At 70.0% G+C, this 55,596-nt stretch carries 56 protein-coding genes, 1 tRNA gene and 3 pseudogenes (1 of these 60 only partly in view); 32 read left to right on the plus strand and 28 right to left on the minus strand.

What is annotated here, in order from left to right; genetic code table 11:
- Positions 1 to 189: 189 nt before the first annotated feature.
- The 4 genes from D0D28_RS21845 to D0D28_RS21860 are packed head-to-tail and all read left to right on the plus strand — an operon-like array spanning position 190 to position 3,894.
- Positions 190 to 936, plus strand: a complete 747-nt coding sequence (locus D0D28_RS21845; protein WP_116111876.1) for an alpha/beta fold hydrolase — start codon at positions 190 to 192, stop codon at positions 934 to 936.
- 60 nt (positions 937 to 996) lie between these two features.
- Positions 997 to 2,601: an ATP-binding SpoIIE family protein phosphatase gene (locus D0D28_RS21850; protein ID WP_116111879.1), complete on the plus strand. Its 1,605-nt coding sequence runs from the start codon at positions 997 to 999 to the stop codon at positions 2,599 to 2,601.
- Positions 2,598 to 2,918: an STAS domain-containing protein gene (locus D0D28_RS21855; protein WP_094006634.1), complete on the plus strand. Its 321-nt coding sequence runs from the start codon at positions 2,598 to 2,600 to the stop codon at positions 2,916 to 2,918. Before D0D28_RS21850 ends, D0D28_RS21855 begins: the two co-directional genes overlap by 4 nt.
- A gap of 22 nt (positions 2,919 to 2,940) precedes the next feature.
- Positions 2,941 to 3,894: a TIGR03557 family F420-dependent LLM class oxidoreductase gene (locus tag D0D28_RS21860; protein ID WP_116111882.1), complete on the plus strand. Its 954-nt coding sequence runs from the start codon at positions 2,941 to 2,943 to the stop codon at positions 3,892 to 3,894.
- Here the strand turns inward: D0D28_RS21860 and D0D28_RS21865 are convergent.
- Entirely contained in the window at positions 3,879 to 5,012 is a 1,134-nt protein-coding gene (locus D0D28_RS21865) for a citrate/2-methylcitrate synthase (RefSeq protein ID WP_094006632.1), read from the minus strand. The two genes, D0D28_RS21860 and D0D28_RS21865, sit on opposite strands and share 16 nt — an antisense overlap.
- Positions 5,013 to 5,087: 75 nt before the next feature.
- Here D0D28_RS21865 and D0D28_RS21870 point away from each other — a divergent pair, with 75 nt between their 5' ends.
- A complete protein-coding gene (locus D0D28_RS21870; protein ID WP_116111884.1) occupies positions 5,088 to 6,212 on the plus strand; it encodes a citrate/2-methylcitrate synthase in 1,125 nt (374 codons plus the stop codon).
- Here the strand turns inward: D0D28_RS21870 and D0D28_RS21875 are convergent.
- Positions 6,205 to 6,537 (minus strand): DoxX family protein, encoded by a 333-nt coding sequence (locus tag D0D28_RS21875; RefSeq protein ID WP_233157355.1) that lies wholly within the window; start codon positions 6,535 to 6,537, stop codon positions 6,205 to 6,207. The two genes, D0D28_RS21870 and D0D28_RS21875, sit on opposite strands and share 8 nt — an antisense overlap.
- A 61-nt stretch (positions 6,538 to 6,598) precedes the next feature.
- Here D0D28_RS21875 and D0D28_RS21880 point away from each other — a divergent pair, with 61 nt between their 5' ends.
- Positions 6,599 to 7,489 carry a LysR family transcriptional regulator gene (locus D0D28_RS21880; protein ID WP_116111886.1) on the plus strand — a complete coding sequence of 297 codons (891 nt, stop codon included), beginning with the start codon at positions 6,599 to 6,601 and terminating at the stop codon, positions 7,487 to 7,489.
- Positions 7,490 to 7,523: 34 nt separating this feature from the next.
- Here the strand turns inward: D0D28_RS21880 and D0D28_RS21885 are convergent.
- Both D0D28_RS21885 and D0D28_RS21890 read right to left on the minus strand, forming a co-directional pair.
- Positions 7,524 to 7,628: pseudogene (locus tag D0D28_RS21885) on the minus strand (integrase core domain-containing protein); the annotation flags it as partial.
- 286 nt (positions 7,629 to 7,914) lie between these two features.
- A complete protein-coding gene (locus D0D28_RS21890; RefSeq protein WP_094006628.1) occupies positions 7,915 to 9,639 on the minus strand; it encodes an IlvD/Edd family dehydratase in 1,725 nt (574 codons plus the stop codon).
- Between the two features lie 149 nt (positions 9,640 to 9,788).
- Between D0D28_RS21890 and D0D28_RS21895 the strand changes: the two genes are divergently transcribed.
- Together D0D28_RS21895 and D0D28_RS21900 are read left to right on the plus strand one after the other, a co-directional pair.
- Positions 9,789 to 11,222, plus strand: a complete 1,434-nt coding sequence (locus D0D28_RS21895; protein ID WP_094006627.1) for a DHA2 family efflux MFS transporter permease subunit — start codon at positions 9,789 to 9,791, stop codon at positions 11,220 to 11,222.
- Positions 11,219 to 11,626 carry a MarR family winged helix-turn-helix transcriptional regulator gene (locus tag D0D28_RS21900; RefSeq protein WP_116111889.1) on the plus strand — a complete coding sequence of 136 codons (408 nt, stop codon included), beginning with the start codon at positions 11,219 to 11,221 and terminating at the stop codon, positions 11,624 to 11,626. The genes D0D28_RS21895 and D0D28_RS21900 overlap by 4 nt, the downstream gene beginning before the upstream one ends.
- A 297-nt stretch (positions 11,627 to 11,923) precedes the next feature.
- Here D0D28_RS21900 and D0D28_RS21905 read toward each other — a convergent pair whose 3' ends face one another.
- Both D0D28_RS21905 and D0D28_RS21910 read right to left on the minus strand, forming a co-directional pair.
- Positions 11,924 to 13,417, minus strand: coding sequence for a PucR family transcriptional regulator (locus tag D0D28_RS21905; protein WP_116111891.1), 1,494 nt, complete (start codon positions 13,415 to 13,417; stop codon positions 11,924 to 11,926).
- Entirely contained in the window at positions 13,414 to 14,475 is a 1,062-nt protein-coding gene (locus tag D0D28_RS21910) for a DUF917 domain-containing protein (RefSeq protein WP_116111894.1), read from the minus strand. Before D0D28_RS21910 ends, D0D28_RS21905 begins: the two co-directional genes overlap by 4 nt.
- A gap of 55 nt (positions 14,476 to 14,530) precedes the next feature.
- Here D0D28_RS21910 and D0D28_RS21915 point away from each other — a divergent pair, with 55 nt between their 5' ends.
- Positions 14,531 to 15,310 carry a putative hydro-lyase gene (locus D0D28_RS21915; RefSeq protein WP_205413332.1) on the plus strand — a complete coding sequence of 260 codons (780 nt, stop codon included), beginning with the start codon at positions 14,531 to 14,533 and terminating at the stop codon, positions 15,308 to 15,310.
- Here the strand turns inward: D0D28_RS21915 and D0D28_RS21920 are convergent.
- From D0D28_RS21920 to D0D28_RS21955, 8 genes and pseudogenes are all read right to left on the minus strand, one after another.
- A complete protein-coding gene (locus D0D28_RS21920) occupies positions 15,294 to 16,157 on the minus strand; it encodes a trypsin-like serine protease (RefSeq protein WP_116111898.1) in 864 nt (287 codons plus the stop codon). The two genes, D0D28_RS21915 and D0D28_RS21920, sit on opposite strands and share 17 nt — an antisense overlap.
- Positions 16,158 to 16,206: 49 nt before the next feature.
- Positions 16,207 to 16,917 (minus strand): SDR family oxidoreductase, encoded by a 711-nt coding sequence (locus D0D28_RS21925; protein ID WP_094006621.1) that lies wholly within the window; start codon positions 16,915 to 16,917, stop codon positions 16,207 to 16,209.
- Complete coding sequence (locus D0D28_RS21930; RefSeq protein ID WP_094006620.1) at positions 16,914 to 18,008, minus strand: DUF917 domain-containing protein; 1,095 nt, start codon at positions 18,006 to 18,008, stop codon at positions 16,914 to 16,916. The genes D0D28_RS21925 and D0D28_RS21930 overlap by 4 nt, the downstream gene beginning before the upstream one ends.
- Positions 18,005 to 19,081, minus strand: coding sequence for a DUF917 domain-containing protein (locus D0D28_RS21935; RefSeq protein ID WP_116111900.1), 1,077 nt, complete (start codon positions 19,079 to 19,081; stop codon positions 18,005 to 18,007). Before D0D28_RS21935 ends, D0D28_RS21930 begins: the two co-directional genes overlap by 4 nt.
- Entirely contained in the window at positions 19,078 to 20,616 is a 1,539-nt protein-coding gene (locus D0D28_RS21940) for a hydantoinase/oxoprolinase N-terminal domain-containing protein (protein WP_116111903.1), read from the minus strand. The genes D0D28_RS21935 and D0D28_RS21940 overlap by 4 nt, the downstream gene beginning before the upstream one ends.
- A 14-nt stretch (positions 20,617 to 20,630) precedes the next feature.
- Entirely contained in the window at positions 20,631 to 21,956 is a 1,326-nt protein-coding gene (locus tag D0D28_RS21945; protein WP_094006617.1) for a purine-cytosine permease family protein, read from the minus strand.
- Positions 21,957 to 22,069: 113 nt separating this feature from the next.
- Positions 22,070 to 23,268: pseudogene (locus D0D28_RS21950) on the minus strand (cysteine desulfurase-like protein).
- A 14-nt stretch (positions 23,269 to 23,282) separates the two neighbouring features.
- Positions 23,283 to 24,233, minus strand: coding sequence for a helix-turn-helix domain-containing protein (locus tag D0D28_RS21955; protein ID WP_116111905.1), 951 nt, complete (start codon positions 24,231 to 24,233; stop codon positions 23,283 to 23,285).
- A gap of 87 nt (positions 24,234 to 24,320) precedes the next feature.
- Here D0D28_RS21955 and D0D28_RS21960 point away from each other — a divergent pair, with 87 nt between their 5' ends.
- Complete coding sequence (locus D0D28_RS21960) at positions 24,321 to 24,548, plus strand: hypothetical protein (protein WP_116111908.1); 228 nt, start codon at positions 24,321 to 24,323, stop codon at positions 24,546 to 24,548.
- Positions 24,549 to 25,354: 806 nt separating this feature from the next.
- Positions 25,355 to 25,852, plus strand: a complete 498-nt coding sequence (locus D0D28_RS21965) for a DUF4262 domain-containing protein (RefSeq protein ID WP_205413328.1) — start codon at positions 25,355 to 25,357, stop codon at positions 25,850 to 25,852.
- Positions 25,853 to 26,269: 417 nt separating this feature from the next.
- Here the strand turns inward: D0D28_RS21965 and D0D28_RS21970 are convergent, their stop codons facing one another.
- Entirely contained in the window at positions 26,270 to 26,482 is a 213-nt protein-coding gene (locus tag D0D28_RS21970; RefSeq protein WP_094006611.1) for a hypothetical protein, read from the minus strand.
- Between the two features lie 131 nt (positions 26,483 to 26,613).
- Between D0D28_RS21970 and D0D28_RS21975 the strand changes: the two genes are divergently transcribed.
- The 6 genes from D0D28_RS21975 (at position 26,614) to D0D28_RS22000 (ending at position 31,291) form a co-directional block, all read left to right on the plus strand.
- The gene (locus tag D0D28_RS21975) at positions 26,614 to 27,663 is read left to right on the plus strand and encodes a zinc-binding dehydrogenase (protein ID WP_116111912.1); all 1,050 of its coding nucleotides are present in this window, start codon (positions 26,614 to 26,616) and stop codon (positions 27,661 to 27,663) included.
- Between the two features lie 64 nt (positions 27,664 to 27,727).
- On the plus strand, positions 27,728 to 28,648 hold the full coding sequence (gene ligD / locus D0D28_RS21980) for a non-homologous end-joining DNA ligase (protein ID WP_116111914.1): 921 nt from the start codon (positions 27,728 to 27,730) through the stop codon (positions 28,646 to 28,648).
- Between the two features lie 71 nt (positions 28,649 to 28,719).
- The gene (locus D0D28_RS21985) at positions 28,720 to 29,076 is read left to right on the plus strand and encodes a YidH family protein (protein ID WP_094006640.1); all 357 of its coding nucleotides are present in this window, start codon (positions 28,720 to 28,722) and stop codon (positions 29,074 to 29,076) included.
- Between the two features lie 156 nt (positions 29,077 to 29,232).
- Positions 29,233 to 29,517: a DUF202 domain-containing protein gene (locus D0D28_RS21990; RefSeq protein WP_094006608.1), complete on the plus strand. Its 285-nt coding sequence runs from the start codon at positions 29,233 to 29,235 to the stop codon at positions 29,515 to 29,517.
- 130 nt (positions 29,518 to 29,647) lie between these two features.
- Complete coding sequence (fdhA, locus tag D0D28_RS21995; protein ID WP_094006607.1) at positions 29,648 to 30,868, plus strand: formaldehyde dehydrogenase, glutathione-independent; 1,221 nt, start codon at positions 29,648 to 29,650, stop codon at positions 30,866 to 30,868.
- Positions 30,869 to 31,075: 207 nt separating this feature from the next.
- Entirely contained in the window at positions 31,076 to 31,291 is a 216-nt protein-coding gene (locus tag D0D28_RS22000) for a hypothetical protein (protein ID WP_205413329.1), read from the plus strand.
- A 13-nt stretch (positions 31,292 to 31,304) separates the two neighbouring features.
- Here the strand turns inward: D0D28_RS22000 and D0D28_RS22005 are convergent, their stop codons facing one another.
- Complete coding sequence (locus tag D0D28_RS22005; protein ID WP_116111917.1) at positions 31,305 to 31,904, minus strand: LysE family translocator; 600 nt, start codon at positions 31,902 to 31,904, stop codon at positions 31,305 to 31,307.
- Positions 31,905 to 31,932: 28 nt separating this feature from the next.
- On the opposite strand from D0D28_RS22005, the gene D0D28_RS22010 reads away from it, so the two are divergent.
- The 3 genes from D0D28_RS22010 to D0D28_RS22020 all read left to right on the plus strand — a co-directional run bounded on the left by D0D28_RS22010 (position 31,933) and on the right by D0D28_RS22020 (position 35,478).
- Positions 31,933 to 33,381: a PLP-dependent aminotransferase family protein gene (locus D0D28_RS22010; protein WP_116111919.1), complete on the plus strand. Its 1,449-nt coding sequence runs from the start codon at positions 31,933 to 31,935 to the stop codon at positions 33,379 to 33,381.
- A gap of 2 nt (positions 33,382 to 33,383) precedes the next feature.
- A complete protein-coding gene (locus D0D28_RS22015) occupies positions 33,384 to 34,493 on the plus strand; it encodes a C45 family autoproteolytic acyltransferase/hydolase (RefSeq protein WP_240323299.1) in 1,110 nt (369 codons plus the stop codon).
- Positions 34,494 to 34,572: 79 nt separating this feature from the next.
- Positions 34,573 to 35,478 (plus strand): NADP-dependent oxidoreductase, encoded by a 906-nt coding sequence (locus tag D0D28_RS22020; protein ID WP_116111921.1) that lies wholly within the window; start codon positions 34,573 to 34,575, stop codon positions 35,476 to 35,478.
- Here the strand turns inward: D0D28_RS22020 and D0D28_RS22025 are convergent.
- Positions 35,475 to 35,876 carry a VOC family protein gene (locus tag D0D28_RS22025; protein ID WP_116111924.1) on the minus strand — a complete coding sequence of 134 codons (402 nt, stop codon included), beginning with the start codon at positions 35,874 to 35,876 and terminating at the stop codon, positions 35,475 to 35,477. The two genes, D0D28_RS22020 and D0D28_RS22025, sit on opposite strands and share 4 nt — an antisense overlap.
- A gap of 49 nt (positions 35,877 to 35,925) precedes the next feature.
- Here D0D28_RS22025 and D0D28_RS22030 point away from each other — a divergent pair, with 49 nt between their 5' ends.
- Positions 35,926 to 36,897, plus strand: a complete 972-nt coding sequence (locus D0D28_RS22030) for an RluA family pseudouridine synthase (RefSeq protein WP_240323302.1) — start codon at positions 35,926 to 35,928, stop codon at positions 36,895 to 36,897.
- On the opposite strand, the pseudogene D0D28_RS36925 reads toward D0D28_RS22030, so the two are convergent.
- Positions 36,897 to 37,237, minus strand: a pseudogene (locus D0D28_RS36925) (hypothetical protein); the annotation flags it as partial. The gene D0D28_RS22030 and the pseudogene D0D28_RS36925 sit on opposite strands and share 1 nt — an antisense overlap.
- On the opposite strand from D0D28_RS36925, the gene D0D28_RS22040 reads away from it, so the two are divergent.
- Positions 37,211 to 37,591, plus strand: coding sequence for a TetR/AcrR family transcriptional regulator (locus D0D28_RS22040; RefSeq protein ID WP_205413331.1), 381 nt, complete (start codon positions 37,211 to 37,213; stop codon positions 37,589 to 37,591). The pseudogene D0D28_RS36925 and the gene D0D28_RS22040 sit on opposite strands and share 27 nt — an antisense overlap.
- A complete protein-coding gene (locus D0D28_RS36245; RefSeq protein ID WP_198958277.1) occupies positions 37,576 to 37,770 on the plus strand; it encodes a TetR-like C-terminal domain-containing protein in 195 nt (64 codons plus the stop codon). The genes D0D28_RS22040 and D0D28_RS36245 overlap by 16 nt, the downstream gene beginning before the upstream one ends.
- A 54-nt stretch (positions 37,771 to 37,824) precedes the next feature.
- Here the strand turns inward: D0D28_RS36245 and D0D28_RS22045 are convergent, their stop codons facing one another.
- Positions 37,825 to 38,706: a CPBP family intramembrane glutamic endopeptidase gene (locus D0D28_RS22045; protein WP_162831149.1), complete on the minus strand. Its 882-nt coding sequence runs from the start codon at positions 38,704 to 38,706 to the stop codon at positions 37,825 to 37,827.
- A gap of 141 nt (positions 38,707 to 38,847) precedes the next feature.
- On the opposite strand from D0D28_RS22045, the gene D0D28_RS22050 reads away from it, so the two are divergent.
- The 4 genes from D0D28_RS22050 (at position 38,848) to D0D28_RS35760 (ending at position 43,717) form a co-directional block, all read left to right on the plus strand.
- Positions 38,848 to 39,438: a TetR/AcrR family transcriptional regulator gene (locus tag D0D28_RS22050; RefSeq protein WP_116111931.1), complete on the plus strand. Its 591-nt coding sequence runs from the start codon at positions 38,848 to 38,850 to the stop codon at positions 39,436 to 39,438.
- 530 nt (positions 39,439 to 39,968) lie between these two features.
- Entirely contained in the window at positions 39,969 to 40,334 is a 366-nt protein-coding gene (locus tag D0D28_RS22060; protein WP_162831150.1) for a hypothetical protein, read from the plus strand.
- Positions 40,334 to 42,817: a hypothetical protein gene (locus D0D28_RS35755; protein WP_162831151.1), complete on the plus strand. Its 2,484-nt coding sequence runs from the start codon at positions 40,334 to 40,336 to the stop codon at positions 42,815 to 42,817. Before D0D28_RS22060 ends, D0D28_RS35755 begins: the two co-directional genes overlap by 1 nt.
- Positions 42,818 to 43,075: 258 nt before the next feature.
- Positions 43,076 to 43,717: a hypothetical protein gene (locus D0D28_RS35760; protein WP_162831152.1), complete on the plus strand. Its 642-nt coding sequence runs from the start codon at positions 43,076 to 43,078 to the stop codon at positions 43,715 to 43,717.
- A gap of 32 nt (positions 43,718 to 43,749) precedes the next feature.
- Here the strand turns inward: D0D28_RS35760 and D0D28_RS22065 are convergent, their stop codons facing one another.
- Entirely contained in the window at positions 43,750 to 45,234 is a 1,485-nt protein-coding gene (locus D0D28_RS22065) for a helix-turn-helix transcriptional regulator (protein WP_240323300.1), read from the minus strand.
- A 157-nt stretch (positions 45,235 to 45,391) separates the two neighbouring features.
- On the opposite strand from D0D28_RS22065, the gene D0D28_RS37510 reads away from it, so the two are divergent.
- Entirely contained in the window at positions 45,392 to 45,922 is a 531-nt protein-coding gene (locus tag D0D28_RS37510; RefSeq protein WP_346009494.1) for a winged helix-turn-helix domain-containing protein, read from the plus strand.
- A 124-nt stretch (positions 45,923 to 46,046) separates the two neighbouring features.
- On the opposite strand, the gene D0D28_RS22075 is transcribed toward D0D28_RS37510, so the two are convergent.
- The 5 genes from D0D28_RS22075 to D0D28_RS22095 are packed head-to-tail and all read right to left on the minus strand — an operon-like array spanning position 46,047 to position 49,795.
- Entirely contained in the window at positions 46,047 to 48,116 is a 2,070-nt protein-coding gene (locus D0D28_RS22075) for an FtsK/SpoIIIE domain-containing protein (protein ID WP_116111936.1), read from the minus strand.
- Complete coding sequence (locus tag D0D28_RS22080) at positions 48,113 to 48,802, minus strand: hypothetical protein (RefSeq protein ID WP_116111938.1); 690 nt, start codon at positions 48,800 to 48,802, stop codon at positions 48,113 to 48,115. The genes D0D28_RS22075 and D0D28_RS22080 overlap by 4 nt, the downstream gene beginning before the upstream one ends.
- On the minus strand, positions 48,799 to 49,116 hold the full coding sequence (locus tag D0D28_RS22085; RefSeq protein ID WP_116111941.1) for a hypothetical protein: 318 nt from the start codon (positions 49,114 to 49,116) through the stop codon (positions 48,799 to 48,801). The genes D0D28_RS22080 and D0D28_RS22085 overlap by 4 nt, the downstream gene beginning before the upstream one ends.
- Entirely contained in the window at positions 49,113 to 49,478 is a 366-nt protein-coding gene (locus D0D28_RS22090; RefSeq protein WP_240323301.1) for a WhiB family transcriptional regulator, read from the minus strand. Before D0D28_RS22090 ends, D0D28_RS22085 begins: the two co-directional genes overlap by 4 nt.
- Positions 49,475 to 49,795 (minus strand): helix-turn-helix domain-containing protein, encoded by a 321-nt coding sequence (locus tag D0D28_RS22095; protein ID WP_116111944.1) that lies wholly within the window; start codon positions 49,793 to 49,795, stop codon positions 49,475 to 49,477. The genes D0D28_RS22090 and D0D28_RS22095 overlap by 4 nt, the downstream gene beginning before the upstream one ends.
- 296 nt (positions 49,796 to 50,091) lie before the next feature.
- On the opposite strand from D0D28_RS22095, the gene D0D28_RS22100 reads away from it, so the two are divergent.
- Genes D0D28_RS22100 through D0D28_RS22110 form a run of 3 tightly spaced genes read left to right on the plus strand, consistent with a single transcriptional unit; the run spans position 50,092 to position 52,391 of the window.
- Positions 50,092 to 50,460, plus strand: a complete 369-nt coding sequence (locus tag D0D28_RS22100) for a helix-turn-helix domain-containing protein (protein ID WP_116111947.1) — start codon at positions 50,092 to 50,094, stop codon at positions 50,458 to 50,460.
- Between the two features lie 3 nt (positions 50,461 to 50,463).
- Positions 50,464 to 52,047: a transcriptional regulator gene (locus D0D28_RS22105; RefSeq protein ID WP_116111949.1), complete on the plus strand. Its 1,584-nt coding sequence runs from the start codon at positions 50,464 to 50,466 to the stop codon at positions 52,045 to 52,047.
- Complete coding sequence (locus tag D0D28_RS22110; protein ID WP_116111952.1) at positions 52,044 to 52,391, plus strand: signal peptidase I; 348 nt, start codon at positions 52,044 to 52,046, stop codon at positions 52,389 to 52,391. Before D0D28_RS22105 ends, D0D28_RS22110 begins: the two co-directional genes overlap by 4 nt.
- Here D0D28_RS22110 and D0D28_RS35765 read toward each other — a convergent pair.
- From D0D28_RS35765 to D0D28_RS22120, 3 genes are all read right to left on the minus strand, one after another.
- On the minus strand, positions 52,366 to 52,839 hold the full coding sequence (locus D0D28_RS35765; protein ID WP_162831153.1) for a hypothetical protein: 474 nt from the start codon (positions 52,837 to 52,839) through the stop codon (positions 52,366 to 52,368). The genes D0D28_RS22110 and D0D28_RS35765 overlap by 26 nt on opposite strands.
- A 149-nt stretch (positions 52,840 to 52,988) precedes the next feature.
- Positions 52,989 to 54,557, minus strand: coding sequence for a tyrosine-type recombinase/integrase (locus D0D28_RS22115; RefSeq protein WP_162831154.1), 1,569 nt, complete (start codon positions 54,555 to 54,557; stop codon positions 52,989 to 52,991).
- 80 nt (positions 54,558 to 54,637) lie between these two features.
- Positions 54,638 to 54,710, minus strand: a tRNA-Arg gene (locus tag D0D28_RS22120).
- Positions 54,711 to 54,899: 189 nt separating this feature from the next.
- Between D0D28_RS22120 and D0D28_RS22125 the strand changes: the two genes are divergently transcribed.
- On the plus strand, positions 54,900 to 55,596 hold the 5' portion of the coding sequence (locus D0D28_RS22125) for a cation diffusion facilitator family transporter (protein ID WP_116111956.1). It continues 221 nt past the right edge of the window; the window shows 697 of its 918 coding nt (coding positions 1-697); the start codon lies at positions 54,900 to 54,902; its stop codon lies beyond the right edge, outside the window.

Below are 55,596 nucleotides of genomic sequence, written 5' to 3' on the forward strand. Positions count from 1 at the left end.
ACGCCATGCTCCGCAACGGCACCCACTACCGCCACCCCGACCCCGCCCCCGCCGCGGCTTGACAATCACATAGGGACACCCCCCCGCGGTTTTTGGGGTCCCTCCGGCTCGCGTTCTACGCTCCCGGAAAGCGTGCGTCACGCCAGCGCCCGCCACTCGAACGAGTGATCCTGCGGAGGGAGCCCGGCCATGGTGGAAGATCGGTCGGTCCTCACGCGTCCCGCGCCCGCGCCGGACGGCGAGCTTCGCTACGGGCCCGGCCCGGACCACGTCGCCGATCACTGGCGTGGCCGCCCGGACGCGCCACTGATCGTCGTCATCCACGGGGGCTTCTGGCGGCCCGACTACGACCGCCGGCACATCCGGCCCCTCGCGCACGCCCTGGCGCGGACCGGTCTGAACGTCCTCTCCATCGAGTACCGCCGCGTCCCCGGCGCGCCCCGGCTCACCACCGCCGACGTCGCCGCCGCGCTCGATGTCCTGCCGGTGGAACTCGCCGGGCAGTACGACGGCCGCGTGGTCGTGACCGGGCATTCCGCGGGCGGTCACCTCGCCCTGTGGGCCGCCGCCAGCGCGCCCGCGCCCGGACTCGCCGCCACCGTCACCCTGGCCGCCGTCGCCGATCTGGCCCTCGCCGACCGGCTCGGTCTCGACGACGGCGCCGTCCGAGCCTTCCTCGGCGACACCCCGCCGGACGGCCTCGACCCCGCCCGGCTGCCCTCGCCGGCCCGGCCCGTCGTCCTGATCCACGGCACCGCGGACGAAATCGTGCCCGCCGCCCTGTCCCGCGCCTACCGCGAAGCCCACCCGGACACGCGCCTCATCGACGTCCACGACGCGGGCCACTACGCGTTGATCGATCCGGACAACACGGCCTGGCCTGCGGTATCGTCGAACCTGCTCGCCCCGGCAACCGATGCGGAACCGTGGCAGTGACAACCTGATTCCGCGGAAACCACGGGTTTCTCCGACCTGAGCAGGGGCTAGTCTCGCATCATGTCGACTTCGGCCAGCGCGCGACTGGAAGCCGAGCACAAGCTCCAGCGCATCGGTCTCGTCAGCGACAGCGCGCTCGCCCACCTGGCCACCGAGGACCTCCTGCCCGAACTCCTGGACCGCGTGCGCCAGGTCCTCAACTCCGACACCGTCGCCGTGCTGCTGCTCGAACCGGGCGGCCGGGAACTGGTCGCGGTCGCGGCGCGCGGCATCGAGACCGAGGTGTCCCAGGGCGTCCGGGTCCCGGTCGGCAAGGGCTTCGCCGGGCAGGTCGTCGCGCGCCGGGAGCCGGTGCAGCTGCAGCGGGTCGACTCGACGACGGTCGTCAACCGGCTGCTCTGGGAGAAGGGCATCCAGACCCTGCTCGGCGTCCCGCTGCTGGTCGGCGGCGACGCGCTGGGGGTGCTGCACGTCGGCTCGCTGTCGCCGCGCGAGTTCACCCCGGAGGACGTCGAGCTGCTCCAGCTGGCCGCCGACCGGATCGCGCTCGCCGCCCACGCCCAGCGCGCCAAGGCCGAGCGCGCCGCCGCGGCGGAGCTGCAGCGCAGCCTCCTGCCGACCCAGCTGCCGATCGTCCCGGGCCTCGAACTCGCCGCGCGCTACGTGCCCGGCGACGAGGGTGCCATCGCGGGCGACTGGTACGACGTCTTCCTGCTGCCCAACGGCTGGCTCGGCGTGGTGATCGGCGACGTCGTCGGGCACGGCCTGCCTGCGGCGATCGTGATGGGCCGGATGCGCAGCGCCCTGCGGGCCTTCGCGCTGGAGGGCGGCGACCCGGCCGAGGTGCTGTCCAACCTCGACCGCAAGATGCAGCACTTCGAGCCGGGCATGATGGCCACGGTGCTCTACGCGCTGGTGGAGCCGAACTTCGAGCGGCTGCACGTGTCCTCGGCCGGCCACCTGGTGCCCGTCCAGGGGCGCGTCGGCGAACGGGGCAGGCTGCTCGACGTCGCCGTCGACCCGCCGATCGGCGCCCTGCGGGACGTGCGGCGCCGGGTGACCGTGTCGGAGATGCCGCCCGGATCGGTGGTCTGCTTCTACACCGACGGACTGGTCGAGCGGCGCGGCATCGCCCTCGACGACGGGCTGGAGCGTCTCTGCGACGCCGTGCACCCGGCCCAGGCCCACACCGTCTGCGCCGACGTGATGGCCGAGCTGATCGGCGAGGACACCCCCGACGACGACGTGGCGCTGCTGGCCGTGCGCCGCCAGAACCGCGCGGACCTCGGCCCGCTGGAGCTGACCGTGCCCGCCGTACCCGAGTCGCTGAAGGAGGTCCGGTCCGCGATGCGCCGGTGGCTGACCATCGTCGGCGCGAGCCAGGACGCGACGTCCGACCTGCTGGTCGCGGTCGGCGAGGCCACGTCCAACGCCGTCGAGCACGCCTACGGCCCGGCGGGCGGGGTGATCAAGGTGCGGATGGAGCTGCGCGGACGGGACGCGATCGCCACCGTGTGCGACGAAGGCCGCTGGCGCCCGCCGCGCGGCGAGAACCGCGGCCGGGGCACGCTGTTGATGCACCGCTGCGGGGACGAGGTCCGCATCGACCACCACGCGCACGGCACCGAGGTCATGATCCGCCGGGCGATCGGGCACGCGGAATGACCGCGGCGACGATCGATGCCGTCAACGACGGCGGTCACGTCCTGCTGCGGGTCAGCGGGGAGATCGACCTCGCGAACGCGAACGCCGTGCAGGACCAGATCTTCTCCGCGATCGGCAACGACGTCATGCGCGTCTCGATCGACCTCACCGAGGTGACCTATTTGGACAGTTCCGGGCTGCGGGTGCTGTTCACGCTCACCGGGCGGCTCAAGGTGCTGCAGATGGGGCTGGACCTGGTCGTCGCGCCCGCCTCGCCGGTGCGCCGGGTCCTGGAGATGTCCGGCTTCGAACCGCTGGCGAAGGTGCGTGAGGGGTGACCGGCGCGGGTAGTCCCGGCGCATGGTGAGTGTCGGTTACTTCCTGTCCAGCGAGGAGCACGGGCCCCGCGAGCTGGTGGAACAGGCGAAGAAGGCAGAGCAGGCCGGGTTCGAGCGGTTGTGGATCTCCGACCATTTCCACCCGTGGACGGGCGAGCAGGGCAACAGCCCGTTCGTGTGGTCGGTGATCGGGGCGCTGTCCCAGGCGGTCTCGCTGCCCATCACGACCGCGGTGACCTGCCCGACCGTGCGCATCCACCCGGCGATCATCGCGCAGGCCGCGGCCACGGCGGCGGTGCAGTGCGAGGGCCGGTTCGTGCTCGGGGTCGGCTCCGGTGAGGCGCTCAACGAGCACATCCTCGGCGACCCGTGGCCGCCCGGCTCGCGGCGGCTGGAGATGCTGGAGGAGGCCGTCGAGGTGATCCGCAAGCTGCACACCGGCGAGCAGGTCACGCACTACGGCAAGCACTACACGGTGGAGCAGGCGCGCATCTACACGCTGCCGGAGCAGCCGGTGCCGATCTACGTGTCGGCGTTCGGGCCGAAGACGGCGCGCCGGATCGCGAAGATCGCGGACGGTTTCGCCACGGTGATGCCCGACGGCGAACTGGTCCACTCCTACCGCGAGGCCGGCGGGCGCGGGCCGATCCAGGGCGGGTTCAAGGTGTGCTGGGCCGATTCGGCGGAGCAGGCACGGGAAACGGCGCACCGGCTGTGGGCGAGCGACCTGCTGCCCGGCAGCCTCGGGCGCATCCTGCCGACGCCGCGCGACTTCGAACAGGCCGTGCCGGTGGTCACCGAGGAGCAGGTCGCGGGCCAGATCCCGTGCGGCCCGGACGCCGACGCGCACGCGCAGGCCGTGCGCCAGTTCGCCGACGCCGGGTTCGACGAGGTGTACGTGTCGCAGATCGGCCCGGAGCAGGACAAGTTCTTCGACGCCTGGTCGTCGAAGGTGCTGCCTCAGCTCACCGGCTGAGGCGCGGGCGGACCGACGTAGCGGGCCGCCGGGCGGATGATCTTCGACCCGGCGGCCTGCTCCAGCACGTTGGCGCACCAGCCGACGACCCGGCTCACCGCGAACGTCGGGGTGAACAGGGCGCGCGGCAGGCCGCACAGTTCCATCACGACCCCGGCGTAGAACTCGACGTTGGCGTACAGCTCGCGTCCCGGTTTCAGCTCGGCCAGGATCTCGACCACCCGCCGCTCGACCGTCGTCGCGAAGTCGGCCAGGTCGCCGCCGAGCCCGGTCGCGATCTCGCGCAGCAGGACCGACCGCGGGTCCTGCGTCCGGTAGACGGCGTGGCCGAAGCCCATGATCCGGTCGCCCGCGGAGATCCGGGCGCGCACCCACGCGTCGATGCGGTCCGGGGTGCCGATCGCGTCGAGGCTCGCCAGCGCGCGGTCGGGCGCGCCGCCGTGCAGCGGCCCGCTGAACGCGCCGAGCGCGGCGGCAACCGCGGACACCACGTCGGCGCCGCACGAGGCGACGACGCGCGCGGTGAACGTCGAGGCGTTGAACCCGTGGTCGACGGTGGCGATCAGGTACTGCTCGATGGCCCGCGCGTGCTCGGCCGCCGGTTCCGCGCCGCTGACGAGGTACAGCCAGTTGGCGGCGGCACCGAGGTCGGCGCGGGGTTCCAGGGGCTCCAGGCCGGCGCGGAGGCGGTGCAGCGCGGCCAGGATCGTCGGCGTCACCGCGCAGACCAGCATGGCGTCGGCCTTGCGCCGGTCGGGGCCGGCGTCCCACAGCGGCGGCAGGTCACGTGCCGCGGCGAGGACGGACAGGGCGGTGCGCAGGCCGGCGATCGGATGGCCGCCGGCGCGCGCGACCAGCGGCAGGATCTCGCGCAGCTCGCCGGGCAGCACCCGCAGCGGCGCCAGTTCCTTGGCGAAGCGGACCCGTTCCTCGGGTTCGGGGAGGCGGCCCTCCAGGAACAGGAACCAGACGTCCTCGAACGTCTTGTGGCGCGCCAGGTCGATCGCGTCGTACTGGCGGTAGTGGTAGAAGCCCTCGCGCCCGCGGACGTCGCCCAGCTCGGTGGTGGTGACGACGACGTTGCGCAGTCCTGCGGGCACGTCGATGAGTTCGGTCATGCCTTCACTGTCGGTACATTGATTGAGTATTGTCAATATTGATCAAGTCAATGTGAATCGGGAAAGCGCAGGTCGATGGGCGACGAGGGATTCCTCACGACGGCCGAGGTGGCGCGGCGGCTGGGCGTGAAGGCCGAGACTGTGTACGCGTACGCGAGTCGCGGGCTGCTGACGAGCGTCAAGCGGCCGGGGCGGCGGGGGAGTCTGTTCGCGGCCGAGGAGGTCGACCGGCTGGCCGGGCGGGGGCGCGAGCCGGGCGTGGTGGAGGGGATCCGGACGCGGCTGACGCGCTTCGACGGCGACGAGGTCTCCTTCCGCGGCGAGCGGGTGACCGATCTGGCGGGGGAGTGGTCGTACGAGTCGGTCGCGCACTTCCTGTGGACCGGGGAGCTGGCCGAGCGACCGGCGTTCCCGGAGTCGGCGGAGCTGGCCGGGCTGGTGCGGTCGGCCACCAGGGCGCTGCCCGCGACGGCGCGCCTGACGGATCACCTGCGGGTGGCCGTCGCCGTGCTGGGGGCGGCCGATCCGCTGCGGTTCGACCTCGCGCCCGAGGCGGTGCGCCCGGCGGCGGAGCGGCTGATCGGGGTGCTGGCGGACGCGCTGCCCGGCGGGTCGGCGCGGGGCACCCTGGGGGCGCGGTTGTGGCCGAAGCTGACGTCGCGACCGCCGGAGCCGGAAATCCTCGACGCCGCACTGGTCCTGCTCGCCGACCACGGGCTGGCGGTGTCCACAGTGGCCGCCCGGGTGGCGGCGAGCGCGCGGGCGAACGTGTACGCGGTGGTGTCGGCCGGGCTGGGCGCGATGGACGGGCACTACCACGGCGGGGCGAGCACGCTGGCGTACCGGTTCCTGGCCGAGGCGCGGGAGAACCCGGTGGACGCCCTGTCCGAGCGGTTGCGGTCCGCCGGCTCGATCCCCGGGTTCGGGCACCGGATCTACCAGCGGCGCGACCCGCGGGCGGACGCGCTGCTGGCGCTGCTGCCGGAGAACCCGGTGGTGGACCTGCTGCTCGACCAGCTCGCCGGCCGCACCGACCTGTTCCCGAACACCGATCTGGCGCTGGCCGCGATGATGCACGCCTTCGACATGCGCCCGGACGCCGGGGAAGCGATCTTCGCGGTGGCCCGGATCGCCGGCTGGGTGGCCCACGCGCTGGAGGAGTACGGCGAGCCGGGGCTGCGGTTCCGGGTCCTCAACTGAGCGCGAGGCTCGCCACCGCCAGCGCGAAGAACAGCCCCGGCACGGCGATGTTGCCGAACACGCGGGCCCGCACGTGCGCGATCAGCGCCCCGAGGAAGAACAGCACCAGGCCGGCCGCCGCGGCGATCCCGATCCAGCGCACCCCCAGCAGACCGAGGAGCAGCCCCGCGGCACCGGCCGCCTTCAGCGTCCCCAGCACCGGCAACCACGATGCCGGCACCCCCACCGCCGCCGAGTTCGCCAGCACGAATCGCGCCCGGGCGAAGTCCGCGACGGCGATCGCCGCGTTGAGGAGGATCGTCAGCACAGTCACTGTCACGTACACCCCACCAGCGTCGGGGCGGCGGCGGGAGCGCGTCCAATACCCGCTTCCATAACCTGGTGGCATGGACGTGGACACGCGCCTGCTCCGCTACTTCGCCGCCGTCGCCGAGGAGGGCAACCTCACGCGCGCGGCGGGGCGCCTCTTCGTGTCCCAGCCCGCGCTCACCAAGCAGATCAGGCAGCTCGAAGCGCAGCTCGGCACCACGCTGTTCACGCGCTCCCGCCGCGGCATGGCACTCACGGACGCCGGGCGGGTGCTCGCGGACCGCGTGCCCGCCCTGCTCGACGGCTGGGACCGCACGTGCCGCGAAACCCGCGCCGCCGGCAGCCGGGTGCTGCGGGTCGGTTTCCTGGCCAGCGCGGCGAACGAGGCGACACCGGCCATCATCTCCGCGTTCGGCCGCCGCCGGCCGGGCTGGCGGGTCGACATGCGCCAGGCCGCCTGGTCGAACCCGACCGCGGGGCTGGCCGGCGCCGAGGTCGACGCCGCCCTGGTCCGGCTCCCGTTCCCGGGCCAGGACGAACTCCGGGTGCGGGAACTGTTCAGCGAACCCCGCTGGGTCGCGCTACCCGCGTCGCACCCGCTCGCCGGCCGGGACGAGATCGCCTTCCGCGAGCTGTGGGACGAGCCGTTCGTCGCCGCCCCGGCCGAGACCGGCTGGTGGCGCGACCACTGGCTGGGCGCCGACGAACGCGACGGCGAGCCGCGCATCGGAGCCGTCACCGACCAGCCGGACGAGTGGCTGAGCGCGATCGCCAACGGCTACGGCATCGCGCTCGCCCCCGAATCGGCCGCCCGCTTCTACGCCCGCCCCGGCATCGTCTACCGCCCGGTGCGCGACGTCGGCCCCACCCGGGTCGGCATCGCCTGGCACCCGGCCGACGACGACAACCCGGTCATCGCCGACTTCGTGACCTGCTGTGTGGAAGCGACCCGGTCCGAGCCGGCCTAGTTTGTGCTCGGCCGTCAGGTTGGTGGCAGTCGGCTGGTGCGTGGCCGCCGAGTGCGTTGTGGCGGCGTTGGGTGTTGTAGTGCTCGAGCCAGGGTGCAAGTGCGGTTGCTCGTTCGGTGTTGCTGGTGAAGACCTGTCGGTCTGCAGGGTGCGGTGGTAGCGCTCGACCTGCCGGGCGAGTGGGTCCAGCGCCGACAGCCGAGGCACGTCGTGGCGGGCCAGCACGCGCGACACCGTGTCTTCACGCACTTGCGTGAAATGCCATGGCCTTCGCGATATGTGCCTGCGGCCGCCCCTGTCGTGCGGGCATCACGGTGTGGCACGAGAGCCTCCGGCTGGCGTGGGCCCTGGACAAGCCACACCCCAACCGGAGCCTCCCCCATGTCAACACCAGCCAGCCGCTACCAACGTCCTGGCCAAGGACACTAGTGCGAGTCGCGGGGTACCTGGTGGCCCCGGGAGCCGCGCAGGAAGTCGAAGTCCGCGCCCTGGTCGGCCTGCAGCACGTGCTGCGTGTAGAGCCAGGTGTACCCGCTCCGGTACGGTGACTCCGGCGCCTGCCAGGACGCCCGCCGCGCGGCCAGTTCCTCGTCGGACACCTCGACGTTCAGCGTCCGCGCCGCCACGTCCAGGGTGATCAGGTCGCCGGTCCGCACCAGCGCCAGCGGGCCGCCCACCGCGGACTCCGGTGTCACGTGCAGGACCACCGTGCCGTAGCTGGTGCCGCTCATCCGCCCGTCGCAGATGCGCACCATGTCCGTCACCCCGGCCTTGAGCAGCTTCGCCGGCAACGCCACGTTCGAGACCTCCGGCATGCCCGGGTAGCCCCTCGGCCCGGCGCCGCGGATCACCAGGATGCTCGTCTCGTCCACGTCGAGGTCCGGGTCGTCGGCCACGGCGTGGTAGTCCTCGACCGTGTCGAACACCAGCGCCCGCCCCTGGTGCTTGAGCAGGTGCGGCGACGCGGCCGACTGCTTGATCACCGCACCACCCGGGCACAGGTTGCCGCGCAGCACCGCGGTGCCGCTGCCGACCGGCTGGAACGGCTCCTCGACCGTCGTGATCACGTCGGTGTTGAAGTTCTCCGCCCCGGCCACGTTCTCGCCGACCGCGTTGCCGGTGACGGTCACGCTGCCGGAGTGCAGCAGCCCGGCCTCGGCGAGCTGGCGCATCACCACCGGCAGGCCGCCGGCGTAGCAGAAGTCCTCCATCAGGTACTTGCCCGACGGCATCAGGTTCACCAGGGTCGGGACCTCGCGGATGAGCGTGTCGAAGTCGTCCAGCGACAGGTCGATCTCGGCCCGCCCGGCGATCGCGAGCAGGTGGATGATCGCGTTCGTCGACCCGCCGATCGCGGCGTTGACGCGGATCGCGTTCTCGAACGCCTCACGCGTGAGGATCCGCGACGGCCGCAGGTCCTCCTCGACCATCTCGACGATCCGCTGCCCCGCGGACTGCGCGATCTCGAAGCGGTGCGCGTCCACCGCCGGCCAGGTCGCCGAGCCGGGCAGCTGCATGCCCAGCGCCTCGGCCATGCACGCCATCGTCGACGCGGTGCCCATCGTCATGCAGTGCCCGTTCGAGCGCGCCATGCAGCCCTCGGCGAAGAAGCACTCCTCCTGGGTCATGCGCCCGGCCTTGAGCTCCTCCTCGAACTTCCACACGTGCGTGCCCGACCCGACGTCGGCGCCGCGGTACTTGCCGTTGAGCATCGGCCCGCCGGTGACCATCACCGCGGGCAGGTCGACGCTCGCCGCGGCCATCAGCATCGCCGGGGTCGTCTTGTCGCAGCCGGACAGCAGCACCACCCCGTCCAGCGGGTTGGCGCGGATGAGCTCCTCGACCTCCATCGCCATCAGGTTGCGGTAGAGCATCGCGGTCGGGCGCATCAGCGTCTCGCCGGTGGCCATGGTCGGGAACTCCAGCGGGAACCCGCCCGCCTGCCACACCCCGCGCTTGACCGCCTCCGCGACCCGGGTCAGGTGCGCGTTGCACGGCGCCAGCTCCGACGCGCTGGTCGCGATGCCGATCACCGGCCTGCCGTCGAACACCTCGGCCCCGAAGCCCTGGTTGCGCATCCAGGAGCGATAGATCATCCCCGCGCGGCCGGTCGCCCCGAACCACGCCGTGCTGCGCCTCTGCCCCGTCACGAAACTGTTCCTCTCCGTCGAGTGCGTGCGCTCCGCACGTTAAATCATTGGATGATTGAAGTCCAGAGGCGTCGGAGATCACAGTGGCTGCGCAGGCCAGAGGGTTGTACATTTATAACTGTTATAGGACTGCAACGTTTGGGGTGCGTGTGCCGGAGCTGTCCCACCGCCGTCGTCTCCTCGTGCTGGCGATCTGCTGCCTGAGCCTCTTCGTCGTCGCGATGGACACGACCATCGTCAACCTCGCGCTCCCGTCGATCGAGCGCGAGTTCTCCGCGAGCGTGTCGAGTCTGCAGTGGACGATCGACGCCTACACGCTCGTGCTGGCCAGCCTGCTGATGCTGTCCGGGTCGACCGCCGACCGGATCGGGCGGCGGCGCACGTTCCAGGCCGGGCTGGTGCTGTTCACGCTGGGGTCCCTGCTGTGCAGCGTGGCGCCGGGCATCGGGCTGCTGATCGTGTTCCGCATGCTGCAGGCGGTCGGCGGGAGCATGTTGAACCCGGTCGCCATGTCGATCATCACGAACACCTTCACCGACGCGCGCGAACGGGCGCGGGCGATCGGGATCTGGGGCGCGGTCGTCGGGCTGAGCATGGCGCTGGGCCCGGTGGTCGGCGGGGTGCTGGTGGACGCCGTCGGGTGGCGGTCGATCTTCTGGATCAACATCCCGGTCGGGATCGCCGCGCTGGTGCTGACCGCGTTGTTCGTGCCGGAGTCCAAGGCGCCGCGGGCCCGGCGGCTCGACCCGGTGGGGCAGCTGCTGGCCGTGGTGGCGCTGGCGAGCCTGACCTACGGGATCATCGAGGGGCCGCACCACGGCTGGGCGTCCGGGCTGACGCTCGGGTGCTTCGCGGTGGCGGTCGCGGCCGGAACCGGGCTCGTCGCCTACGAGCGGCGGCGGGCGGAACCGTTGCTGGACCCCAGGTTCTTCGCGAGCGTGCCGTTCTCCGGGGCGACGGTGATCGCGGTGTGCGGGTTCGCCGGGTTGAGCGGGTTCCTGTTCCTGAACGCGTTGTACCTGCAGAACGTGCGGGGCTTCACGCCGCTGCACGCGGGGCTGCTGACGCTGCCCAGCGCGCTGGCGATCTTCGCGCTCGCGCCGCTGTCCGGACGGCTGGTCGCCGCGCGCGGCGCGCGGATCCCGCTGGTGGCCGGGGGACTGGGCCTGGCGGTGAGCGGGGTGCTGCTGACCAGGCTGGGCGCGGAGACCGGGATCGGGTGGCTGGTGGTGGCCTACGTGGTGTTCGGCGCCGGGTTCGGGATGCTCAACCCGCCGATCACGAACACCGCGGTGTCCGGGATGCCGCGCGCGCAGGCCGGGGTGGCCGCGGCGGTGGCGTCGACGAGCCGGCAGGTGGGGGCTTCGCTCGGGGTCGCCGTGCTGGGCGCGGTGGTCACGTCGCACGTCTCCGGCGGGTTCACGACCGGCTTCCCGGCGGCGAGCCACCTCGCGTGGTGGATCATGGCCGGATGCGGCGTGGTGGTGATGGTGCTGGGCGTGCTGACGACGGGCGGTTGGGCGAAGGCGACGGCCCGGCGGGCGACGGCGCTGTTCGACGAGCAGGTGGGAGCGCGGACGTGAGCGCGGCGGAGCGCGTGTGGGAGCGGATGCAGGACGTGCTGGGCCGGCACGACCGGCGTAAGGCGGTCACCGAGGCGCTCGGGCTGAGCTTCATCAAGATCAAGGCCCTGCGGCGGCTGGCGTCCGGGCCGCTGACGCTGGCGGACCTGGCGGAGCGGCTGAACACCGACCGCCCGTACGTGACGCTGGTGGTGGACGACCTGGAACAGCGCGGGCTGGTGTCGCGGACGGTGCACCCGCAGGACCGGCGACGCAAGCTGGTGGCGGTGACACCCGCGGGCGCGGAGGCGGCGGCCACGGCGGAGCGGATCCTGGCGGAGCCGCCCGCGTCGCTGGCCGCCCTGGACGCCGACGGGCTCGCGCAGCTGGACCGCCTACTGGCGAAGCTCACCACCGCCGGCTGACACACCGCCAGCGCAGACCTCACGCCCCCCCGGCCGCGGACCTCACGCGCGCGAGCGCAGAACTCGCGTGCCTGAGCGCAGAACTCGCGCCCCCGAGCGTGGGACTCGCGTGCCTGAGCGTGGAACTCGCGTGCCTGAGCGTGGGACTCGCGTGCCTGAGCGTGGGACTCGCGCGGCGCGCGAGTCCTGCGTATCGGCGCGCGAGTCCTGCGTTCCTGCGCGCGAGTTCTGCGTTCCTGCATGCGAGTTCTGCGGTCCGGCGCGTGAGTTCTGCGTTCCTGCGCCCGAGTTCTGCGGTCAGGTGCCGAGCGTGATGGCTCTCGACGCCAGGTGGAGGGCCAGGCGGTCGTCCGGGCGGGAGAGGTCCACCCCCAGCAGCTGCTCGATCCGGGCGATCCGCGCGGCGACCGTGTTGCGGTGCACCCCCAGCACCGCGGCGGTCTCGGCGATCGAGGACTCCGCGTCCAGGTACACCGCGAGCGTCCGCACCAGGTCGCCGGGCGCGTTGCGCAGCGGGGCGACCAGCGCGCGGGCCGCGGGCTCGAACGTGTCCGTCCGCGTCCACTCCAGCAGCAGCTGCGCCATGCCCAGCTGGTCGACGTGCAGGAAGTGCCCCGACTCGGGCCGGGTCGCGGCCAGCCGCGCGCCATCCGTCGCCTCGGCGATCGTCGCGGCCAGGCCGTCCGGGCGCGGGTGCGGGCGGCCGACCCCGAGGTGCGAACCGAGCGTGCGCCGCAGCGTCTTGTGCGCCGCCCGCAGCCGCGCCGCCAGCGTGCGCACCCGCTCGGCCGTCGGCTCCTGGTCGAACGTCACCCACCCGGTCCAGCCGTCGCCGTGCTCGACGACCACCGCGGTGATCTGCTCCGCCCGCAACGCCCGCACCACCTCGGTCGTCCGCGCCACCGTGTCCACACTGGACGCCACGCCGATGCGCAGCCCGACGTGCCAGCCGCCCAGCCGCCACCCCGCGTCCGCGGCCCGGCGGCGCATGTCGGCGCCCGGCTCCGCGTCCAGCCGCAGCAGGTCGCCGAGCAGCGCGGTGCGCGAGCGCGCGTCCCGTTCCAGCTCCAGCCGGTTCGCCAGCAGCCACCGCTGCACCGCGCCCGCCGCGACCGCCAGCGCCGGCGGCACCACGTCCGCCCGCGCCGCCTCGGCCCCGGTCAGCTCGGCCGCCACCCACAGCGCGGGGCCGGCCAGCAGCGCGGGATGCGCCAGCAGCACGCGGTCGTCGAGGTCCACCCGCTGCGGCACCGGCTCGCCCACCCGGATCCGCCCGGCCGACGCCAGCTCACCCGCCACCGGCTCGCCCCGGTCGTCCAGCAACGCCACCGGCGATCGCAGCAACCCGCGCAGCGCGGACACCACCTCCTCCGGCGAGCGCAGCCGTTCGCCGAGCGCGCGGTGCGTGGCCAGCACGAGGTTCGCGCGGTCCAGCTCGGGCGCGGCGAGCATCAGCCGGGCCTCGACGAGCAGGTCCAGCGGGCGGGCCGCCGTCACCAGCAGCGGCATCGCGAGCCGGTCGGCCAGCAGCCGGGTCGCGGTCAGCGGTTCGACCTCCGGCAGGAGCAGGCCCGCCGCGCCGCGGTCCGCCCCGCGCCGCAGGAGCGCGTCGATCTGCCAGTCCGTGCCGCGCAGCTCGCGCGCCAGCACCAGCAGCTCGCCGGGCCCCGGGCTGTCCCCGGCGTCCAGCGTCGCCCGGACCGTCTCCAGTGGACGGTCCAGTCCGGACCCGCCCGCCGCCACCCGGACCTCGGTCCACGACGGCAGGGCCAGCAGACGACGCAGGATCATGCCAGCACCGGATCGGAGTCGATGCCGTACGCCCGCGGCCGCAGCACCGGCAGCCGCCGCGGATCGGTCCAGAACGGCGCCGCGGCCAGCCGCAGCACGTCGACCTCGATCCCGGCGCGGATTCCGTCGCACGGCACCGGCACGCCGGTGCGGTGGTCCACCACGGCCAGCACGTCCGGGGTGGACGCCACCGGCTGCCCGTCACGCAGGGCCAGCAGGTACTCGTTTTCCATCTCCAGCCGCAGCAGCGCGCCGGTGCGGTGGTCGGTGAGGGTGGCGCTGCCGCGGCCGAGCCCGGCGCGGCCGTGCCGCCCGGGCCCGAGGCGCCGGGACACCTCCAGCACCCGCCCCATCGCGAGCACCTGCCCGCCGGAGGCTTCCGCGAGCCGGTCCGGCTCCGGGCTCTCCCCGGCCGCGAGCACCCGCCGCCCCAGTTCGAGCGCGCCGGTGACGCTGCCCATCACCGCGCACCCCGGCAGTTCCCCCGCCGGCAGCGGGGCGAACGCCATCGCCGCCCAGCCACCGGAACTGGCCAGGAACGCGCGAGCGCCCCGCTCGACCGACTCGTCCGAACCGGCTGCCAGCACGAGCACCTGACCACCCGGCTCGGCGAGCGCGGCCGGTGCCAGGCCGCGGCCGGTCGCGGCGATGGAGAGCTGGTCCAGCCGCGGCAGCCCGCGCCCGGACAGGTCCGCGTCAGCGCACGGCAGGCCCAGCTCGACCGCGGCCACCAGCGGCATCAACCCGTTGAGCCCGCCGATCTCGATCGACATCAGAGCGCCCGCGGGCGTGCCGGTCCAGCGTTCGATCGCGGCCACCGCCGTCGCGAACTCCGAGCCGCTGGGCAGCTTCTCGGCGAAGGCGGCGGTCGCGCCGACGATCCCCACCGGCATCACCAGGGTCGCCGGATCCAGCGCGCCGGGCACGTCGGGTTCGCGGCCCCGGCCGACGAGCTGGCGCAGCAGCGCCGCCGCCGTCATCGTGTCGCCCCCACCGCCCGACCCGAGCAGCGCGACGCCCCGTTCGAGTGCGGGCACGTCCGCCGCGGTGATGCGCATGCTTGCCTTCATGTGCTGAGCTGGAGGTATGACCAGGGTAGACGATCCAGCGACCATGACCCCGGACCAGGCGCGGGCGGCGTTCCGCGCCGGAACCGTGGCGCCGACGTCGGGGTGGGCGACCGGGTTCACCCAGACCAACCTGATCGCCGTGCCGTGCGACTGGGCCTACGACGTGCTGCTGTTCTGCCAGCGCAACCCGCAGCCGTGCCCGGTCCTCGACGTCACCGATCCGGGCAGCACCTCGACCGTCCTCGCCCCCGGCGCCGATCTGAGCCGCGACCTGCCCAGCTACCGGGTGTGGCGCGACGGCGAGCTGGCCGAGGAGGTCGACGACGTGAGCGGGCTGTGGCAGGAGAACCTGGTCGCGTTCTCGATCGGGTGCAGCTTCACCTTCGAGACCGGGCTGCTCGCGGCCGGCGTCCCGCTGCGGCACCTGGAGCAGGGCCGCAACGTGTCGATGTACGTGACGAACCGCCAGTGCCGGCCGGCCGGGCGGCTGCACGGCCCGCTGGTCGTGTCGATGCGCCCGATCCCGGCCGGCCAGGTCGACGAGGCGATCGCGATCAGCGGCGCGATGCCGGCGGTCCACGGCGCGCCGGTGCACGTCGGCGACCCCGCCGGACTCGGGATCGCCGACCTGGCCCGCCCCGACTTCGGCGACCCGGTCGAGGCGGAGCCCGGTGACGTGCCGGTGTTCTGGGCGTGCGGGGTCACCCCGCAGGCGGCCCTGATGGCGTCGAAGCCGCCGTTCGCCATCACCCACTCGCCCGGCCACATGTTCATCACCGACCGGCGGGACAGCGAGTACCGGGTGCCTACGGCAGCGCGGTGAACGGCGCCAGGAACGTGCGCGCCGAGGGGGTGTCCAGGCGGTAGGTCACGTTGGTGGCGTAGCAGGGCGCGTCGCCGGTGATGGTGGTGGACACCAGCACGCGTTGTCCGCCGATCGTGGCGAAGTTCGGCCCGCCGGAGTCGCCGTAGCAGGCGCCGCCGTTGCCCTGCGGCGCGGTCATCGCCAGGCGCACCCAGGTGTTGTTGAGCGCGTTGAAGCTGACCGGCGCCTTCATCCGCACGCCGCCGCCTGGGTGGGTGTGGCCGCCGGGACCGTTGACGGCCTCCTGCGTCCCGTAGCCCACGACGACGAACGGCGTGCTGTTCAGGCCGCGGGGCCCGAGCTGGTCCAGCTGTCCCGCGGTGGGCAGTTGCGCCGGGGTGAACGACCACCGCGCGGCGACCTGCTGCGCGGGCAGCTGGACGACCGCGATGTCGTGGGAGTCGGCGGAGTTGCCCGGGTAGGCCGGGTCGGTGTGCGCGACGCCTGCCACGCCGACCGCACGCGCCACCGCGGCCGGGTCGCCCGGATACCGCTGCGCGGCGGCGTCGAGGCCGGACTGCACGTCCTGGTCGAGCGAGACGTAGAACCGCACGTTCGCGGGCCAGTCGCTGGTGCAGTGCGCGGCGGTGAGGAAGGTGTCGGCGTCGACCATGGTGCCCGAGCAGACCCAGTCCACGCGGTCCGGCGTGGCCGGGTTCGCGTCGTTGTCCCAGGTCGCGACGAGCGCGCCGACCTCGGTGCGCTCGGGCGCCGGGGTCGCGTGGTAGGAGTTGATGGCGGCGGCCGGGGCCGCCGTCGCCAGGATCGCGGCGACGGCGGCGGCCGAGGCGAGTGCTGCTTTCATCCGGAAGAGTCAACCCCACCGGCGGCCGGAAATCACCCGACCAATGGCCCTACCGGAACGAGTAGCCGCCGTCCGGGTAGAGCGTGGAGCCCGTCGTGAAGGTGGCGCCGAACAGGTAGAGCACCGCCTCGGCCACTTCGGGCTCGTTGCCGACCCGGTGCAGCACCGTGTCCGCGCGGTACTGCGCGAAGCTCGCCTCGCGGACGTCGGCGGGGCGCTGCGACCACAGGTTCCCGTCGATCGTGCCCGGCGCGACCACGTTGACCCGCACCGGCGCCAGCTCCACCGCGAGCCCGCGGCCGAGCCCCTCGATCGCGGCGTTGCACGCCACGTACGCGGGCGCGGGGCCCGGCGGGCGCACGCTCGCCGCGCCGGACATCAGCACCACCGAGCCGTCCCGGGACAGCTTCGGCGCCGCGTGCTTGACCGCGTGGTACTGGCCCCAGAACTTCGTCACGAACGGGCTCGCCGCGTCTTCGTCGCTCAGCTCCCGCATCGGCCCGGTCGTGTAGGAGGCGCCGGGGGTGAACAGGTGATCCACCCGCGGCACCGCGCCGAAGAACTCGGCCAGCGAGTCCTGGTCCGTGTTGTCCACGACGTGCCACTGCGCGCCGATCTTCTCCGCCGCGGCTTCCAGCGTCGCCGCGGTGCGGCCGCCGAGGAACACCTGCGCCCCGGCGTCCGCGGCCCGCCGCGCCACCTCGAACCCGATACCGGAACCGCCGCCGATGATCACCACGACCCGATCCGCCAGACTCACAGCAGCTCCTCCACCGGTGTGAACTCGTGGGACAACCCGAACGCGGCCGGGCCGAAGGTGGCCAGCGCCTCCGGCGTGCGCATCAGGTCCGGGGTCGAGATGCCGACCACCACGACCCGCTGGCCGTAGCGCAGCGTCTCGGTCGTGATCGGCTCGGCCGACTCGGACTCCAGCACGCAGACCAGGTCCGGCACCAGGCACCGCACCTCGCCGTCGACCAGGGCCAGCAGGTTCTCGTTCTGGAACAGCAGCTCCAGCTTGTGCGCGCCGTCGAACGACACCGCCTGCGCCCGCCCGCGCGCGAAACCGGCTTCGGTCCGGCGTTCCACATCGGACACCTTGCCGCGGAAGATCACCCGCAGGTTCCGGTACAGCGTCTCGCGCAGGGCCTCGGACAGCTCAGCGACCGGGTCGAGGTTGCGTTCCCGCGCCTCGCGGATCGTGCGGCCCACCGTCAACGCGAGCGACAGCGTGCGCGGCACCGCGGTGCGCTTGACCTCCGCGCCGCTCATCGCGTACTCGGCGATGTGCGCGACCCCGCCCAGCCGGATCGTGACGCCGCGCGCGAGCCACTCCATCCGCTTGTTGTCGGCCCCGGTGTCGATGACCGTGGTCTCGCCCCGCTCCCCGCCGATCGCCATCGGCGAGCCGGGCACGCCGTAGACGCCGAAGGTCTCCATCTGCAGCTCGGGGAACGCGCGGCCCATCCCGTCCGCGTCGACCACCGGCAGCCCCAGCCGCGCGCCGACCACCAGCGGGATCATCGAGTTGATCCCGCCGCACTCGATCGGCATCGTGGCGCTCGCCCGCTTGCCCAGGTGCTTCTCCAGCGTGCGCAGCGCGAGCACCGGCTCCGCACCGTTGGGCAGCTTTTCGTGCAGCACGGTCGGGGCGCCCATCTGCGCGGTCGGCACCACCAGCTCGTGGTCGCCGACCTCGGACGGGTCGAGGATCGTGATCGGCCCGTGCTCGCGGATCGCCTGCCGCACCAGCAGCCGTCCCACGTACGGGTCACCGCCGCCGCCGGTGCCGAGCACGGCCGCGCCGCGGGCGAGGTCTTCCAGGTGCTCCTCGGTCAGTGTCCAGCTCACGCGGGCACCCCGACCGGGTCGATGTCGTAGCCGAAGTACCGCGGCCCGGCCAGCTCGATGCCGCCCGGCGTGTGCCAGCGCGGGTCGGCAGGCGCGGCGATCACGGTGACCCGCTGGCCGTACCGCAGGCCCTCGGTGGTCACCGCCTCGCCGGACTCGGAGCCCAGGCAGCAGATCAGGTCCGGCACCGACGCCTGCGCGACCCCGTCCCGCTCGGCGACCAGGTGCTCGTTCTGGAACTTCAGCACCATCTCGCTGCCCGCGTCACCGTCCATTCCGGACAGTCGCGCCTCGCCGCGGGCGAACCCGGTGACGGTGCGCCGGGCGACGTCGACGACCTTGCCGCTGAACAGCTTCCGGCCGCCCAGCCGCTCGACCACGCGGGCGACGGGATCGGCGTGCTCGGCTCGCGCCTGCCGCACCGCGGCACCCAGCTCGGCGCACAGGCTGAGCGTGCCGGGCACCAGCGATTCGCGGGCCTGCGCGCCGGACATCGCGTAGTTGCTGATCATCGCCGAGCAGCCCATGTCGATCGTCGCCGACCGCGCCAGCCGCTCCGCCCAGTGGTTGTCCACCGTGTCCAGCACGCCGCGGTTGCCCTTCTCGTCGGCGATCGACATCGGGGTCGCGCGGATGCCGTACAGCGTGGGCAGCACCATCTGCAGCTCGGGGAACGCGCGGCCCATGCCGTCCGCGTCCACCAGCGGCAGGCCCAGCTGCGCCGCCGCGACCACCGGGATCAGCGAGTTGACCCCGCCGGCCTCGGCGCACGCGATGTGCGTCAGCTCCTTGCCCAGGTAGGTCGCCAGGGTGCGGGCGGCCACCCCGACCTGCTCGGCGGAGGGCAGCTTCTCGACCATCACCGTCGGCGCGCCCATCATCGCGACCGGCAGGACCACCGCGTCGTCGCCGACCTCGTCCAGCGGCACCAGCTCGACCGGTCCGTGGTCGCGCACCGCCGAGGACGCGAGCAGCCGTCCGATGTAGGGGTCGCCACCGCCGCCGGTGCCGAGGATCGCGGCGCCGCGGGCGATGTCGTCGAGGTGGTCGATCGTGATCTCGCGCATCGTCACGCTCCCAGCTGCAGGTCGCCGACCGCCTTGACCCGGATGCGGGTGGCGTTGCCGGGCAGGTAGGGGATGGGCACCTCGTCGAAGTCCACGATGCCGACCGACGCGGGGCTGGCACCGGCGGCGATCGCGCGGTCCACGGCCTCCTGCTTGGCTTCCTCGACCACGGCTTCGCGGCGGCCCGGCTCGATCGCGTACACCCGGTCCACCTCGCCGCCGATCTGCGCGATGGCCGCGCCGATCGCGTTGGCGACCGCGTAGTTCTCCGGCCGGTGCACCCTGCCGGCGTCGGACAGCTCGTCCGGCAGCAGCACCGAACCACCGCCGACAGCGACCACCGGCAGCGGCTCGGCCGAGGTGCGCATCCGCTCGACGACGTCGGACACGTCGGCGGCGATGCGGTCCGGCGCGGCCCGCACCACGTCGCGGTCCAGGTGCGCGACCAGGCTCGGGTCGCCGATCTCGGCGCGGCCCGCGGCCACCGCGAGGTCGGTCGCGGTCAGCGTGTCGCCGCCGAAGACCAGGGCCTTCGAGGTCAGCTCGTAGCCCACCGAGTCCGGGCCCACGGCCGTGCCGCGGACCCGGCTGCCGCCGCCGATGCCGATGGACAGCACGTCCGGCATGCGGAAGTTGGTGCGGATCCCGGCGACGCTGACGTCGGTGGTCGCCTCGCGCGGGAAGCCCTGCCGCAGCACGCCGACATCGCTGGTGGTGCCGCCGACGTCCACCACCGCGCAGGTGTCCAAACCGGACAGCACGGCCGCGCCGCGCATCGAGTTGGTCGGGCCGGAGGCGAACGTGGCGACCGGGTAGCGGCGGGCGAAGTCGACGTCCATCAGCGTGCCGTCGTTCTGGCTCAGGTACAGCGGCGCGGTGATGCCCGCGCCGGACACCGACGCGGCGAGCCCGTCCACGATGTGCGCGGCGAGTTCCCGCAGCGCGGCGTTGATGACGGTCGCGTTCTCCCGCTCCAGCAGCCCGATCCGGCCGATCTCGTGGGACAGCGAGATCGCCACGTCCGGCAGCTGCGCGGCGATGATCTCCGCCGCGCGGGCCTCGAACTCGGCGTTGACCGGGGAGAACACCGAGGTGATCGCGACGCTGCGCACCCCGGCCTGCCCCATGTCCTCGGCCGCCTTGCGCAGCTCGGACTCGTCGAGCTCGGCGATGTGGCGGCCGTCGAACTCGTGCCCGCCGTGCACCAGGTAGCTGCGCCCGGACACCGCGTCGACCAGCCGCTGCGGCCAGTCCACCATCGGCGGCAGCGACGCCCCGGCGGGCAGGCTCAGCCGCACCGCGGCGGTGGGGGCCAGCCGGTGCGCCTCCACCAGGGCGTTGATGAAGTGCGTGGTGCCGATCATCACGGCCTGCACCGCCGCCGGGTCGAACGCGCGCTGCTGCTGCAGGCCGTTGATCGCGGCGACGATGCCGGAGGTGACGTCCTCGGTGGTGCTGGTCTTGATCGAGGCGAGCACCTGCCGCCCGTCCAGCAGGACCGCGTCGGTGTTGGTGCCGCCGACGTCGATGCCGATGCGCACTGGGATTTTCCTTTCTACAGAGCGGGGACGGGGTCGGCGTCGGCGGTGCGGCTGCGGCCGATACCGCGGACCAGGCCGAGCTTCCCGGCGATCACGTACAGCACGAACGCCACGACCAGCGAGTTGATGCTGGGCAGGCCCCAGTCGACGAACTTGCCGATCAGCGCCGAGGCGATCCAGACGACGATGGTGGCCGGCACCCACACGGGCGCGTCCTCGGGCACGGTGCCCTTGGCGCGCGCGGCTTCCAGCTCGCCGCGCCACTTCTTCACCACGAAGTACTCGGCCACCATGATCCCGGCGATCGGCGGGAACGCGACGCCGAGCAGCGTGAGGAAGTCGGAGAACGCGCCGAGGATCCCGGCCGCCGCGAGCACGCTGCCGACCACGCCGAGCACGGCGGTGATCAAGCCGCGGTGGGCCTTGCGGCCGGACACCGTGCCGATGAAGTTCACCACGCCCAGGCCGGACGAGTACAGGTTCCAGTCGTTGATCTTGATGGTTCCGGCGATCACGATCAGCAGCCCGACCCAGCCGACCGACGACGTCACGATCGTGGTGATCTCGGCCGTCTTCACCGCGTGCGCCAGCAGCACACCGGCCATGCCGATGACGTACTCGCCGAGCGTGATGCCGACCAGCGTCTGCTTGACCACGTCGCCGGTGCTGCGGTTGAACCGCGTCATGTCCGGCGTGATCACCGCGCCGACGATGAACCCGCCCGCGACGAGCGTGGTGCCCTCCAGCAGGCTCAGCCCCGGGCCGGGCGGCGCCGACGACACCAGCGCGCCGACGTCGTGGCTGGACAGCTCCGAGATGATCGACCAGCCGACCAGGATCAGGAACGCCGGCACGGTCAGGTAGGCCGTCCACGCCATCGAGTGGAAACCGCGCACCACGATCGCGGTCACGACCAGGCCGAACACCAGCGCCCACGCCCACTCCGGCAGGCCGCCGATGAGCGAGACGAGACCCTGCGCCGACACCGCGGACTGGATGCCGAACCAGCCGATGAGGCTGATCCCGATCGCGAGCCCGATCAGCGCCGACCCGCCGCGGCCGAAGCCGGTCCAGCGGGCGATCATCGACGTCGACAGCCCTTCGCGCATGCCGATCACGCCGACGAGGATCGTGATGAGTTCGAGGATCACCGAGCCCAGGGTGAACGCGAGGAACGCCTGCCAGAAGCTCATCCCGAAGCCGACGGTCGCGCCGAGCAGGAACTGCGACAGCGCGGACACCTGGCCGAACCGTTGGATCGCGACCGACCACCACGAGTAGCGGGCGCTGTCCGGGACTCTGGTGAGGGCGTAGTCGTCGACACCGACTGACGAGGCCATGCCGACCTCCTTATCCGGAGAAGAAGCGGTTCCCAGCACCGTAAACAGCGCGAACGTCCCGGTCACTGTGCGAGGTGCACAGGCTCGCCGTCACGCCTGTGCACCTCGCCCGGTCAGAGGCTCCGGACACCGTCCAAGAGCCGGTCGACCTCGGCGGCCGTGGTGTAGGGCGCGATGCCGGCCCGGACCGCGCCGGTGTCACCCAGCCCCAGGTGACGGGAGCATTCCAGCGCGTAGAAGCTGCCCGCGGGCGCGTTCACGCCCCGCGCGCCGAGGCGCTCGTAGACCACCTGCGACGGCACGCCCGCGACGGAGAACAGCACCGTCGGGGTGCGGCGCCGGGTGGGGGAGCCGTACCGGGTGACGCCGGGGATCTCCGCCAGGCCCGCGTCCAGCCGGTCGAGCAGGGCCCGCTCGTGCTCCTCCAGCTCGGTCAGCGACCGCAGCAGGCGCTGCCGCCGGGAGCCGTCGCCGGGCACGAGGCCGGCCAGGAAGTCGATCGCCGCCGTGGTTCCGGCCAGCAGCTCGTACGGCAGCGTGCCCAGCTCGAACCGCTCCGGCACGGCGTCGGTCGAGGGCGCGAGCTTGTCCGGGTGCAGGGTCTCCAGCAGCTCGGGCGCGGCCGCGACCACCCCGAGGTGCGGGCCGAGGAACTTGTACGGCGAGCAGCCGAAGAAGTCCGCGCCCAGCGCCGTGATGTCGACGGGCGCGTGCGGCGTGAGGTGCACGCCGTCGACGTAGAGCAACGCTGGGGTTTCGTGCACCGCGACGGCGATCGCCGGGATGTCCGGGCGCGTGCCGAGCAGGTTGGACGCCGCGGTCACCGCGACCAGGCGGGTGCGGTCGGAGAGCAGGTTCGTGACGGCGTCGACCGGCAGCTCACCGGAGGCCGGGTCGAAGTCCGCCCACCGCACGGTGACCCCGTGCGCCTCCGCCGCCTGCACCCACGGCCGGATGTTCGCGTCGTGATCCAGCCGGGTCACCACGACCTCGTCGCCGGGTTGCCAGGTCTTGGCCAGCGCGCGGGAGAAGTCGTAGGTCAGCTGGGTCGTGTGCTGCGCCCGAACACGATGCCGCCGGGCAGCTCGACGAGCAGGTCGGCGGCGGCCTGGCGCGCCTGCGCGACGATGCCGTCGGCGCGGCGTTCGGCGGCGGTGATCGAGCCGCGGTTGGCGATCGCGGCGCACAGGGTCGCGGCGACGGCCTCGCCGACGACGTCCGGCACCTGCGAGGCGTCGCGGCCGTCGAAGTGCGCGGCGCCCTCGTCGAGCGCGGGGAAGTGCTTGCGTACTGCGGTTACGTCATAGGCCACGAGGCCAGCATGCCTCAGGAAGCGGCGAACGTGCGGCGGTAGTCGTGCGGGGACACCCCGACCACGCGGTGGAAGTGGTGCCGGAGCAGGGCGCCCGTGCTGAACCCGCACTCGCGCGCGATCTCCTCGATGCTCAGCCGGGTGGTCTCCAGCAGGGTGCGGGCGTGCAGGACGCGTTGCGTGGTGAGCCACTTGACCGGCGTGGTGCCGGTTTCGGCGGCGAACCGGCGGGCGAAGGTGCGCTCCGACATCTGCGCGCGCCGGGCCAGCGCCGGAACCGTGTGCTCCTCGGCGAGGTTTTCGACCATCCACGCCAGCACCGGTTCCAGACTGTCCGCTGTGGACTCCGGCATCGGCAGCTCGACGAACTGGCGCTGGCCGCCGTCGCGCTGCGGCGGGACCACCATGCGGCGCGCGATCGCGGTGGCCGCCGCGGAGCCGAGTTCGCGGCGGACGAGGTGCAGGCACGCGTCGATGCCGGCGGCCGTGCCCGCGCTGGTGATGATGTCGCCGTCGTCGACGAACAGGACGTCCGGGTCGAGGATCGGCTCGGGGAAGCGCTGCTTGAACTCCTCGATGTGCTTCCAGTGGGTGGTGCACGGCCTGCCGTCGAGCAGCCCGGTGGCGGCGAGCAGGAACGCGCCGCTGCACACGGTCAGGAGGGTGGCGCCGTTCGCGTGGGCCTTCCGGATGGCGTCCAGGACGGCGGGCGGGTATTCGTCGCGGATGCGCATCGCGGGGATGGCCACGAGGTCGGCGCCGTCGAGCCCGTCCAGGCCGTACTCGGGCGTCAGCTTGACGCCGATCCCGGCCTGGATCGGTTCGCCGGCGCGTTCGCCGCAGACGCGGAACTCGATGGAAGGCACGCCTTCCTCGGTCCGGTCGATGCCGAACACCTCGCAGACGACGCCGAACTCGAAGACGGCGGCGCTGTCGACCAGCACGGAAGCGACGGTGCGAAGCATGCCTCCCAGAGTAGCTGGCAGGATTTTGCCGAACAAGGTCTGTTCTGCCACTTATGGCAGGTTCTCGTGCGGCGAATAATTTCTGCCATGACCGGATTGCTGATGTTCCTGCTGCTCATCGCCCTGATCGTGTGGGGCCTCAACCGCAACCACCGCCGCCAGGCGCCGCCGCGGATGTCCGGCAGTTTCGACGTCGAAGACCGCGACGCGTCGCGGATCCGAGCCGCGGCGGCCGCGCACCGCGACGAGGTCGACCGCCTCGAGTTCCAGATCGCGGCGGCTCCGCGCACGCGTCACCACGTGTTGCGCGCCTGACGACGACCTGGACTGGCGAGCTGAGCCCGGCCGACACGACCGGCATCCTGCGCCGCACGTGGATCCACCCGGCCCGCTGTGGGCTGGGACCGGCTCTCCGGCTGGGCCCAGGCCGAAACGCCGGGTTTCGACGCGGCAGGCACCCACCGGGTGATCCGGCACCTCGGTGGTGCGGTGACCGTCCGCCGCGGGCGGCACCCGGTGGCCCGCGGCCCCGCTACCTGATGCGCACGCGGGTCGAGCACGCATGCCGGTTGTTGTACGGCAGCATGTTGCCGATCCCGGAGGTCGCCGTGCGGTGCGGATTCTCGCGGTCCCCACGCTTCGGCGAGGAGACGGCCCTGTCGGCCGACCCCGAACATCAAACTCTTCGCGATGACGACCGTCTGACCCCAGGCAGCACGAGACAGTCGCGGAAAATATCCGCGAGCCGGCACCCGAGGTGACCGTTCGGCGCCGTAAGGCGCCCCTCTGCGCGAAGCGCAGGGAAAAGATCAAGAGATGTCCTCGCCGGACGGGCAGGCTCCGGGATGACGGGGAATGCAGTTCCGTCACCTTGGCGAGGTGGTCGCTGGGTGGTCAAAGCCCCGGCGCGCCGCGCGCCTGGGAGAGCCCGTGGTGACCGGTCTCGCCGGTGGTGGCTGGGTTTTGCGCCGCCCGGAAAGCCTATGGCGAGTGGCGCCGGGGTGTCGGGGTTTCCCCGATTAGCCACGATCGAGTGAACGTGCCGGTGCCTGGACTGTCTTTTTGTCGGTGCCGCCCTGCATAGTCGATCGCACGACGACGCGAACTCCGAGGGGGAGACGATGTGCGGGAAGTGCGACCGGCCGGGCGGGCACCTGCGCCACCTGTGCGAAATAGTAGGTGAGCACGGGTGGGCGGTGATTTCGTTCGAGGGCAACGGTTCGCGCCCGCCGTGGGCGTACACGGTGGGGTTGACCGGCCGGGGCATACCGGAGTTGGTGGTGACAGCGATGGAGCCCCACCAGGCGCGCGACGTGTTGAACGACGTGGCCGCGCACCTGCTCCACACGGGGGAGCCGGACCTGGAGCCGGGGGAGCGGTTGCCGGGCCCGGGGAACCTGCTGCTGGAGGCCGTGGCGGTGGAGGTGCCGTGGGTGCACTTGACCGTCGCGGTGGACCTGTACGGCCCCGAGATCCGCGCGACGCAACTGGTCCACGCGGACGCACGGGGCCGCTGGCCGTGGCACCGAGGATGGCTAGGCCCCGGCGGACGCCAGCCAGTGCTGGGTCGCCGCGCGGGCGCGGCGCTAGCCCAGCTGGCCAACCCACCCTGGCCCTAGCTGCGCGGTGCGGCGACGTCGGTGACGGGCTGACGCGAACAGGATGAGCTTCGTCGCGGGTCGCGGAGTGCTCGAAAGCCGACCGAGCCCACCGATGGCACCGCCCGGTCCACATTCACACAGAGAGGAGAGACGCCACACGCAGGTCCGTCGCCCAACGCCGTCGGACAACGACCCGACAGGCAGGGCGCGCCTCCGGGCTGCCCACCCAGCGGGCCCCTCGCAGGGCTGTCCACCGGGCGGGAACCCCCGCAGGGCTGCCCATCCGACGGGACCCCCGCAGGGCTGCCCACCCGACGGGAGCCTCGGAGGGCTGCCCACCCGGCGGAAACCCCGCAAGGCTGCCACCCAGTGGGCCCCTCACATGGGCTATCCACCGGGAAGGAACCTCGCCGGGCTGCCCACCCAGGGGGAACCTCACCGTGGCTTGCGGCGCCGCACCGCCATCCACTCGAAGTCGCGCACCCGGAAGTTCACGCCCTGCGCCGCGCGCACGTCGCGGTGGTGCTCGACGAGCTCGTCCGTCGTCCAGGGGCGTACCGGCCGCTTGCGGCGCGTGCGCAGGTCGTGCACTCCCGCGACGACCAGCAACAGGCCGATGAGGCTGACGATGACCACCAGAATCACCATGGGCGACCTCCCCAGACGGGTCACCCCCGATTCTGCCACCGATCGCGCCACGAAAGGGGAACGACCGTGTGCGACCCGCGCCGCTGGGCCACCATGTGGGGGACCGCCACCGCCAAAACGGGAGGACACCCATGGCCACGATGCTGGCCGGCCGGCTCGAGATCAGCTCGCGCAAGTTCGGCGTCCGGGAGGTGCCGGTCCCCGACCCCGGGCCCGGCCAGGTTCGGATCAAGGTGCGCGCGGCCGGGGTGTGCCTGTCCGACGTCCACCTGATCGATGGCACCCTCACGCCGCTCTTCCTCGAAACCCCGGAGGTCACGCTGGGGCACGAGGTGGCGGGCGAGATCGACGCGATCGGGCCCGACGTGCCGGACCGCTGGCACGAGGGCCAGCGCGTCGCGCTCGAGGCGGGGGAGCGCTGCGGCCAGTGCCCGAACTGCGTCCGCTTCCGCGACCCCTGTCTGCAGGTCCGCACGCGCGGCGTCGACTACGACGGTGGCTGGGCCGAGTACGCCCTCGCCGGCCAGCACACCCTCATCCCGATCCCCGACGACCTGCCGTTCGTGCAGGCGGCGATCGTCCCGGATGCCGTGTCCACGCCCTGGGGCGCGGTCACCGGCACGCTGCAGGCCCAGCCGGCTCGCCCGGCCGGGGTGTGGGGCGCGGGCGGGCTCGGCGTGCACGCGGTGCAGCTGCTCCGGCTGATCGGCGCCGCCCCGATCGTCGCGGTCGATCCGTTGGCAGCGGCGCGGGAACGGGCGCTGGAGTTCGGCGCCGACCTGGCGCTGGACCCGGGCGACCCCACCCTGCGCGAGCAGATCCTCGCCCTCACCGGCGGCGCCGGGCTGGACGTCGCGTTCGACATGGCCGGAGTCCCGCCGGTGCGCGAGCAGGCGGTCAGCTGCCTGGGCCTCGGCGGACGCCTCGTGCTCGTCGGCCTCACCCCGAAACCGCTCACCGTGACCGACGGCATCGGCTTCAGCTACCGCGGCCAGCACCTGCTCGGCCACTACGGCTCCCAGCCCGGCGCCGTCGAGCAGCTCATCGAACTGGCGCGCTACCACCGCGTGGAGTGGAGCCGCTCCATCAGCGGCACCTTCCCGCTCGCCGAGGCCGCGACCGCCGTCGAGCACCTGGAACGGAAGGAGGGCAACCCGGTCCGCCTCGTCCTGGTCCCCTGAGCCCGGCGCCGGAATCGGCCGCATCGGGATGCACGGCGCCCCGGGCTGAGGCAGGCTGGAGAGCATGGCCGAGGACAGGGTGACGGTGCAGGTCGACGGGCGCCGGCTGTCGTTGTCCAATCTGGACAAGGTCCTCTACCCGGAGGCGGGTTTCACCAAGGGACAGGTGATCGACTACTACGCGCGCATCGCCCCGGTGATCCTGCCCCACCTGCGCAACCGGGCGCTGACCTTCCGCCGCTGGCCGGGCGGCGTGCAGTCGAACCCGTTCTACGAAAAGGACGCCGGGCGGCACGCCCCCGACTGGGTGAAGACCGCGAGGATCGCCGGCGGCGGGCGCGGGCAGAGTTCGGACGTCAACGCGTATCCGCTGGTCAACGACGTCCCGACGCTGATATGGGCGGCCAACCTCGCCGCGCTGGAACTGCACGTGCCGCAGTGGACCGTCGGCCCGCGCGGGGCCCGCCGCAATCCCGACCTGCTGGTGTTCGACCTCGACCCGGGCGAGCCGGCGACGATCGTCGAGTGCTGCCGGGTCGCGGAGCGGCTGCGGGACCTCGTGGCGGCGGACGGGCTGCGGCTCTACCCGAAGACCAGCGGCTCCAAGGGCCTGCAGCTGTACGCGCCGGTGAAGACCGCGACACCGGAGGACACCTCGGCCTACGCGAAGGCCGCCGCGAAGAAGCTCGCCGCCGAGACCCCGGACGAGGTCACCGCGGCGATGACGAAGAGCCTGCGGCCGGGCAAGGTGTTCATCGACTGGAGCCAGAACAACCCGCACAAGACGACGGTCGCGCCGTACTCGCTGCGTGGCCGCGCGGAGCCGACCGTGTCCACCCCGGTCACCTGGGACGAGGTCGCGGCCTGCCGTCGCCCGGTCCAGCTGAAGTTCCTCAGCGACGACGTCCTCGACCGGGTCGAGGAGATGGGCGACCTGCTCGAAGACCTCCACGAGAACCCGGTGAAGCTGCCCCGCGCGCGTTGACCGCGACGAGCCGAGGGCTTCGCCGTGAACGGCGAACCGATCGTGCCGGACGAACAAGTAACGTGAACCGCATGAGCCCACGCTGGTACGAAGAAGGTGAGGAGCCCGACTACCGGTTCACCCTGGCCAACGAGCGCACCTTCCTGGCGTGGCTGCGGACCGCGCTGGCGCTCATCGCCGGTGCGGTGGCGCTCATGCAGTTCGTCCCCCAGTTCTCGGTCGCCGGGATGCGTGCCGGCCTGGCCGCGCTGCTCGCCGTCACCGGCACGCTGCTCGCGGCGTTCGCCTACCGCCGTTGGGCCCACGTCCAGCGCGCGATGCGCAACAAGCGTCCGCTGCCGATGACGTGGTTGCCGTTCGTCGCCGGCTGGGCCGCCGCACTCGCCGGGGCTGTCGTGCTTGTCGTGGCGTTGGTGACGGTCCGATGAGGGACGTGGGATTTCGGTGCGGGCGGACCGCTCCGGCCGCGGCTGTCGTGCTCGTTGTCGTCCTGGTCGTGGTCCGATGAGGGAGCCGGGGTTCCTGCCCGAACGGACCGCCTTGGCCGTGGCTGTCGGTCTCGTCGTCGTCCTGGTCGCCGTCCGATGAGGGACCCGGGGCTCCAGCCCGAGCGCACCGCACTGGCCTGGCAGCGCACCGCGCTCGCCGCCGCCGTCGCGGCCGTTCTGCTGCTGCGCAGCGGGCTGGTCCGCGACGCCCCGCTGGAGATCGCCGCCGCGGGGTGCGCCGCCGCGGTCGTGGTGCTGTGGTTCGTCGCCGTGCGGCGCCCGCCGACCACCGGCAGCACCCGCCGCGTCCTGGGCGCGGCGGCCATCGCCGTCGCCGCGGCCGGTGTCCTCACCGCGGTGCAGGTCGTCCTGCTGCCCTGATCGTTCCACTGTGGACGGTTCAGCGCCCGGCCGGTCGGCGCGCACCGGAATGGTCTTCCGGCCCTAGGCCGGGCACCGCGGGTGTTCCTAGCATCGAGCCTGGACGTTCAACGGCGAACGAGGAGGCGTCATGGCGGGCAACAAGGCAGTCACCTATCTGGGACCTGGCAAGGTCGAAGTCGCCACCATCGACTACCCGACCTTCTCGATGAAGGACGGTCCCGGGGTGCACCAGGCCAACGTGGGTCGCGAAACTCACCACGGTGTCATTCTCAAGAACGTGGCGACCAACATTTGCGGCAGCGACCAGCACATGGTGCGCGGCCGCACGACCGCGCCGGAAGGCCTGGTGCTGGGCCACGAGATCACCGGCGAGGTGGTCGAGGTCGGCCGGGACGTGGAGTTCATCAAGGAGGGTGACCTGGTCTCGGTGCCGTTCAACATCGCCTGCGGGCGGTGCCGCAACTGCAAGGAGGGCAAGACCGGGATCTGCCTGAACGTGAACCCGGACCGGCCCGGATCGGCTTACGGCTACGTCGACATGGGCGGCTGGGTCGGCGGGCAGGCCGAGTACGTGATGGTGCCGTACGCGGACTGGAACCTGCTGAAGTTCCCGGATCGCGACCAGGCGATGGAGAAGATCCTCGACCTGGCGATGTTGTCCGACATCTTCCCAACCGGCTTCCACGGCTGCGTCACCGCGGGCGTGGGTGTCGGGTCGACGGTGTACATCGCGGGCGCCGGACCGGTCGGGCTCGCCGCGGCGGCGTCGGCGCGGCTGCTCGGGGCGGCGGTGGTGATCGTCGGTGACCTGAACGCGGACCGGCTGGAGCAGGCGCGCAGTTTCGGCTGCGAGACGGTGGACGTGTCGAAGGGCGATCCGAAGGAGCAGATCGCGGAGATCCTCGGTGTGCCCGAGGTGGACTGCGGTGTCGATGCCGTCGGGTTCGAGGCGCGCGGGCACGGCAGGGAGGCGGCGGACGAGCACCCGGCGACGGTGCTGAACTCGCTGATGGACATCACGGCGGCCGGCGGCGCGCTGGGCATCCCGGGGCTGTACGTGACGGGCGACCCGGGCGCGGCCGACGAAGCCGCGCGGCACGGTTCGCTGTCCATCCGGATCGGCCTGGGCTGGGCCAAGTCGCACGCGTTCACCACCGGGCAGTGCCCCGTGATGCGCTACCACCGGCGCCTGATGATGGCGATCCTGCACGACCGGGTCCACATTGCGAAGGCGGTCAACGCAACACCGATCCCACTGGCCGAAGCCCCGAGGGGCTACCAGGAATTCGACCGCGGCGCGGCACGCAAGTACGTGCTCGACCCGCACGGCCTGCTGACCACGGCGTGAGGGCCGGCCGTGCCGGAGGCAGAAGGCGGCCTCCGGCACGGCCTGGTCGGGGGCCACTCGGAACAGCCACAGGCCGGGCAGCGCTGGACGCGGCCCGTTGACCGGGGCCGCTCGGAGTGCACCCGGGCGGCTGCGCAACTTCGGCGCGCCTGCCGGGAAAGCCGCCCCAGCGGGTGCGGCAACTTTCGGCGCGGCCTGGTTGTCGGGTTGACGGGAACTGCTCGCGGCTGGGCGGCTCCGGCCGCGGCCGGAGTGCTCGATTCGCCGCCGGCCGAGCCGCTGAGCGCGTTCGCCGAGGGCAGGCGGATCGCGGTGCACGGCCCGGAGTTCGACGCCCGGGCGGCCAGCCGGTTGCGTGCCGAAACCCTGCGGCTGACGGGAGTTGCGGCCGGGAAGGTGGTCGCGAAGGGCCTGGAGCCCTGATCCGGCCGGGGCATCACTCCGCGGCCAGCCGTGCAGCGAGGGCGACGAACGCGCCCGCGAAGATCCGCCGCATCCAGGCCTGCACCCGCGGCCGGGACAGCACGCGGTCGCGCATCGCGGCGGCGCCCGCGCCGTAGGCGAGGAACACGACCAGCGTCAGCGCCATGAACACCGCGCTCAGCTCGACCATCGTGAGCAGCGAGTTCGGGTCCCCGGCGTGCACGAACTGCGGCAGGAACGCGAAGAAGAAGATCGTCAGCTTCGGGTTCAGCACGTTCACCAGCACCGCGGACACGATCACCCGCGGGGCCGACCGCGGGGCCGGCGCGCCGGGCGTCTGGTCCTTCTCGCGCAACGCCGACCACGCCAGGTAGAGCAGGTAGGCCACCCCGGCGTACTTGATCACCTGGAACGCGACCGCGCTGGCGTGCAGCAACGCGGCGAGACCGGTGATCGCGGCGACCGCGTGCGGGACGATCCCCAGCGTGCAGCCCACCGCGGCGACGGCGCTCGCCCGCGTGCCGTGGGCCAGGCCCGCGCTCATGGTCAGGAGCGCGCCGGTGCCCGGCGTGGCCACGACGACCAGGGCGGTGAGCAGGAACTCGACGGACATGTCCCCACCCTGGCGCGATACTGGTCCGGTGAACAGGTCCAAAGCCGAGCCGGTCGAGAGGTCCACAACCGGATCGGACTTCCTCCAGCTCGACATCGGGGACGCGCCCCCGGGCGGCCGGTCGGCGTGGCTGTCGGCGCGCCTACGGGACGCGATCGCCGACGGCCGCCTGCCGGTCGGCAGCCGGCTGCCCGCGACGCGGACGCTGGCCGCCGAACTGGGCGTGTCGCGCGGTGTGGTCACCGAGGCGTACCAGCGGCTCGTGGAGGACGGGCACGTCGCCGGGCGCGGCCGGGGCGGAACTGTCGTGGTGGCGGTGCCCGTCACCGCGTCGCCCGCACCGCCGCCCGCGCCGAGTGCGGACGTCGTGTTCGAGCCGCGGCCGGACGTCTTCGACCGGTTGCGTGCCGCCCCGGCCCGCATCGACCTCACCCCCGGCGTGCCGGACCTGGCCGCGTTCCCGCGGGTGGCGTGGCTGCGTGCGGAACGGGTGGTGCTCGGCGACCTGCCGCCGGCCGATTTCGGGTACGGCGATCCGCGGGGCGCCCCGGTGTTCCGGCTGGCCGTGGCGAACTGGCTCGCCCGCAACCGCGGCATCCGGGTCGATGCGGCCGATGTGGTCGTGGTGGCCGGGGTCGCGCAGGCGCTCGACCAGGTCGCGACGGTGTTCCACGCGCACGGCATCGACGAGGTCGCGGTGGAGGACCCCGGATCGCTGGGCGCGCGGCAGCACCTGCGCAACGCCGGCCTGGCGACCCCGCCGGTGCCAGTGGACGACGACGGCATCCGGGTGGCGGACCTGCGCTCGCCCGCGGTGCTGCTGACGCCCGCGCACCAGTTCCCGACGGGCGTGGTGCTCGGCGGCGAGCGGCGGCGCGAGCTCATGCGCTGGGGTGGCCTGATCGTCGAGGACGACTACGACGCCGAGCACCGCTACGACCGCCCGCCGGTGCCCGCGCTGCGCTCGATGCTGCCGGAGCGGGTCTGCTACGCCGGCAGCATCTCGAAGCTGCTCGCCCCGGCGCTGCGGATCGGGTGGATGCTGGTGCCCGCCCGGTACCAGCGGGATCTGGTGGACGCGAAGCGGTACGCCGACCTGGGCAACGCCGTCCTGCCGCAGCTGGTGCTGGCGCACCTGATGACGTCGGGCGAGCTGGAGCGGCACCTGCGTGTCGTGCGCCGGCGCCACCGGCACCGCCGTGACGCGATGATCGCCGCGGTGCGCCGCCACCTCCCCGGCGCCCGCGTGCACCGCGCCGCGGCGGGCCTGCACCTGATGATCACCTTCGCGGCGCGTGTGTCCGATGTGGACCTGGCGGCGGCGGCGCTGGCCCGCGGGGTGAAGGTGCAGCCGTTGTCGTGGCACCGCCAGCTCCCGGGAGAGCCGGGCCTGGTGCTGGGCTACGCCGCCAGATCAGCGAGCGAGATCGAAGAGGGGGTGCGGATCATCGCGGAGCTGGCGACCCGTCGTGGTTGACGGTGGTCATCACCAGCGTCAAGCTGAACGACGTGGCCCTCGAACAGTTCGCGACGCACCGGGCGATCCACACCGTGCCGGCCGAGGACCCGCGTGCGCTGGGCGCCGCCTGCGCCGGCGACATCCGGGCGGCGTTCGACGCCTACGCGCGGCTGTTCGCCGCGCACGGCATCGGGGCCGAGCAGGTGCGCGCCTGGGGCGCGGCGGCACTCGCGGCGACGCACGAGTGGGCGCCGTCGCTGGCCGCGGAGATCCGCGGCGTGGCCGAGGGCAGCGGCTTGGCGGAGTGGCAGCTGGGCGCGCTGAACGGGCGCACGGAAATCCTCGCCGCGGGCGCGGTGACCGGCGAGGGCGAGTGCTCCACGTCGGTGGTGCTCGCGGACGGATCGCCGCGGACCGTGCAGACGTGGGACTGGCACGACACCCTGCGCGCCGCCATGACCGTCGTGTCGTGGCCGGGCGTGTGCACGTTCACCGAGGCCGGGGTGGTCGGCAAGATCGGCGTGAACTCCGCCGGGCTCGGCGTGCACTTCAACGTGCTGCGGCACGCCTCGGACCACGCGGACATCGGGGTGCCCGTGCACGTGGTGGCCCGGCGGATCCTGGACGAGGCGTCGACCGTCGAGGAAGCCACCGACCTGGCCCGCTCGGCGCGGTTGTCCGTGTCGTCGGTGATCACGGTGGTGACGGCGGACCGGGCGCGGTGCCTGGAGCTGAGCCCGGCCGGGGTCGGGGTGATCGACCCGGCGGACGGGGTTCTGTGGCACGCCAACCACTTCCTCGACGCCGCGCTCGCCCCCGGGGAACGGACGACCGAGGACGTGTCGACGACCTTCGCCCGCGGCTCGTGGCTGCGCGCGCACACCGCGGAACTCGGGGCCGCGGATCTGTCGGCGCGGGCGCGGGCGTTGTGCGCGCACACCGAGGACGGTGCGGCGGTGTGCGCGCATCCCGACATGTCGTTGCCGCCGCACGAGCGGTGGGAGAGCCTGGCGACGATCTCGCTCGACGTCGTGGCGGGACGGCTGCACGTGCACCCCGGCGGCCCGTGCTCGGTGACGCCGGAGAGCTGGCAGACGTTCACGGTCCGGCCCGCCGCGCCCGCCCGATGACCGGGTGCGCCCGCCCACGAAACGGCGAAACCCGGCGCCGGGCGGAATATCTCGTCGCGTGTGGACCGTTGCCGCGAACATGAAGGCAATCGCACTGCAGGAGTACGGCTCGGCGGACGACCTCCGGCTGGTCGACCTCCCGGACCCCAAGGTCGGCCCGGCGGAAGTGCTGGTCAGGGTCAAGGCGGCCGGCGTCAACCCGGTCGACTGGAAGCTCGCGGGCGGCGGGCTGGACGCCCTGATGGAGGTCCGGTTCCCGCTCGTGCCCGGGTGGGACGTGGCGGGTGTGGTCGAGAAGGTCGGGCTGGACGCGGGGGAGTTCGCCGTCGGCGACGAGGTCTTCGGCTACATCCGCAAGGACTGGGTGCAGCAGGGCGCGTACGCGGAACTGGTGACGGCGCACGTCCGCATGCTCGCGAAGAAGCCCCGGTCGCTGGACTGGGCGCAGGCCGCGGGCGTGCCGCTGGCCGGCCAGACCGCGTACCGGTCGCTCAAGCGCGTTGGGCTCCAGGCCGGTGAGACGGTGCTGATCCACGCGGCCGCGGGCGGCGTCGGCTCGTTCGGCACGCAGATCGCGGTCGCCCTGGGCGCGCGGGTGATCGGCACGGCGAGCGAGCGCAACCACGACTACCTGCGCGCGCTGGGTGCCGAGCCGGTCACCTACGGCGAGGGCCTGGCCGAGCGGCTGCGCGAGCTCGGCCCGATCGACGCCGCGGTGGACTTCGTCGGCGGCGACGCGGTGGTGATCTCCCGCGAGTTCGTGAGCGCCGACCGGATCGCCTCGATCGCCGACCCGGAGGTCGGCCCCCACGGCTACGTGTGGGTCCGCCCGGACGGCGCGGAGCTGGCCGAGCTGGCCCGCCTGGCCGACGACGGCAAGCTCACGGTGCACGTCGATCAGGCCCTGCCACTCGCCGAGGCCGCCGAAGCGTGGCGGCTGAGCCAGTCCGGACGCACGCGCGGGAAGATCGTTCTGACCGTCTAGGCGACGAAGACGCAGAACGGGTGCCCGGCCGGATCGGCGTAGACGTAGAGCGGTTCGTCGGGATCGTCGCTGCGGTCGCGCAGCAGCCGGGCGCCCAGCCGCAGCACCCGCTCGTGCTGGGCCGCCAGGTCCGACTTCGTCGGCACCGTCAGGTCGAGGTGCAGCTGCTGCGGCACCGGGCCGTCCGGCCACGTCGCCTCCGGCAGGGCGTCGACCTGCTGGAAGGCCAGCTGCGGGATCCCGTCCGGGGTGCGCAGCACGAGCCAGTCGGCCGGGCCGTCCTCGTCGCCCGGCCGGTACACCAGCCCGAGCAGCTCGCGGTAGAACTCCGCGAGCCGCCGGGCGTCGGTGCAGTCGAGGACGACCTGGCGGAACATCGGCAGGGTCATGCCGATCATCCTGCCGCAGCCCGTCCCCGTCGGCTGGGCGACGCCGGACTACCCTGGTGTGGTGGCCGAACCCGCCCCGCTCCCGCAGCGCCACGGGCTCGACCCGGCCCGGCTGAAGCTGCCCGCCGAGGGGCCGTGGGCCACGATCCGCGACCACCTCGCCGAGCACCGCACGCGCCTGCCCGAGGGGCGGCTCGACGAGATGCTCGCCGAAGGCCGGATCGTCGGCGCGGACGGGCCGGTCACCGCGGACACGCCGTTCCGGCCGGGCGCGTCCGTGTGGTTCCACCGCGACCTGCCCGACGAGGTGCCCGTGCCGTTCCCGATCGGCGTCGTGCACCGCGACGAGCACCTCGTCGTGGTCGACAAACCGCACTTCCTGGCCACCATCCCGCGCGGGCGGCACGTGCTGGAGACGGCGCTCGTCCGGCTGCGGCGCGACCTCGGACTGCCCGAGCTCAGCCCCGCGCACCGGCTGGACCGCGTCACCGCCGGGCTGCTGATGTTCGTCACGCGGCGCGAACACCGCGGCCGCTACCAGACGCTGTTCCGCGATCGCCGCGTCGCCAAGGAGTACGAGGCGATCGCCCGGCACGATCCCGCCCTCGACCTGCCCGTGGTCGTGCGCAGCCGGATCGTCAAGGACCGCGGGAGCATCACGGCCCGCGAAGAACCCGGCCCGGTCAACGCGGAAACCCGGATCGAACTGCTCGAGCACGCCCGCGGCCTCGGCCGCTACCGGCTGGTCCCGGCGACCGGCCGCACGCACCAGCTGCGGGTGCACATGGCCGGCCTGGGCATCCCGATCCTCGGCGACCGCTTCTACCCCACACTGACCGAAACCGGCCTCGACGACTTCACCCGCCCACTGCAACTGCTGGCGAAGACGCTGGCGTTCCGCGACCCCGTGACGGGGGAAGAACGCCACTTCACCAGCAGGCTCGCGCTGGGCGCCTGGATGTCCTATCCGGACTGGGCGGTCAGGGCGGAGCCGGCCGGCCACATCGGACCGTCGTCGAGCGACGCCTAGTCACTGAACCCGAGGGTGGCGTAGCTGGCCTTGAACTTCTCCGCGCTCTGGAAGAAGCACACGACCTTGCCGTCCAGCGCGTAGGCGGACATCCCGTACCACAGCTTCGGTTCCAGGACCGGCGCGGCGGCCCTGACCACGGGGTGGACGCCCTCGGCATCGTTCTGTCCGACGGCGCCATGTCCGCGATCTTCGCGAGCACGTCCTGCTCGGCCTGCGCCGCCTTGTCCGCCCGGGAGCCGCGACGGGCCGCGGCCTTCAGCTCCTTCGAGTGGTCCTGCATCGCGGTTCGTTCCTCCGCCGTGAAGCCCTCGTGCTTCACGCTCGCACTGCTGCCCATGATGATCTCCTCCGGAATTACCGGCACGCACGTGCAGGACCGACCAGCCTCGGCGCCCAGGGCGCCGCACGGACGGACGAGCTGCTGCAGGCGACGCTCGACCTGGCCACCGAGGCCGGGTACGCGGGCCTGAACATCGAGGCGGTCGCGCTCCGCGCCGGCGTCGGGAAGCACACGATCTACCGGCGCTGGCTGTCGATGGCCGCGATCCTGCTGGACGCGCTCAGCCGGGTGTGGACGACCGACCTGGACTACCACGACGCCGGCGACGTCCGGGCCGACCTGCGCGAGCGGGTCCTGCGGTCGGCGCCCGCGCTCTCCCAGCCGCCGATCGGCCGGTGTACCGCGCGGTGATCGCCGGGGCCCAGTCCGACGCCGAGTTGCGGGCGACCCTGCACGAGCGGTTCCTGGCGACCGTCGAACAGAGCACCTTCGATCGGATCGTCCGGGCCCAGCCTTCCGGGGAACTGGTCGCCGACGCTGATCTGCGCTTCCCGGCCGAGGTTCTCTGCGGCACCCTGTACTACCGCTAGTTGCTGTCCACCAAGCCGATCGACGAGGAGGCCGCGACCAACCTGGTGGACATGTCATGGCCGCCTGCGGAACCGGCTCGCGGTCCTGACGCGGGATCGCCGGCCGAGCAACAGGAACATCGCGCCGGTCAGCAGCAGAAACCCGGGCACCAGCAGCAGGGCGTCGGGGGTGGTGGGGGTAGCGGACCAGCCGGCGGACCGCGCCGCGCCGTCCAGCGTGGTACGCACGACCGTCAGGTAGGTCAGGTGCAGGGCGATGGACGTCCACAACGAACCGGTGGTGATCCGGGCGATCAGCAGCACCGCGCCGAAGATCGGATAGAGGACCGCGTACGAGACCGGATCCGAACCCACCGGGGCGAACGCGGGCGCCGGCACCTCGATGCCCAGCAGCGCACCCACCCACGCGTGAACCACCGATGACCCCGCGCCGGTGAACGTGAACAACACCACCGTGACGAGGAAAGCCACCCACCGGCGCAACGCCTGATCGAGCGTGTCGTAGACGTAGCCGCGGAAGACCAGCTCCTCCGGGAACGCCTCGAGCGCGACGGCGATCAGCGCGTTGACGACGACGAACTCGACGAGTCTCGCCGCGTCGAGCGGTCCCCACGCCAGCCACCCCGCCCACGTGCCGGCACCGAGCAGCGCGGCCGCCGAACCGCCCGTGACCAGCACCCCGAGCCCGAACGACCGCAGGCCCGCCGCGGGGCCGGTGAGGCCGAGCCCGGACATCGGCCGGTGGTCCACCCCGCGGCGGAGTAGCACGATCAGCGACACGGCGAGCACGAGGCAGATCACCGCGGCCAGTGCCTGCCGCGGGACGCCGTCCAGGCCGGTGCGGCTGTGCACCGCTTGCGCGATCGCGCCCGCGGTGCCGAGCGCCACGGCCATCACGCACGTTCCCGCCAGCGCCATCACCAACGCTCGTGCCACGACCCGGGCCCGAGTCGCTCGCTCTGGTGCCCCGTTCGCCCCCGTCCGCGTGCCCACCGTGTCCCCCTCCGCCATCGGTTTTATTTCGGTCGACTGTACAGAAACAAGCCTTCGGGTAGAAATGTCGGATGAGGAGGAGTCGTGCCGAAGATCGTTGACCACGAGCAGCGCCGCTGGGAGCTGGTGCGAGCGGTGTGGCGGGTCATCCGCGAGCGAGGCGTGCAGGGCGCGTCGATCCGCTCGATCGCCCGTGCGGCCGGGTGGTCCCCGAGCTCGGTCCAGTACTACTTCTCCACCCAGGCCGAGCTGTTGCTGTTCGCCCTGCGTGCGATCTCCGAGGAGACCGAACGCCGCCTGACCGAGCTGGAGTCGCCCCCCGACCCCCGCGACCGGGCGCTGACCCAGCTCGAACGACTGCTCCCGATGGACCCGGACTCCTACGTGGCGACCGAGATCTGGGTGGCGTTCCTGTCCCTGGTGCTGGTCGACACCGAAGCCAGAGCCTTGCACGAGGAAGCCCACCACCGGTTGGCCTGCCTGTGCCGCGAACTGCTCGACGGGATGTCCGCGACCGGGCAGCTCGCCCCGGACGTCGATCTCGACCTCGAAGCCGGCCTGCTCCACGCGCTGTTCGACGGCCTCGCCGTGCACGCGGTCACCGTTCCGGACCAGATGCCCGCCACCCGAATCCGGCACCTGCTCGAACGCCACCTCGACCGACTCCGCGGATAAGCACGCGGACGGCGGCAACGGGGTGATGGTTGATCGGAGCAGGCAATCGGCACGAGGTGACGGCTGTGCGCACATGAATCAGCCCCTACCGCGTTCCCGCTGGTAGGGGCTGGCTTCGAGGGGGTGCCCTCGGCAGGATTCGAACCTGCGACACCTGCCTCCGGAGGGCGGTGACCTCCTGGTTATACGGGGTCTACCTGCGGCTTTGTTGTCTCAACTGTCGCACCACGGGCCGTTAGTGCCGCTCGCGTCCTGGTTTCGCACCACGAGCTGCACCACGTGATCCGCTATGCGTCCGGTCGGTCTCAACGAAGGTGAAACCACGCCCCCTGTCTTCGCATCTGAGAGGGATGTGTAACGTCGTTCATCTCTGTCACGAGTAGGCACCCCCGAGGAGTGCGGTGGAGAGGGTTGTCCTGTGGGCCGCGGCACCGGTCGGCGCACATACCGTCGCTGTCGAGGGTGCCGCTCGGATCGCGAATAGAGCCCTCTTCTCCGTCCATGTTCGTACGCAGATCGAACTTGCATCCGTGCCTGATGAAGATCCGCCCGAGCCACCGCTCATACGTGGCGTGACGACGTCAACACACTACGTGGGCATCGTCGTCATGAATGCTCCGGTGGACCGGGCTGAGCCAGCATGTCAGGACCTGATGATGAGAATCCGAAGCATGCAGTGTAAGGGGCGCAACGCAAGCATTGCGATCTATGTGGACGCGAGCATAGCGTCCACGCGGCACCGCGAATTGGGAGTTGAGGTCCCGAAGGAAATGGGCTTGCTTCCGTGGGAGGTCGTCGAGTTCGAACATCCCCTCCATCTACAACAACTCGTCAGCACGGACCTGATCGTGCAATGTGCCGAACGATGGCGGGACAATGATGCGGAGCTTAGCTGATGAATGATTGGGTTCGTGCCCTTGTCGACCCGCAGACGATGGCTCGTCGCGTCCACGTCTCGGCAAACGAGGTCGCCCCGCCTCACCTGTTCGCTGTTCTGGTGATGGGCGACTTCGATGACTTCGTCAGAGTGGCGCCACGGTACGGCTTGCAACTTCCTGACTGGAGTCCCAATTTCCCATTCACTGAAAAGGTAGAGCGAACTCCATTACAAGTCAGCGCCGTCGAAAAAGACGTCTTGTTTGGAATGCTCGGGGTTCTTGTGGGTAGACCGCAGGTTCCTCAGGAGTTAGAAGAGTATGCCCCCTTGGAACCTGGGCTTCAGAACGGCGGAAGGCTTAGGGCGGTGGCGGCTATCGTCCGCGCGCTAAGCCTCGTCGATAACGGCCTCATCGATTCTGCTATTCAAGTGCTGGAATCCGCGGAGGCGGACGTTGATGAACCATATGAATTAGCACTGTTGCGTCTGCATCTGGCGGCAACGATCGAACTTTATTGTCCTGCTGGTGATGTTCGATTCGACCGCGCTGCGGAATTGTGGCCTCTAGTCTCCGGGCAAACCTTGGAAGACGACTCGCCCCCGGTGGGTGGAGTGCCGCTTCACCTAGTTATTCGAGCTCTAGCGCAGCAAGGCGAGCTGACTGCGCAGAGTAGGCAGGGTCGGTGGTTCCTCAGGACCGATGACGAAGACTACCTGTTCCGACGCCTACTGTCGAACTTCGGCAACTTACCCTACGCGGAACTTGGCGATGCGCTACTCAAAGACCAATTCGAAAATGCAACACGTAGATCGCGCAACACGATCACGATTTTTTCCAGCGGATCAGATAAGGCTGCCGATATATTAGGTAGAGGCCTTCTGCGTGCGCGTTGTTCCGCAAATGTTCGTGAAAGCTCCAGCTTAAGGCGCGCCATCGCGCGAAGTCAGATAGTCGATGTTTTTGGCACGAATGACACCGACTCCGCGTCCGCTGCACTCCAGGAGCTTTTTGATACGAGAGATTCTAAAGGGGTCAAACGTGCTGCATCGCTTCTTTGGGTCGATGGGCCTTATCTTGCACTTCAGCGAGTTACCGAGCGAGCGATTTCCCACATGTCCTCGCCTTCGCCTGCAGATAGCCCGGTTCTATCTCCAGTCCTGCTTGAACTCTTGCGATCAGGCCTAGATGTAGTCGACAGCGAATCGCTGCGACATGCTGCGAGATTTGTGGTTGATGCGCTGAGTCGTAGCGACGTTCGCGCAGTGGACCAGATTGAGATGACTGCGCTGGCGGGCATCATAGCCGAGTGTCAGGTTCGCGAAGTTCACGAACTTCTAAGTCGGGCTATTGGAGAAATAACCCGTTCGGCGACAGATGAAGAATCCCATGAAGATCACTATATAGCCGGCTTGATCTCGAAGATAAATTGGAAATGGGTGCCTGAGGAGCAGCGAGGTGAAGTGCTCGCATGGGCGCTCGGGAGCGATTCGTCCGGACGCATGCGAGCGACACGTATCGCTGTGTTGCAGGAACTCGCGGAGGTTGACCTCTCGCGGGTCATCGATCAATTGCGCGCCGATACACGCGATTCGCGCTCGCTTGATGTGGCTGCGGCGCTATGGAATGCTGGCTTTCGTCGTGGTCAGTTGACTTCCGAAGATCTCGAAATAATAGAAGATGTTGCACTTAGGGAACTTCGCGCAATCCAGTCATCGGCCCATCGTGGGTCGTACTCCCTTGGATTTGGTGCTGAACCGGCGGGGATTCTGGTTAGGCTGGCTACATACGGCAAAAGGGAATCAGCTTGGGACGCCTTGGTTGAGTTCTTGACTGATCCTGCTGTATCTCTCAGGGATAAGTCGACGTGCGTGAGCTATATTGCGGGTTCCGATGGAAATTTGCCAGATCATGTGTGTAGGCGTTTGCGTGAGCGCTTGAAGTATATTTCTTCGACGAACCCCTTTGAACAGGAGACTTCGTCTAAGCTTCGCAAAGGTTACCGCGTTGCAGGGGTTGAGGTATCTAGCCGTGAAGAGTTGTTTCTTGCCATCAGCTTGAATGCTCTAAGTGTAAGACAAGTGCTCGCTGTGACCACTGATTTAGCGGCTAGTCACTATAGTCAAGACCGTTTGACAGCTTCCCGGGCAATTCGCTTCAGTCGTTCAAAGTCTTCACGGCAAAGTCTCTTGCCTTTGGCGCTAACGTTGAGTCGTGATGCTGATGTAGATGTCCGAGGCTCGGCGCTCAGGACCCTGACCGTCCTTCGAAGTTCGACAGGATGGCGCGCCGCTGTTATCGATCAAGCGCTGTTCGACGCAACTGAAGAACCCGGTGTGTTGCTCCCACTTCACGCCGCTTATGCGATCCGGGATATCCCAGTGTCAGCACGATCGCCCCTGCTGGAGGAGGCTGTAGCTAAACTAAGGCGTCACTCGAGCTGTAGGATACAAGCGGTCGTCTCATCGCTGGTGGAAAGCGAAGAATCGACGGTTCACGAGTAATCGCTAAACCGAGATTGGAGATAGATGGGGGAAGGGCAGAGAGGCCCAGAGGCGGATGTCGTTGGCGCTGCCCAGGGGCTTGGGGATCGGGCTGCGGTTGATGCTCCCGGGAAGACTGATAGAACTCCCGGATGGCTGTCTTCGTTATTCAATTCGGTGCGGCGAATTGGTGCCGGAGGCGTGCTTCTTTGGGGCGTTCTTACTGTTGTTCCGAACCCCTGGCTCTCACCTCCGCAGTACTGCTCGACCGTCAAGCACGTGGGTGCTGGTGGAAGCTTTCCAAGTCCTATCGACGAGGTTACGACGAGCTGTACGCCCCCCGGAGTTGAGCGGATTACTCCCTTTGTTCTGGGCGCAGTATTATTGTTGCTTCCTGATGCTGCCGAGATTGCGGTGCCTGGCCTGATCAGCTTAAAGCGAAAAGTGCAGGAGCAGGACCAAAGACTTGAGCGGGCCGAGTATCAGCAAGCGCAGTTGCTGCACAGTGTGTCTATGATGGCTGCTCAGGTGAATACAAGTGTCAACGTGGGCGTTGTTCCTGAGGTTCTCTATGGTTTGGCTGCAAAGGCGGGCTCTACGGCTTTAGACGGTAGCGTCGATTCGGCATCAAAGGGTGAGCTCGACGACCGAGAGCCGCTAATTGATGAGCTTCGCGCTAGGGCACAGGAGCTGAGCGATGCCAAGCATCGAGCTAATCGAGTCGCAGTTTCGGCCGAAGCTGATTCTGATGCGGATAAAAAGTTGGTTTTGTGGGCAAAACAGTACCGACGCGAGATTGATGGCCTGACGCAGGAGTTGAACCGCATAACTTCCGCTCCTGATGTCTATGACTCCGAATATCTACGTGCTGTACTTGTTGCGGCTAGGCAAATATTATCTTTGGTGTCCACTGATGATTGAGCCGCCGCTGCTTCTTGACTGGAGAGGCCACATCATTTGCTGTCGTCGGCAGTGGGACTAAAATCGCTCAAGCCCAACGAAAACGCGAACAGTCCTTCATTGTTCCAAGTGTGAAGGAGGTCCGGCTGCGTCATGTACTTGACCTGCTGGCTTGAAAAGCTCCGTAAGCCGCGAACTTCCCAGTTCGCTTCGATGTCGCCGGCGGTGTGTGACCAGAAGTCATGGTGGTTGATCGTCAGCAGACAGGCGAACTCGTAGTTGCCGCTCACGAGATTGAAGCCGAAGCCTCTGCACTCCAGCCATAGACCGCCGTTCGTCAGGAGTGACCGCAAGGGTTTTGAGAGTCGCTCGGGGTGCATGGGGAGGGCGGCACGCTGGGCGCTCACGGTGTTGTCAAGGTCCGCGCGACCGAATAGCTCCTCTTCGAGTTCGCGGATCAGCGTGCTGCGGAGCGACGTGTCACCGTAGACGTCCGTCAGGGGCTGGTGGAAGCCCTTCGGGATCACGGCCAGCTGTCGGGCGGCGTTGACGACGAGCTGTGAACGCTCCTGGACCAGCAAGAGGTGATCAGCGTTACCGTGCGGGACTGCTGGTCGGGCGATTGCACACAGCGCGAGCACGCCGCCGGCGCAGAGCCGTGACGCAGGGTTGACCATCGACGCGAGCGACGGGAGGTACCTGTCTCGGAGGGGCAGTGATCCTGGCTCAATCGGCTTGCCAGCCGCGAGTGCGTCGAGGAGTTCGGTTTCGAGCAGGTCCAGTGTCAGGGCGTACTCAAGGAAGGGAGTCACGTCGACAGCGCCGCGGATCACCCCGTCGCGGATGTCCACGTCGAGCAACCGGTAGGTCTGCTCGTTGGTAAGGCGGATACCCGCGGCTTCTACCTCGGCGAGCCGATCGATGGCGGCTTCGGGGACGGGATCGGCGGTCGGCTTTGCAGCGGTCGGAGCGAGGGCAAGTCCGTCGGTGGTCTCGTTGAGTGGGATGTTGAGGTCGAGCCAGTCCGGTCGCGTGAGGATGCTGGTTTCGCGAGCCTGGCCGCCGAACTGGGCTGTGTAGAGGCTGTAGTCCGGATCGGTGCCGTAGTAGGCGCGGAGCGCGGCAACGACATCGGTCCGGCTCACGCGGGCGCGTCGAGCCTGGCGGATGGGTAGCTCACGGCGTGTCTTGGGCAGGCGGGCCGTCACGCGCCGGGCGCTCGTTCCTGGCTTCCAGTTGAGTCGTTCGTCGAGCCAGGTGCAGGCTGCCTCTACGTCTGGGCTGAGTGTGCCGGGAGTCGAACCGGGGTCGCCGTCTATCAGTGCGCGAAGTTGCTCTGGTGTCTGCCGGAGGAGTCGCGCTAGCTTCGGTCGCAGGTACGGGAGTGGGGCGTAGTCGCCGGCCTCCCAGCGGATGACCGTCGAGCGGTCGACGTTGAGAGCGGAAGCCAGGCTTTCCTGCGTGTACCCGGCTGCCTTGCGCGCCGTTGCCAGCTCCGCCCGTCTCATCACGACCCCTCCCCATGCCAGTCCGGCCACGATAGCAACGATCGGGCGTTTCCGCAGGTAAAGCGCAGGAGTGCAACATTCGTGCACCGAGACTCCGACGTTTCTGCTCTGTCCCGTGCCTTCTTCTCCGGCTTGAGTCGGACGTGTGATGACGCGGTGGGAATCGGCGGGACGAGGTGATGAGCAGGTGGCAGATCCGATTCTGCTCGTGCGGCCGGTCGCGGGTTCGGTTGGTGAGCGCAAGCGCCTGGTGCACGTGGTGGGGCGCTCCGGGAAAAGCGACCGGCCGGGGGTGCTGAGAGCTTTGTGCGGCGCAGAGTTCCACGCGGATGAGCTGGACTTGCTTGACCGCGTGACCGGGATGCCCTGCGAGGACTGCTTGCGACTCGTCCCGTTGCCCCAGCCTCTTGAGCGCAACAAGGTCGCCGGTGAGCCGGCCTTTCGGCCCGAGCCAACGGGCTACGTCTACGAGCAGTTGGCCGACCACCTCGCTCAGCTCATCGAGACCGGCAGGCTCAGGCCGGGTACGCCACTACCCGCAGAACGCAGGCTTGCACAGCAGTACGACGTGTCGCTCGGCACTGCCCGGCACGCTACCCAGCTTCTCCGAGCCAGGGGACTCGTCGTGACAGTGCCCGCGAAGGGCACGTTCGTCGCCGACGCCGTGCCTGAGGGAGGGCATCGGCGAGACCTCGGCGATCAGCCCGAAACGCCGTGATCGCGCAGGCCACGAGCGACCGCCGATCAGCTTCCCTGTAGGGCATCCGCCCTGGTCAGGCCGGGGAAGAGCGCAAGGGAGCGGGGTGGGGAGAACTCCCCACCCCGCTCTCATGTCCCCGCGCCTACCCGGAACCGCCCCGGCGGCTTAGCGCCTCCCCAACGTCTTCCGCACGAACCACCTGCACCCCGCTCGACTTGCGCGGCCCGAAGCCGTACTGGGCGAGCGTCGCCTTGAGGTCCGAGAACGTCCAGCCTTCGTACTCGCGCCGGTTGTGCTCGGCGAGGCGGGCGAGCACAACCCTCGTCGGCACCCGTCGCTCACCACGCATTACCGTCGCCACATCCGCCAGGTGATCGACTGGCACGGCCTCGATCACTGGACGAGCCGTGATCTCGCGGCCGTGCTCGCGCACGATCGCCAAGGCACGCTGAATCACCGGTGTCACCATGTCGACCTCGTCCTCCAAGGGCACGTAGAACGTGCGGATCAGCTCGAAGGCCGCATCGGTCACCCCAACAGCGACGCAGGTTCCGCGGTCGGTCTTCATCCGGAGATCGGTCGCGCGAATGCCCGATCGGTACTTGCCCGCGCCGAGCAGGCCGTCATTGGCGATTTGGTCGGCTACCGAGAACGCCACGCCACAGGAGACGTTCCGGGTGACCTCCCTGGGAATTGAGTCCTTTGTTGGCGATTGCGTCGCCAACAGAAGCACGATCCCGTACTTGCGGCCGCGCTTGATCACCCTGACCGCCAGCTCGGCCGCGCGCTTGCCGAACTTGGGGTGCTGGAACAGTTCGTGGCACTCGTCGATCGCGCACACCAGCGGGTGCAAGCCCAAGCCGGCCTTGTCTGCGAGCTTCCGTGACACCTTGGGCGGTCGACCGGGTTGCTCGCCGAGCACCTTGCCGCGCCGCTCCATCTCCGTCGACAGATCTTCGAGCGAGGCCACAGCGGCTTCGGCCACTGCGTCGTCTATCCCCATGCGGTAGCGGGTTGCTCGCGGCTCAAAGGGGTCGAAGTCCGGCGACTCGCCCATGACGAAGATCCACAGCTCGGCTGTCGGATCGAGCGCCGCACCCAGTAGCAGCGTGCGGAGCGCCGCGGACTTGCCCTGTCCCGGCCGTCCGCCGATCAGCCAGTTCGCCTCGATCAGCGGGGCGTTGACGACCACGCCGCGTTGGGTGAGGCCGAACGGTACGCCGTCGAACACGTCGAGCTGCCCGTCATGTTGGAGCGGCCATTCCCCGGCTCCGCCAGCGAGTGCACCCTTGTCGGCCACCCACAGGTCGAGCACGCCGGCCTCGTCCCCTTCGGTCGGCCAGGTCTCCAGCTTCGCCCGTCCGAGGTTAGCGGCGAGCTTGTCGCGCCGGTCGGCCACCATGTCGGCCGTCGTCCCCAGCGGTAGCCGAACCTGCACGAACGTGCCGTTGCCGTCCCGCCGGGCAGGGATGCTGTAGAGCAGTTCGCCTCCGTTCTTGAGGAAGGCGTTCAGCGGTGCGATGCCCAGGTGCCCGAGTGCCTTCGACACCATGCGTTCGTCGATCCACGAATCCGCGTCGTCGCGGTCGGGCCTGGTGAGCCAGCTCGCGCCCGGCTCCTTGTCGCGGCCTTCCCAAGCCGCCGCGACGATCCAGCCAACCGGACCAACGAGGAGCAGTGCTGAGGCGACGGTCTTCACCACCTTCCAGCTAGTACCTATCAGGTTCAGCAGTTGCGCTAGCCAGGGCCACATGTCCTCGCGCGCCATCCACGAGTCGACGCACCACAACACGAGGCCAACCGGCGCGACGATGGTTGCCAACACGGCGCAGCGGTGCAGGACGATCGCGAGGCGGCCCCAACGTGCCTTCGAGTCCGCGCGGATCAGTTCCTGAGCTTGCCGCCGTGCTTCCGAGTCGCTGGCAACCCTTGCTGCGCGGGCGTCGGCTCGCAGGTCGCCGTACGTCGCCCACGTCCACGCCTTCGCCATCCACCGTCCATGACCGCGCAGGACGAACCAGGCCAGACGCAAGAAGTCCCGAGGCAGCTTCCGGAACCGGTAGGCGGCTACCGCTCGCAGGTGGGCAGTCCCCGGCGCGCCCCACCACTTGGTGAGCGCCGATCGTGGCCCAGAGCCGGGCACTCCGTCGGTGACGATCTCCGCCTCGAACACCTTCGGTTCGAGCGCGCCCCGTTCATGGCGATCGTTCATGACAGGGCCGCCTGTCCTTGAACCTCGGCCCTGAGCGCGGCAGCCACACGAGGCGACAACCCGCGCGAACACCCCGTGGCTTGCCGCACCCACGCGGGCGTCACCTCGACCCCGGGCGACCACGCCTCGCGTGCATCGGACAGGTAATCCGCGAACAGCTTCCGACCCGCGCGCCGCTGAGGCGGGCGACTCTCGCCAACAGTGCGAGGCTTGTACTCGGCAGACACCGTGGCGGCTTCGATCAGCTTCTCGCGCAGGTCGGTCACGGCCTCGGCCGCCGTGAACACCAGCAGCGGCGGCACGGAGTGCAGCACGATCCCCGACCACGAACCTGCCGCGAACGACGACCAGGTGTTCATGACATACGTGGCAGCGAGCGTGAACCACTTCGCACGCCGCACCCACGAGCCCATACGGACCCCATGCTGGGCCGTGACCTGCTCGGCACGCAGGATCGCGATCAGCACGAGGGAGACCGTGGGATCGAGCAGCCAGGCGGCCAGCCACGTCAGTGACCACGCAGGCGCGCCCGCGGCGGCGAAGTGCTGGACGTTGGTCATCGTGAACGCCAACCCGAGGGTGATCCCGGTCCAGCACAACCGGTCCACCTGGACACGGACGCGCTCGATGTCGTGGCCGGCGGGTGGCCGCCCGGAGGCGGCCACCCTGTTCAGCTCGCGATTCATCGACGACCACCCCGAACGTCCACGGTGACGACGGTCAACGCTTTCGTCAGCCCGTGGGCCGCGAACAGCGCCGGGACTCCGAGCACGGCCAACAAGAGCCCGTGGTTGCCCGGTGCGGCAACGATGACGACCCACTGCACGCCCACGATCAGCGCGGCCGTGCACACCACCCTTCCCAAGAGCGACAGCAAGCGGCTTCTCGTTCGCGACGCTTCGAGCGTGCGCCGCCTCTTCCATGAACGGATGCGCCACAGGAGGAACCAGGAAGCCAGAATGCCCAAGGCCACGAGGACTTGCGTTGGCGTGAGGTTCATCGCTGCTCACCTCCGTTCGTCCTAGTGCGACGAGCGCGCCAGATCGGGTACAGGGCCCGGCGGTCGTCTTCGGACAGCGCTCCCCAGACCCCGAGCGTGCACGGGCCGGCGGTGCGCAACTCCAGTTCCAGGCAGGCCAACTGCGCCGTGCATCCGGCGCAGATCACCGCGGCCAGTTCGCGATCGGTCAGGTTGTCGCCCGTCCACGCCGGCGCGTCGCCGGTCGAGTAGAGCCACATGCACGAGCCGTCGCGGCGCACGATGCCCTCGAGCACGTCGTCCGGGACGTTGGCGTAGCGGTCAAGCTCGACTGCGAGAGCCGTGAGGTAGTCCGCGAAATCCTCGAAGTCGTCCGGGTTCACCACGACTCACCTCCGGTGAGCCGGGCAACCTCGCGGGCAGTCCGGCGCTCAGCGGCGATGCGGCTGGGATCGACGACGCCGCCCGTCGCGTCCACCTCCGCGATCAGTCGATCCAGCGCGACTGCCGGGATGACGTACCGAGAGCGAAGCCGGACCGCGGGGAAATCGCCGTCCCGGATGATCCGGTAGAGCGTCGACGGGCCGACGCGGAGAAGCCTGGCTGCCTCCCGGACCGTGTAGAAGGCCGGTCGCGAATCGCGGTTATAAGTGGTTTCTGGAACTGCATTCTGAGGGCGTTCCGTGTCGGTGTTTTCCATGACTTCGATTCAAGGAAAAATCACGGTCGCCAACCATGCACGACCAGTGCAATACAAATGCAGAACCAATGCAGGAGTGATGCAGGTTCCTGTTTTCCGTCGGGTTTGAGGCGGCTTGGAGCTCGTTCGACGACTCGGTCGGAATGAACTACCCAACGCTGACGGCGATGATTTCATCGAAATATCGATGAGGTCAGCGATGGCGCGAGCGTGGCTTGCCTGGCTGGTGCGATGTACCGCTGAAACCCTTGGAGATCCGCTAACGTCGGCGCTGCAGCAGGAGCGCGGAGGAGCACGTGTCGGAGGATTGGGCCGCAGTAGCGAAGGCCATCAACGAGCGGATGAAAGAACTCGGGTGGCAACAGCAGGAATTGGCGGCTCGGTCACACGTATCTTCGGCCATCGTCCGCGAGATCCAGCGGAACACCGTGAACCGGAAGCGGAGTCCGCGCACACTGGAATCCCTTTCGGTGGCCCTCGGCTGGCATCCGCGGCATTTGGAAGCTGTATTGCACGGCGAGCGTCCACCGGCGCGCAAAGAATTGACGGAGCAAGATCTCTCCGGCCGGCTCGATGCCTTGGAACACCGGCTGGACGGCATCACCGAGCAGCTAGCCACGGTCATCCGGCTTCTGAAGACATCGCGACCGTCGGAGGACCGGTAAGGCATGCGGACGGACCCGTGGACCGGCCGGACGGCGTGCGCGCTTCAGAAGGCGTTGCGGCTCAGCAATGAGCTGTTCGCCGAACATCTCGGGATCGGGGTCCGCACTGTCGCGTCATGGCACCAAAAGCCTGACCTGACACCGAAGTCGGAGATGCAACAACTCCTCGACACGGCGTACGAACGAGCATCGGCAACCGTCCGCGCGCGCTTCGCAGAACTTCTCGGTCAGAGCCCGGACGTGCCGGCGGCAGATGCGGAAACGGATGACGGCGCCAGGGAAGCTGCCGAGCTGCGGCTTGCTGGCGATCCATACATTGCACTGGCGCTGGAGTGGCTGGACGGTCACGCAGGCTGGGAGGCGGGCACCAGTCGCCGCAAGGTCGCTGCCGCGCTTGCCAACGTCGACGTGCGGGGTCTGCGCGATCGGGGCGCGCGCCGCGGAGGCGTGAGCCAGGTTGATGTCACGCGCGCGCTGCGCGACTACTACGGGGCCGCCAAGAACGGGTACGGCAGGTACAGCGCGAAGTTCGGGAACGACCAGACCGCCGCGACAACAATCCTGACCCGCGAAGGTTGGCTTGACCTCGGCGCTCCTCTGCTGACCCGTGGCGACGGCCTGAAGCTCGATCAAGCGCCGTCCGGAGCGACCGCGAGCCTGAACGAACAGGCACTCAACGCCGCCATCCAGAGGCTTGCCGAGACCCTGGAACTCGGGACCAAGCTCGTGAACATGCCGCTCTACCGGCTGAGGACTGCGAGTGCCGGGGAGGGTGGTATCGCCGGGACAGTCGGGGTCGCGCCGTTCGTGCACTACGCGCTGACGATGGACCTACTCGAAGGCGAGTTGCTGGATGCGCTCGCGACCGGTGCTGGTCCTGGCCGTCTCCCGCTGCGGGAGCACTACCTACCCGACCTGGACGCGGTAACCCGGCTTGAGGGCCGGCTATGTGCGGGCGGCGTGCTGGCCTTATGCGCCATCGCCCGCCCGGCCGGCCTGCACGGCGACGCGGACTTCCTGATCCTGATCCAGCAGCGATCCGGCAACGTGGTCAACGCGAACCGTCAGCTCGCCGTGATCCCCAAGGGTTTCCATCAGCCGGCCGCTGACCTCAGCGCAGACACGCGGCTCGGCGGGACTCTGCTCCGCGAAATGGAAGAGGAGCTGTTCGGCCGGAACGACGTCGACAACACGCTCGGAGACCAGCGCGTGGCCGACCCCATGCACCCCAGCCGCCAGTCCGAGCCGATGCAGTGGCTACTGGAACGCCCGCTCGGCGAGCGCCTGCGCATGGAGTGCACCGGCTTCGGCCTGAACCTGGTGAGTGGCAACTACGAGTTCCCCAGCCTGATCGTCATCGAGGACGAGGAGTTCTGGCTCCGCTTCGGCGGCCAGATCGAGGCCAACTGGGAAACGTCGAACCTTCGCCGCTACTCGACGCTCGACACCGATCTCCTGGCCGAGTTGCTGGCCGATGTAGCTTGGAGCAACGAAGGACTGTTCGCCGTGCTGCAAGGCTTCCGACGCCTCGCCGAGCTCGGCGGACACCGCGTGAAGCTACCGCCCGTGGAATGGGAGTTGACGTGACCGAACGCTGGCACACCGGCAACGCCGTCGAAGACGGAGCGGACACGCGGGGCTGGATCGTCGGTCACTTCATCGACCCGTCGAAGGGCGTGCGATCGACCAAGGACGTCGAGGTCAAGTGGGCGACGCATCCGAAGGGTGACAAACGGCCGGAGTGGACTGCTGATGACCAGCGCACCACTCTGGTGATGCTGATCAGCGGCCGCTTTCGGGTCGAGTCGACGGAAGGTTCGGTGACTTTTTCACGTCAAGGAGACTACGCGATGTGGGGGCCAGGTGTTGATCACTCGTGGGAGGCGGTCGAAGAGTCGATCGTGCTCACCGTGCGCTGGCCTTCGGCTTAGTATTCTGCCCCGTTTTCGACCGTGGTCGCTTCGTGCTATGCGCCATGTTGACTCGCATGATGTTTCGTTTCATGGCAATTCTTGCTCGATGTTTGCTGTAAGTTTCGACGGCGATGTGGTGAGCCTCTACCGAATGAGGAATTGTAACAATTCCGGCTAGGTTGAGTAGATACAGAAGTACAGTGTCGGCTGTCCTGAAAGCTGCGGGATCGTAGGCGGTCTGCAGCAGGATGTACAAGACATTCAGGGCTGCGATCCCGGAGACTTTCTTCATGAGAAGCGCGATCTGCGTCCGCTCGGCCAAGTGGCGTCTTGTCGATGCTGCGACAAGCCAGGCGCAGGCCGCCGTCCCGAGTGAAAGGGCCGGCACGGCGAGGCTTGTGCCGAAGAGCAGACTGGATTCGGTCCATCCGGCAATGAACGAGAGGGTCAACGTTGCGAGCCACATGAGCGTAAGTGTGGCTTTATGTATCGTGCTCACTTTGAACCGCATTAGGGGATGCGGTTTTCGTAGGCCGACCGACTTTGTCCGCCGCTTCTTGGCCGACGCGTTCACAAGAGATTCCCCCAGATCTTGTACTCTAATGCTTTGGCTTGTCAGCCTGATCTCTTGCTTCCGATATCGACGACGTTGTGAGTCTCCGATGAATCTGACGTCAGATGAACAACCGTGACTCGCCGTCCTCGGCTTGCTGTCACGAGGCCGGCCGTCTTCAGTTCGGCTATAGCGCGGTGTGCTGTCCCGACGCTGACATGATATCGACTTGCCAGATCAGCCACAGGAGGTAATTCCTCTCCCTCCCGGAGAATCCCCGCAGTGATCGCGCCGCGTAGATCTGCGGCAATCTTCTGGTAAGGGTTCGCGGCTTCCGGCTCCAGTGTTGAACGAGCGTTGCCCTGGACGTCGATAGTGATTGGTGCCTGCGGCATTCGCCCGGTCAGCTTTCCGGCTGCCTTCTGGTCCGCCTCGGCGACCCACGCCGAGTAGACCTTGAGCGTGGTCGTGCCGCCTCCGGAGTGGCCGAGGCGGCCGGCGACCGTGCGCACGTCGACGCCGGCCGCGATCAGTTCCGTTGCCGAGTAGTGGCGTAGCTGGTGCAGGTGGGTTTCCAAGCCCAGCGAGCGGGACATGCGGCGATACCGCTGTGTCACCGTACTGGGCTTGAGCCAGGTGGAGTGATCAACCTCGGGAGAGAACAGGCGGCCGTTCTTTGGCAGCGTGACACCCACTGATCGGGCTCCGGACTCGCAGTGCTGGCGGTACGCGCGCAGCAACCCCACAGTCTCGGGGTCGAGCGTGATGCGTCGTTGCTGATGCGTCTTGGTGTCCTTCTCCCATGTCTTGCCGCCGTCCTGGGCGATGCTGGTGTGAATCCGCAGCGTTGCGTTGTCCAGGTCCAGCCAGTCCCAGCGCAGCGCGCACAGCTCGCCCCGCCGAGCGCCGGTGGTCATGGCGAGCCAGACGAGCATTCCCCACGGCAGATCCTTGAACGCTTCGTTGACGATCGCGGTCGCCTCCTCTGGTGAGGGCGGCCGCGGATCAGGAGTTGGACGCTTCGGTGGGTGGGCCTGGTCAAGTGGGTTGACCGTGATCCACTGCCAGCGGATGGCCGTCTTGAGCGCTCCGCTCAGGCACGTGTGAATCTTCCGGATGGAGGCGGGGGAGAGCGGGTCGCACTTGTGGACCCGGCACTTGTCCGTGCACTCATGCTCGCCCTTGACGCGATGGTCGATGGATGGGCGGCCGCCGCAGTGATCCCGGCACGTGCGGAGCGTCTTGTAGAACGAGTCGAACGTCTCGCCGTTCAGCTTGGCGATCGGCAGGTTCCCGAGTAGCGGCTTGATGTGCTTCCGGATCGCGATCTCGTAGCGAGTGCGCGTCGTCACATCTATGTCGATGAACTCCATGTACCGGTCGAGGAGCTGGCTGACCGTCGCGCGCGTCCTGGGGTTGCGGCTCTCGTTGACCTGGTTCACGAACCTGACCAGGACCTTCTCGGCCTCCGCCTCGGCCTTCGGGCCAGCGGGGATCGTCTCGCGGAGGTAGTGCCGCTTGCCGCTGAGGGGGTCGACGCCTGCATAGACCTTGACCCGGAGTGCTCCGCTCGGCAGGGTCTCGATCTCGCCCCGCTGGCGGCGCTGAGTCCGCTTCTTGGCGTCGGTCATGGTGCGAGAGTAGCGGGGTCGCACCACGTACGGCACCACGCAAAGCATGGTCAGAGCGTCTAATAACGCTCTGACCTGGGTGCCCTCGGCAGGATTCGAACCTGCGACACCTGCCTCCGGAGGGCAGTGCTCTATCCCCTGAGCTACGAGGGCCCATCGCTGGGCGACGTGACACAGCCTAGCGCACCGGTGTTTTCGCCCCGTGAGTGGCTACCCCTTTGTGGGGAGCGGCAGGGGTGCCGCTCGGTTAGGCTGCTCGAAGAAGGGTAGCCTTACCTGCTATTGCACACATGCGCATATCACTATATATTCCGGCTGCGGGACAGAGGAGGACACCAGCGCATGGGACACGGCCACGGACACGGGCACCAACCGCCCGGTAGCGCGTCCGCTCGCTATCTGCCCCGGCTCGCCGCGGCGCTCGGGATCGGCATCGCCTTCCTGGTGCTCGAGGCGGTCGTCGGGGTGGTCACCGGGTCGCTGGCGTTGATCTCCGACGCCGGGCACATGCTCACCGACGTCCTCGGGCTCGCGATGGCCCTCACGGCGATCGTCCTGGCGCGGCGGTCCGGGCCGACCTACCGGCGGACCTTCGGGCTCTACCGGGCCGAGGTGCTCGCCGCGCTGGCCAACGCCGTCCTGCTCTTCGGGGTGGCCGGTTACGTGATCTACGAGGCGGTCGAGCGGCTCGCGAACCCGCCCGAGGTGCCCGGCCTGCCCGTGCTGCTCGTGGCGGTCGGTGGTCTCGCCGCGAACGTCGTGGCCTTCGCGCTGCTCCGCGACGGCTCCAAGGAGAGCCTCAACCTGCGTGGCGCGTACCTGGAAGTCCTCGCGGACATGATCGGCTCGATCGGCGTCCTCGTCAGCGGCGTGATCACCCTGACGACCGGCTGGCGCTACGCGGACGCCCTCATCGGTGTCGCGATCGGACTGTTCGTGCTGCCGCGCACGTTCACCCTCGCCCGGCGCGCGCTGCGCATCCTGTTCCAGCACGCCCCTGCCGACGTGGACGTCGAACGGATCTCCGCGGATCTGACGG

The sequence above is a fragment of the Amycolatopsis ruanii genome (assembly GCF_003385175.1).
Lineage (GTDB): Bacteria > Actinomycetota > Actinomycetes > Mycobacteriales > Pseudonocardiaceae > Amycolatopsis_E > Amycolatopsis_E thermalba.

Coding starts and splice junctions, on each gene's coding strand:
- D0D28_RS21845 (WP_116111876.1), top strand. CDS start 190: ATGGTGGAAGATCGGTCGGTCCTCACGCGTCCCGCGCCCGCGCCGGAC.
- D0D28_RS21850 (WP_116111879.1), top strand. CDS start 997: ATGTCGACTTCGGCCAGCGCGCGACTGGAAGCCGAGCACAAGCTCCAG.
- D0D28_RS21855 (WP_094006634.1), top strand. CDS start 2,598: ATGACCGCGGCGACGATCGATGCCGTCAACGACGGCGGTCACGTCCTG.
- D0D28_RS21860 (WP_116111882.1), top strand. CDS start 2,941: ATGGTGAGTGTCGGTTACTTCCTGTCCAGCGAGGAGCACGGGCCCCGC.
- D0D28_RS21865 (WP_094006632.1), bottom strand. CDS start 5,012: ATGACCGAACTCATCGACGTGCCCGCAGGACTGCGCAACGTCGTCGTC.
- D0D28_RS21870 (WP_116111884.1), top strand. CDS start 5,088: ATGGGCGACGAGGGATTCCTCACGACGGCCGAGGTGGCGCGGCGGCTG.
- D0D28_RS21880 (WP_116111886.1), top strand. CDS start 6,599: ATGGACGTGGACACGCGCCTGCTCCGCTACTTCGCCGCCGTCGCCGAG.
- D0D28_RS21905 (WP_116111891.1), bottom strand. CDS start 13,417: ATGATCCTGCGTCGTCTGCTGGCCCTGCCGTCGTGGACCGAGGTCCGG.
- D0D28_RS21910 (WP_116111894.1), bottom strand. CDS start 14,475: ATGCGCATCACCGCGGCGGACGTGCCCGCACTCGAACGGGGCGTCGCG.
- D0D28_RS21915 (WP_205413332.1), top strand. CDS start 14,531: ATGACCCCGGACCAGGCGCGGGCGGCGTTCCGCGCCGGAACCGTGGCG.
- D0D28_RS21920 (WP_116111898.1), bottom strand. CDS start 16,157: ATGAAAGCAGCACTCGCCTCGGCCGCCGCCGTCGCCGCGATCCTGGCG.
- D0D28_RS21945 (WP_094006617.1), bottom strand. CDS start 21,956: ATGGCCTCGTCAGTCGGTGTCGACGACTACGCCCTCACCAGAGTCCCG.
- D0D28_RS21955 (WP_116111905.1), bottom strand. CDS start 24,233: ATGCTTCGCACCGTCGCTTCCGTGCTGGTCGACAGCGCCGCCGTCTTC.
- D0D28_RS21960 (WP_116111908.1), top strand. CDS start 24,321: ATGACCGGATTGCTGATGTTCCTGCTGCTCATCGCCCTGATCGTGTGG.
- D0D28_RS21965 (WP_205413328.1), top strand. CDS start 25,355: ATGTGCGGGAAGTGCGACCGGCCGGGCGGGCACCTGCGCCACCTGTGC.
- D0D28_RS21970 (WP_094006611.1), bottom strand. CDS start 26,482: ATGGTGATTCTGGTGGTCATCGTCAGCCTCATCGGCCTGTTGCTGGTC.
- D0D28_RS21975 (WP_116111912.1), top strand. CDS start 26,614: ATGGCCACGATGCTGGCCGGCCGGCTCGAGATCAGCTCGCGCAAGTTC.
- ligD (WP_116111914.1), top strand. CDS start 27,728: ATGGCCGAGGACAGGGTGACGGTGCAGGTCGACGGGCGCCGGCTGTCG.
- D0D28_RS21985 (WP_094006640.1), top strand. CDS start 28,720: ATGAGCCCACGCTGGTACGAAGAAGGTGAGGAGCCCGACTACCGGTTC.
- D0D28_RS21990 (WP_094006608.1), top strand. CDS start 29,233: ATGAGGGACCCGGGGCTCCAGCCCGAGCGCACCGCACTGGCCTGGCAG.
- fdhA (WP_094006607.1), top strand. CDS start 29,648: ATGGCGGGCAACAAGGCAGTCACCTATCTGGGACCTGGCAAGGTCGAA.
- D0D28_RS22005 (WP_116111917.1), bottom strand. CDS start 31,904: ATGTCCGTCGAGTTCCTGCTCACCGCCCTGGTCGTCGTGGCCACGCCG.
- D0D28_RS22020 (WP_116111921.1), top strand. CDS start 34,573: ATGAAGGCAATCGCACTGCAGGAGTACGGCTCGGCGGACGACCTCCGG.
- D0D28_RS22025 (WP_116111924.1), bottom strand. CDS start 35,876: ATGATCGGCATGACCCTGCCGATGTTCCGCCAGGTCGTCCTCGACTGC.
- D0D28_RS35755 (WP_162831151.1), top strand. CDS start 40,334: ATGAATGATTGGGTTCGTGCCCTTGTCGACCCGCAGACGATGGCTCGT.
- D0D28_RS22075 (WP_116111936.1), bottom strand. CDS start 48,116: ATGAACGATCGCCATGAACGGGGCGCGCTCGAACCGAAGGTGTTCGAG.
- D0D28_RS22080 (WP_116111938.1), bottom strand. CDS start 48,802: ATGAATCGCGAGCTGAACAGGGTGGCCGCCTCCGGGCGGCCACCCGCC.
- D0D28_RS22085 (WP_116111941.1), bottom strand. CDS start 49,116: ATGAACCTCACGCCAACGCAAGTCCTCGTGGCCTTGGGCATTCTGGCT.
- D0D28_RS22095 (WP_116111944.1), bottom strand. CDS start 49,795: ATGGAAAACACCGACACGGAACGCCCTCAGAATGCAGTTCCAGAAACC.
- D0D28_RS22105 (WP_116111949.1), top strand. CDS start 50,464: ATGCGGACGGACCCGTGGACCGGCCGGACGGCGTGCGCGCTTCAGAAG.
- D0D28_RS35765 (WP_162831153.1), bottom strand. CDS start 52,839: ATGTGGCTCGCAACGTTGACCCTCTCGTTCATTGCCGGATGGACCGAA.
- D0D28_RS22115 (WP_162831154.1), bottom strand. CDS start 54,557: ATGACCGACGCCAAGAAGCGGACTCAGCGCCGCCAGCGGGGCGAGATC.